Origin of the sequence: Haloferax larsenii, from assembly GCF_024730625.1 — an archaeon.
Classification (GTDB): domain Archaea; phylum Halobacteriota; class Halobacteria; order Halobacteriales; family Haloferacaceae; genus Haloferax; species Haloferax larsenii.
Genome location: NZ_CP078063.1, coordinates 2,071,777 through 2,127,450, shown reverse-complemented (window position 1 = coordinate 2,127,450; position 55,674 = coordinate 2,071,777). Strand labels below are relative to the sequence as shown.

The window sequence follows — 55,674 nt, the reverse complement described above, 5'->3', positions numbered from 1 at the left end:
GTCAAAAACCCTTCATCCCAGTGTATCGAGTCGTCGTAGATGATTGGCATATTCTCTAGAGAGAGAAAGTCACGCAGCTCATCCTGTGTCATTTTGACATTATTTATTCGCTGAGACCCCAGATAGTAGCTGTTATTATCTGGGAATGCGGGACGAATCAGAGACCCAAGACCACACCGAGAGGTTGGATACACTTGATACGAAAGGTGATACGCATCATTATCTACTTGGGTTACTTCGCATAGGACCGCAGTTCCATTTTCAGTTTGCACGACAGAGATTCCACCATCACCAACAACACCGTATTGGTGTGCAACATCACTGTCTTTTCGGACGACATCAAGAGAAGTCTGCAGTGGGAATCCAGTGTTCAACAATCGCGCAAGCGTTCGACCCACGCCGACCGCTTGACTGTTGATAACGTCGCTGAACGTGACGATACCACCGATAGCTCCTGCTTCGACGAGCGCTAGTCCCTGGTCATACGACTGACAAGCGTTGAGGAAGAACGCCCCGGTTCCGACGTGGTCTAGCGTCTCGGCGTCGACCTTCCCATCACGGCATTGGAAGCCCTCGCCGTCGATATGACCGATATAGTGCAGGAAGTCAGTTGGTTCTGCAAGGACCGAGCGTAACTCGTCGCGAGAGAGGTCGTAGTGGGCGTCGACGTCGAACGCGAGTTCCTCGCGTGACCCGTACACCTCGTCGACGACGTCGCTTTCGGCCAACATCTCCTGGTCGTTGCAGACGACGGTTATACCGATGTCACCGTCTGCTGGTTTGCGCTGGAGTCTGTTCTGATACGCCGCCGGTGTCGTCTTACTCGCGCCGACGGGCGTTCCGTCGCTAATCCACGCCTGTTCGACCGAGTCGGTCGATTGCGGCTTGACGTAGGTCTCTCGTCCGGTCGTCGCCCCCGTACTCCGCACGATATCGTCTCGAAGGAAGTCGTCTACGGCCGACGCCTCGACTTCCGAGTGAGGGACTTCCGTGCCGTCTGGTGTTCGAACCACGGCCAAGTCGTTCGTCACGAAGGGAAGCAGTTCGACGTTGTCGGGTTGGGGGGCAACGTGTGTGGTCAGCTTCCACTCGGGAACGAGGTCCTTGATTTGCTCGTATGGGACGTCGAAATAGGCCTTGAGTTGCTCTCCAAGCGGTGCGTCGTACAGTGCCTCGGCATCGATGTCGAGGCGAGACTCGACCACTTCGCGTTCGTGCAGGTCGACGGCGTAGATTCCCTCCGTTCGGACGACGCAGTCGAGGAAAAACGTCTGTTTGAGCGCGCGTGCAACGTCGTCTTCGAACGCGCGCGGACCATCGAACTCGTGAACGAAACCGCTGTCAGTGACGAGTCGCGGTCGAGGCCCCGAGACGAGTTCGGCACCGAGATAGTACGCGAGCGGTGCCACGACGAAGATATGTCGTAGGTCCGGCGGGATTTCGAGTCGGATGCCGGTGTCGGCGGCGTGCATCCCCTCCGGAATATCGAGTTCGTCTCCGAGTTCCAAAAGCGGCGGATGGCCCCTGAGTGTGGGGTAGGACCGCTCGACGCTCGTCGTCTTGAGTGCCGAACTGAACGCCGAGACGGCTTTCATCACGTCTGCCGGGTCGTCCGTCGTCGTGATAGTCGCGGCCGGCGACTCGTGCGACGAGCGAGCACCGACCAGAACACCCTGCGATTCGTCGAGAGAGATGCTCGTCTCCAGCGGTTTGGCATCGATAGTGAACGGACCGTCGACTTTGAGATACGTCTTCACGGGCCCGAACAGTTCGAGACTGTACGTTCCCGGTCCGAACTGCTCGGCGCGGCGCTGGTCGACCTGTGCAAGCATCGAGCCAGCATCGTCGCGAACGCAGACGACCGTGTTGGCAGCGATGTCGATGCGGTCGGTTTCGATGCAGACTGCGGCGTCTGTCGGGAACCAAAATCGGGTCTCGTCTACCGGTTTGGGAGTGACTGGTGCGGGCGTTTCCAACCTGAATTGATGTCGTTCAATTTGGTCTCGAACGAGTAGGCCAGCACTGTCTGACGGGAGTGAAAACCCAACCTCCAGGCCCACGGAGGCGTCGGACCCTTCACCCAGACCGGACTGTTCCATTGTTAGTATATGTCGTGATTCGAGTGAAAAGCGTATTGGTAGGGCGAGTTTCAGGGTTCGAGGACGAACCAGCCGGACGATACGTCGACGGTGTTGAGGTGCCACCGCTGCTTGGCTTCGGTCCCATCGACGGTTAGCTCGACGACAGCGTCGAAAAGCGGTTCCAGTGTTCTGTTGACCACGTCGTCTCGTTCGCCGGGGGACCACACGTGAATCATCCCCTTTCTCGAACGAACGTGCGTCGTCAGCACGTGCAAGAACCGAAAGACGTGCTCTTTGTCGTATTCTTCGAGCAGTGTTGGAAGGCAGTCGAATGCGACGCGAAGTTCGGCCGGGTCGAGGCCGTTTGCGAGTCTGTCGAATTCCGTGATGTCTGTCGTAATCTCGGCACCGAGTTGGCCCATCTCGCCAGTGACGCGCCGTTCACAGGAATCAGAGATTAGCGACGGTTCGTGCGGGGTGGCTGCGGCTGTCCCGCGAGCGAGTGCCGTATACCGAATCGTCCGGGTACACTCTGTAGAGCGTTCGATGGACGGGTCGAGACGATTCTCCACCGATGTCGTACTGTTCAACACGAGGAGACGGCGTCGCGACTCGTCGGGGGCCCCGAGCATCTGTTTCGAGGCCCTCGCGTACAGTTCAGTCGGGACGGAACCAACGACAAGAAGTGCACTTCCGCGTTGTTTGAGTGCTTCTAACCCGAGTTGGAACTCGGACTTCTTGTCGGCGATAGTCGTCTCCGTATTTCCTCCCGACGCCATTCATGTTGGTTGACGAAACCATATTTAATAATACTTTGCGTGTTGGTCTCTCGAACAATGGTGGCAACTAACACAATTCTTGCAGCGACCTCTGCACGCTAACATTGACCACGACCCGAGATAGTGTGACCGCTGAGTTCCCAGACCGATAGTACGACGAGAGTCTCGCGTTTTCCTTCGGGTACTGTCGCTTCTCCTGTGTCCGTCGCCTACGTCGTTTACGTCGCTTCCCGGACCGTCAACACCGGCACAGATGCTTGTCTGACGACACGTTCGGTCACGCTTCCGAGCAATACACGTTCGATACCCGTCCGTCCGTGGGTGGCCATCACGATGACGTCGATGTCGTGGTCGGTGGCGTACTCAAGTATCGTCTCGTGTGGCGACCCCCTCTCGACGACACCCACCGCGTCGATGTCGCGTTCGTGTGCTCGATTGACGATGCCATCGACGAGTTTCTGACCTTCATTTTCGAGTCCTGCGAGGACTTCGCCGCCAACGATGCCGCCCACGCCGTCGTGTTCGGTGTCTGCGACGAATAGCACGTGGACGGTCGCGTCGTACATCTCTGCGAAGCCGAACACGTGAGGAATCGCTTGCTCAGACGCAGGACTCCCATCGACTGGAAGCAGTATCTCGTCGTACATACCAGAACGTACGTGCCCGAAGAGTGTCAACCCTTCGCACACGGGGGATTATCGGATGCCGAAGCCGAGTTAGACTCTGTAACGGCGGCCTCGATGAGATATCTGTGACGTACGTCCCGACTATGTGCCTGTGACGTACGCCTCGATGCGGTTCATCGCCACGCGAAGTTCCTTCATGCTCGTCGCGTAGGAGACGCGGAGATGGCCCTCACCGCCGGAGCCGAAGACGCTCCCCGGCACGAGAGCGACGTTCTGCTCTTCGAGGAGACCTTCGGCGAACGCTTCGTCGTCGCCGTCGGGAACCTCGGGGAAGACGTAGAACGCGCCTTTCGCTTCGAAGCAGTCCATGCCCATCTCTTCGAACCGGGCGAGAACGAACCGGCGGCGGCGGTCGTACTCGCTTACCATCTCCTCGACGGCGTCGTCACAGGACCGCAACGCTTCGAGCGCGGCGTACTGCGCGGTCGTCGGAGCCGACAGCATCGCGTACTGGTGGACCTTGTTCATCGCGTCGATAGCCTCCGGCGGTCCCATGGCGTACCCGAGACGCAGGCCGGTCATCGCGTACGCCTTCGAAAAGCCGTTGAACACGATGGTTCGCTCGCGCATGCCCGGGTGGGTCGCGATGGAGGCGTGGTCGTCTTCGTACCGGAGGTCGGCGTAGATTTCGTCCGAGAGGACGATGAGGTCGTGCTCCCGGACGAACTCGGCGACGTCGGCCAGTTCGTCGTCGGTCATCACCGCGCCGGTCGGATTGTTCGGATAGCAGAGCACCAACACGTCGGCCTCGTCGGCACCGGCGGCTTCCAGCGCCTCGGGCGTCAGTTTGAACTCGTCTTCCGCGTGGGTCGGCACCGGAAGTGGCTCGCCACCGGCGAAGAGTGCCCCCGGCGTGTACGAGATGTACGACGGTTGTGGGATGGCGACGACGTCGCCCTGGTCGACGAACGCCCGGAAGGCGAGGTCGACCGCTTCGCTCGCGCCGGTCGTGACGATAATCTCGTCTTCGGGGTCGTACTCCTGTCCGTAGCGAGTGACGCGCTCCGAGATGGCTTCACGGAGTTCGCGCATCCCACGGTTGGACGTGTACGAGGTTTTGCCGCGTTCGAGCGAGTCGATGGCCGCAGTTCGGGCGGCCCACGGGGCCGAGAAGTCCGGTTCGCCGACACCGAGAGAGATGACGTCGTCTACTTCCTCGGCGAGTTCGAAGAACCGCCGGATTCCAGACGGTGGCACCTGTTCGACGCGCTCCGAGAGGTGGTCGCCGAACGTCATGGTGACACTGAGAGACGGTCGTCGTCGTCGCCGTCACCGAGTTCGATGCCCTCCTCCTTGTAGGAGTCCATCACGAAGTGCGTCACCGTCTTGGTGACTTCCGGGATGGGGGCGATGCGCTCGGAGACGAAGTTCGACACGTCGTGCATCGACTCGCCTTCGACCTCGATAAAGAAGTCGTAGTCGCCGGAGACGAGTCTGAGCGTGGCGACTTCGGGGAATCGCGCGATTCGGGTCGCAATCTCTTCGTATCCCGTCTCGCGGTCGAGTTCGACGTCGACTTCGACTTGCGCGCGGACGTGCTCGTCCGCGACGCGGTCCCAGTCCACGACGGCCTGGTAGCCCCGGACGACCCCGTCGGCTTCGAGTTCGTCGAGCGCTGCTGCCACTGCCTCGGCGTCTGCGCCCAGTTGTCGGGCAATGTCGTCTACACTCTCGCGAGCATCGCGACGCAGCAGGTCGAGCAGTGACCGCTTGTCCATGGCCACTCCGTTGCAGGCATCATTGAAATGGTTTACCCAAGCAAGCGGGCGAGTAGTGATAACTAATTGTCCCTTCCGAGAATGTTATATGTTGCCATAGTTGTGTCCACACCCCCCCGAGCGGCCTGCGGAAAACCTATCCATCTCCTGCGAGAAACGTTTCAACTATGGAGACAGAATTCGATTGGCTGACCCTCGACGAGGAGGAGGAAGTCCTCTGGGCGGACACACCGCATCCGTACAGTCTCGTCCCCGCGCTTATCGTGGGTGTGCCACTCTCGCTGGTTATCATCGGTATCCCGCTTCTCGTGGGGTCGTATCTCTCGTTCAAGAATACGAACTACGTCGTCACAACCGAGGCGCTCTACAAGAAGACGGGCGTCCTCTCTCGGAGCGTCCAGCGCATCGAATTCGACAAAGTCCAGGATACGTCCTACAGCCAGACGTTCTTCGGCGCGCAGTTCGGCTACGGAACCGTCGATATCAGCACCGCCGGCGGAAGCGGCGTGGAGATGAGTTTCCAGAACGTGGCCGAACCACAGTCGCTACAGAGTCTGGTCAACGAGCGACTCAAGCGCGGTCGGAGCGGCGACGCCGGCTCGAAGGGGAAAGAAGCCGTTCTCGACGACATCGTCACCGAACTCCGTGCAATTCGAGAAGCAATCGAAGGCGACGCCAGCCAGTCGGTCGAGGGCGACGCCAGCCACGCGATGGGCACCTCATCCGGTACGTCACCGACCGAAACGGGCGAGCACGATTTCGACCTGACGTCAGACTCGACATCCGACTCGACGTCTGATTCGGCACCCAACTCACCACCCGATTCGAACACGGGCCAGCCTGATTCGAACTCGGACCAGACCGGAAGCTCACCGGACCCACTGGAGCCGACCGAATTCGAGTTCGACGCGTCGGTGACTGACGACCGATGAGCGACATCGAGTGGCTCGGCGAGACGGACGAGGCCGTCGTTTGGGATGGCCGCCCGCGCATCCAGACAGTCATCCCCGCGGTCGTCGCCGCCGTGGTCATCCTCGCAGGCGCTGCCCTCGTCGCCGTGCAGGTGAACCAACCGCTCTTCGCTCTGGTCGGCGTCCTCGGAGTCGTCGCGCCGGTCTGGTCGTACCTCCGGGTGGTCAACACTCGCTACGTCGTCACCACTGAAGCCCTCTACAAGAAGACGGGCGTCCTCTCCCGGAACGTCCGGCGCGTCTCGCTCGACCGCATCCAAAACAGCATGCTGTCCCAGGACATCACCGGGTCGCTGTTTGGCTACGGCACTATCTCGGCCGAAGCGGCCGGCGGTGGCGCGATTCGCTTCCAGAAGGTCAACGACCCACACGAGGTCCGAGCCGAAATCGACCGACACCTCGACCGCGACGAGATTCCGGGGACGGTCGAACAGTGGACTGCCGTGCTCGAAGAAGTTCGGGCGCTCCGCGCGGCAGTCGAATAGTCTCCAGACCGCCCCTCTGACTGCTCGAACGCTGTTCAGACGGTTGGGAGCAAGATGGTCACGATGTTCCCCTGCGGTTCGTTTTCGTCGAACTCTAACATCCCGCCCGACTGCCGAACGATTAAATTGACCAGCCACAGCCCGAGTCCGCTCCCGTGGTACAGCGGTTCTATCTCCTCTTCTCGCGTCAGCACCTTCCGCTCCATCTCGGGGATTCGTGGACCGTCGTCGACGACACGAATCTCGACGACAGCGTCCCTGTGACTCACGAGGAGCGCCACGTTCGCCGCCGTCTGTCCCGAGTGGACGACCGCATTTTCGAGGAGTTCCTCGATGGCTTCTCCGATGGCCTGTGTCGCATCGACACGACAGTCGTCTGGTTGGTCGGCCGTGACGGTCGCATTGGGGTGTCGTTGTCGAACCCGAGAGACGACCGAGTCCACGACGGACCCGACGTCGATGACGTCGTCCGCCGGCGGGTCCGCGAGGAACGTCGTGATTCGACGCCACTTCTGTGCCGTATCGAGCAGTCGCCGACTCGTGTCGAGAATCGTCTGGGCGTTGCAGTCGGGACACTCCGCCGACGATTCGAGAATCATCTCGGCGGAGCCTTGAACGAGATTCAGGTCGTTCCGCAGGTTGTGTCGAAGGACGCGGTCGATGACTTTCATCTGCTGGAGTCGGTCCTCGCGTTCCGAGACGTCTCGAATGACGCCGACGAACCCGAGTGTCGTCCCGTCAGTGTCGTTGCGTCTGACGATAGTCATCTCGGCCGGGAACACCTGCCCGGAGCGCTTCTGGCACTGTGCCGTGACAGTGATGTGCTTGTCAGAGTTTTCCGCGAGTCGCTGACCGACCTCGCGGAACTCCGCCTCGCTCGCGTAGATGACTCGAACTGACACCCCGAGTACATCGTCGAGTTCGTACCCGAAGAGGTCGGTGAACGCGGGGTTGCCGTCGACGATTGTCCGGTCGGCGTCGGCGACGAGAATGGTGTCTCGGATGCTGTTAAAGAGTGATTGATACCGGCGCTTCCGTACTTGTATCTCTCGTTCGCGGGCTTTCCGGGTGGTGATGTCCATGACGACGCCGATAGCGCGTACTGGCTCGCCGGTGGAATCGTACTCTAGTTCCCCCCGTTCGCGGACCCACCTCGTCTCGCCGTCGACCACGATTCGGTGTTCGATATCGTATGGGTCGCCATCGAGGGCGGCGTTCCACTCCGCTTCGACCTCGCTTCGGTCGTCGGGATGGACTCGACTCAGAAACCGCTCGAACGTCATCGACGTGTTCTGAGGAACCCCGAAGATTCGATAGCAGTTCTTCGACCAGTGAAATGAATCTTCACGGAGGTCCAGGTGCCAACTCCCGATGTCGGCAATCTCCTGGGCTTGGTCGAAGTGTATCTGGCGCTCTTTGGGAGTGTCCATGACTAGTCGCCGCGTGGCTGCTTCGAAGTTCCGGACATCCAGCAGTAATACTTTTCGGGGGAATCATCTATTTTGATAACAGTCTGCGGCGGCGCGGGGCGTCGTCGCTGCCGTTTTTGTCGTTTCTAGGTCAAGTTTAGGACGGGCGTGCAGTAATGGCGCGCCCGCGGAAACGGTCGCTCGACGGAGGGCCGCTACCCAAGCCCGCCAACTGCTCGCTACTCAATCGTCCGCAGGGCTCGCTGACGGGTGCTCGGACTGCGGCGAGGCATCCCCAGCGAACCCGATACCAGCCACCACGAAGGCGAACAACACCAGTGGCGAGAGGTAGCCGAACAGGTAGTACGGTGCGTACGAGAGCGTCGCAACCCCGAGAACGCCGGACATGTACGCGCCACCAGCGTGCCACGGGAACAGCGCGCCGGTCGGCGTCCCGGCGGATTCGATTGCCTGCGAGAGGTCCGAGTTGTCGAGTCCGAACTCGTCGTAGGTGTTGCGGAGCGTCATGCCGGGGACGACGATGCTCATGTACTGTTGAGCGGTCAGCGCGTTGGTCAGGATTGCGGAGACACCGGTCGCAGCCACCAGCGACCCGGTGTTTTTCACGCCCTGTTCGAGGCGGTGGGCGAGGACGGCGAGGACGCCCGTCTGTTCGAGGAGGCCGCCGAGCGTCAGTGCTGCGACGACGATGGCGATTGTCCACGCGGACCCGGAGACACCGCCGGACGCGAGCAGGCTGTTGACGAGTTCAGAGCCCGTTTCCGGGGACGTTCCGCTCATGAAGACCTGCCACGCGTCGACGAAGGACGCGCCCTGCACGAGAATGCTCGTGAAGGCACCTGCGAACGCCCCCGCGAGAAGGACAGTCAGTGCGGGGAAACCGGCGGCGGCGAGGCCGAACGTGACGACGAGCGGGAGGAACGCGAGGAGCGTGATGTCGTAGGTGGATGCGAGCGCGGCTTGGATGTCGGCGATTTGGCCCGCGGGGATGGTACCGGAAACGCCCAGTCCGAGTACGGCAAACCCGGCGACAGAGAGGCCGAACGCGACGAGCGTCCCAGTCCGCATCGCGCGGATGTGGTCGTAGAGGTCGGTGTTGGTGACGGCCGCCGCGAGGTTCGTCGTGTCCGAGAGCGGCGACTGCTTGTCACCTGCGTACGCGCCGGTGAGGATAGCACCGGCAGTCATCGGTTCGGGAACGCCGAGTCCCGAGCCGATGCCGATGAAGGCGACGCCGAGTGTTCCGACCGCCGTCCACGACGACCCGATTGCGAACGTGGCGACACCGACGAGCAGGGCGGTCGCCGGGAGGAACACTTGCGGAGAAAGCAGGTCGAGTCCGTAGGCCATCAGCGTCGGAATCGTCCCCGCGGCGACCCACGTCGCGACGACGCCGTAGATAGTAAACAGGATGAGGAGTGCTTGCAGCCCCATCGAGAGACTGCGGTCGATACCGGCGTAGAGGTCGTCCCAGGAGTAGCCCCAGACGTATCGGCCGAGAAGCCCGACGAGCGCGATACTCCAGATGAGTGGGATGTGAGGGTCGAGCTTCAACAGCGCCGACCCGATGCCGAGGAACAAGACGAGCCCGACGACCGGGACGAGCGCCTGTGCAAAACTCGGGCGCGTCTCGGGTTCGAGGTCGTCGTACGACCGCGGCGTGTATCTGTCAGTTACCATCGTAGCTCAGAGAATTACCTTAGAGCATAAAATGTTGTCGTAATATGAATCAAGTGCATTGTTATGCATTGTCGTATTCTAATCTGACAACTAAATGCGTGTCAAGCATATTTGATTCCATAGGCGGAGTAAACTGTTCGGATTTCGGGAACGTGTCACTCAGAGGGAAAGCTCCTTCACAGAAGCGTGCCACGACTCCCGCATGGTCCTCGAAGAGTTCTTCTTATTTCCGCTGGGGCTGGTCGCCCTGCTCGGGGCTATACCCCTCGTCATCCTCTACTTCCTGCGGCCGGAGCCGGTTCGTCGCACGCTCCCGACGTTTCGGTTCCTCGCAGATTCGGCGGGGCGAAACGCATCGAATCCGATATTTGACAGACTTCTCCGAAGTGTTCTCTTGCTCGTGCAACTGTTGGCTATCGTGGCGCTGGTTGGCTCGCTCGCGACTCCGTACGTGCTCGTGCCGGAGTCGGAGACCGCCTCCGAGACAGTGCTCGTCGTCGACGCCAGCGCGAGTATGGGGGTCTCGGACGGCGGTGGAACGCGCTTTCAGCGGGCACTCGATGCCGCCCGCGACGAGGTGAGCGGCACGACGTCGGTGGTCGTCTCCGGACCGACCGATAGTGTCGCGCTCCGCCGCGGTAGCGCAACCGACGCACGGGCGACCCTCGACGGACTCTCCGTGACTGCCGCGTCGGGCGACCTCAGAGCGGCAATCACGACTGCCGCGGCAGTCGCCGGAAAAGACGCTCGAATCGTGGTCCTCAGCGACTTCGCGGACGACTCGCCGTGGCAGGATGCAGTCCGTGAGGCGCGCGCCCGAGACATCGTCGTCGAACTGCGTCAGTTCGCAGGCGGTGGCGACGCGAACGTTGGTATCGTCGACCGACGTTTCTCCGGGAAGAACGTCACGGTGACGGTGAAGAACTACGGCGACGCCGAGGTGACGCGAACGGTGTCGCTTTCGGGGACCTCCCGACAGGTCACACTCGGCGCGGGCGACGTGGGAACGGCCACGTTCCCGGTTCCGTCGGGTGGCGGCCAAGTCTCTCTCTCACCGGGTGACGACTTCTCGACCGACGACCAACTGGCAATCGCCGCGCCGACGGACGAGTCTATCGACGTGCTCGTCCTCACCAACGACGAGAACCGGTTCCTCACGGCCGCACTCTCTGTCATTCCCGAAGTGACGCTGACGGTCGATAACCCGCCGACGAGCGTCACCCCGGACTACGACGTCATCGTCTACAGCAACGTCAACAAAGAACGCATCCTCAGAGGGAACATCGACGCGGGACGTGAGGTCGTCGAAGACGGTGGGGGCGTCGCGATACAGGCCCAGTCGGAACTGCCTGACTACGGGAACTTACTCTTGGTCGAATCGGAGGGCATGAAAGCGAACCCGACTATCGGCACCGTCTCGGACCACGAACTCACTCGGGATATCACGTTCCCACCGCCGAACAAGTACCACGTCGGCCAGTTGCGAGAGGGGAGCGCACACGTCACGGCAGAAGATGGGTCGCCCCTCGTCGCCACCGCTGACCGAGGTGCAGGCCGGATTCTGTACTACGGCTTTATGCAAGACGACTCCGCGTTCAAATACAACTACCAGTACCCGGTCTTCTGGAAACGGGCGGTGTTCCACCTCGCCGGGCGGCCGACACTGGCCGAACTGAACCGACAGACCGGCGGGACACTCACAGTCGGACCGAACCAGTCGGTACAGACGCCGAGTGGGACCGCGACCGGTCCGGAGGTCCTACTCGACGAGTCCGGCTTCTACAGCGCGGGTGAGAACACGTACGCTGTCGGCCTGCTCAGCGAGTCTGAATCGGACGTCGCCGCCGAGTCGCTCGACGACCAAGAGCGGTCGTCGGCCGCTCCGACGCGGGTCGAAGAACGGCTGGTTCCCGACCCGCTGACCGAGTGGGCCGCGCTGGTCGCACTCGCAATCACGTTCGTCGAACTCGCGTACCTCCGAAAGCGGGGTGACCTCTGATGGCTGTGCTTCCGCTCCTCGCGTGGACGACAGAGATTGCTGGCCGCACGCTCGGCCTCGAACGGCCGCTGTTCCTGCTCGTGATTCCAGTGGCGGTCATCCTCGCCTGGGGCATCATCTTCAGGCGCACGGCGGGAACTGCGGGTGAACGGTCTCGCCGGTTGCTCCTCGCCTCGCGCATCCTCGTCATCGTCTTCCTCGTCGTCGCCGCGGCAGGACCGTACACTATCGAAACCAGACAGACCGAGGGCGAACCCCACGTGACGCTTCTGGTGGACGAATCCGACAGTATGGCCGTCTCACCCGACGTGGCGTCGGGGCTCGCCAGCCGAATCGAAGACGAAGGAGTCCCAGCGACTGTCTCGACGGTCGCACAGGGTGACGAATCCCCGCTCGGCAACGCGCTCGCGGCGAACACGCGGCCCGATGGCACTGTCGTCCTGCTATCGGATGGTCGCGTGACGAGCGGGCGCACCCTCGCCTCCGCGACCGAGTTGGCTCGGAGTATGAACGCGACGGTGAGTGCCGTCGCTCCCGAACCGGACTCTGCCGAGCAGTACGTCTCGCTCAACGGCCCGGCGAAGACGAGCGTCGGCGTCGAAAACGCCTTCCTCGCGCAGGTCGGCGGGGTCTCACCGGACGAGACCCAGAGCGTCGAACTCGTCGTCGAAGTCGACGGACAGGAGATTCGGCGTGAGACGGTCGCATCGCCCGGCTCGGTCGAGTTCACGCAGACGTTCGACACCGTCGGCACGTACCAACTGACCGCGCGCATCGACGCCGACGACCAGTTCGACACCAACGACGTCTTCCACAAGACGGTTCGCGTCGTCGAACCGCCGAAGGTGCTGTACGTCTCGCGGGGGTCGTACCCCTTCCGCGACTACCTCTCGGAGTTGTACGATTTAGAGGTCGCAGAGGAGGTTCCTGACGACCTCTCGCCGTACCACGCTGTCGTCTTGCAGGATATGCACGCCCGTGACGTCGGCAACGTCGACGCGCTCCAGCGATTCGTCATCGACGGCGGCGGACTACTCGTCGCAGGCGGTGCGAACTCCTTCGAGAACGGAGCCTACAAAGGGTCACAACTCGCGTCGACCCTCCCCGTCACGACCGGCGAGAGCACCGGCCAAAGTACGAATCTCGTCTTCGCAATCGACGTCTCCGGCAGCGCGGAGTCGGGAATGCGCGTCCAGAAGGCCGTCGCACTCGACGCGCTCGACCAACTCGGCGACGACAACAAGGTCGGCATCGTCGGGTTCAACTACCGCGCCTACGAGGTCGCTCCGCTTCGCCCGCTCGGTCCGAACCGTGAATCGACGGCCGACCTCATCCGTCGTCTCTCCTCGGGTGGGGCGACGGACATCGCCGTCGGACTCGATGGAGCGTCACAACTCCTCGACGACCAGCGCGGGACGATTATCCTCATCAGTGACGGTCACGACCGATTCGAAGATGCGTCGGTCATCGCGGAGCAACTCGGTCGCGAGGGCGTCCGCGTCGTGACTATCGGCACCGGACCGAACCCGAACGAACAGACCCTGCGCTCGATTGCGCAAGCCTCCGGTGGCAACTACTTGCGCGCCGACGAAACGAGCCGACTCAGAATCCTCTTCGGCGGCGCAAACAGGCAGTACGCGGGGAGCGGATTGACTATCGTCGACCAGAACGATTTCGTCACCTCCGGCGTGAAGCTGACCGCGAACCCCGGAAACACCAACGACGTCTCTATCCGAAGCGGTGCGAACTTCCTCGTCGCGTCGGACGACGGAACGCCCGCCGTGGCGTCGTGGCGGTACGGACTCGGGCGGGTTGCAACCATCACGACCTACGGGGCTGACGGCTCGCTCGATGGCCTGCTCAGCCGCCCCGACTCGCTGTTACTCACGAAGTCCACGAATTACGTCGTCGGCGACCCGGACCGGAAGGCCACCGGCGTCACCACCGTCGGTGACACTCGTGTCGGGACGCCCGTAACGGTCGTCTATCGCGGCGAGTCCCGACCGAGCGGCGGAAACCTCACGTTCTCGTCGGTCAACCCCGGCGTCTACCACGCGACTGCCACGCCGACCGAGCAAGGCTTCCACAGCGTGCTCGACACGTCGTTCGCTGCGAACTACCCAGCCGAGTACGCCGGGTTCGGGCTATCGCCACAGCTCAAAGCCGCCGTCTCCGACACCGGCGGGCAACTGTACTCGCCGAACCAGGCAGCCGAAATAGCCACGTCCGCTCGCGACAATGCATCCGGTGTGCGACCCGTACGCGACGACTGGGCGAGGGCGTTCGTCCTCGCAGCGTTCCTCCTCTACCTCGGCGAGGTGCTCCTCCGGCGAGTTCAAGTGTATCGGGGCCGAACGCGAAGTGAAGGTGGATTGATATGAGTTTCATCGGCCGGTCCCTGAACCTCAGTCTCGTTGCCCTCGTCGTCCTTCTGACGACCGGGACAGTCGGGGCAACGATGTATTATCAACACTCTGTCGACTCTCTCGACCAGCAGAACGACCAGCTTCGGGACCGAAACGAGGCGCTCGAATCGGAACTCTCGCAGACGCGCGAAAACCTCTCTGCAGTCAGGACAGACCTCAGAGAGTTAAACGAGAGTCTCTCTCGAACGCGGGGTGACGTCTCGCAGGTCTCGAAAGACCTCGAAGAGACCGAAGAACAGCTCGAATCGTCCAGACAAGAGCTGTCGACGACGGAAGAGGAACTCTTCGAGACCAAAGACGAACTCCTGCAAGCACGGGCTGAACTCCGTGACGCCCGCGGCAGTATCGAACAGCTTCAGGCGGATAAAAACAAGTTACAGAACCGCATCAACGACCTCGAAGCGGGCAACGAAGACCTCTCCGAGACGAACGAGAAACTCAACGAGCAAATCGACGACCTCGAAGTCGAAATCAACCAACTCGAAGACCAAATCGACGACCTCCAAGACGACCTCGACACCGCCTGTGCCGAAATCGAGGGTGACAAACCGGATGTGTGTACGTAATGCCATCTGACGACTCCACACCCGACGAAGCCGACAGCGCTCCCGCGAGTGACGAACACGCGTCTGCGTCTGACTCGTCGGCGGACGACCTCTCGACGCAGATGAACGGGGCCGTTCGGGCCGTCCGTCGGGAGGCGAAGAAAGCGGCCATCGTTCCGAGTGTCGCCGACGGTGCGGTCGCGGCGCTTCTGACTAACGTCGCGCTCCGAACCATCCGCATCTCGGCGCTTCCGACCGAACTCTCGCTCGCTCGCGTTCCCGGCATCGACTCCGCCGTCTCGATTCACCCTGCCGTTCCGATTGCCCTCCTCGTCGGCGTCCTCGTCGCGCTCGGCGAGTACGCGTTTCGGATGCGACGGCCACCGGTCGAGCAGTTCGAGTCGGTGAACCCAGAGGTGTCCGAGGCGCTCCGGACGGCACGGGACACGCTCGACGACGACAGCGACTCTCGAATGGTCGTCGCACTCTACGAAGACGTGCTTTCGCGGTTACGCTCGGCTTCTTCTGTGGAGTTGCTTCCGACTCGCCGCGTCGCTCTCACGGTGGTCGTCGTCATCGCGCTCTCGGCGGCGAGTATTCACGTCGCCATCGCCGACATCGAAGTGGCGGGAATCAACGGTGGGGACGGCCAACTCGCCGACAGCGACAGAGACGGGAGCTACCGCCAGAGCGAACTGGAAAACGGAAGTTCGATTCTTGGAGACCCCGAAGACGTCTCGGCGGGGTCCGACGAACTGAACGCGACGCTCGGCGGGACCGGTCAAGGAGACGACTCTCCGTCGTCGTCGGCGACAGCGTACGACTCGACGGGGTACAGTAGCGACGCCGACGTCGAGAGCCAGCGCGCGGGCTATCTCGCCGACGACACCCTCGACGATGCTGCACTGATTCGCGACTACACGCTCAAGATACGCGACCAAGACGATGAGTGACGAACAAGACTGGAATTGGGATACCCCCGACGACACCGACGTACAGACAGGAACCGACACGTCCGCGACCTCGGGCGTGGCGCTCTCGGAGATGAGTCTCGAAGACCTCCAATCGAGCGTCGCGGCCGTCAAATCAGAGGTCGGAAAGCGAATCATCGGCCAACACGAGGTCGTCGAGCGACTGCTCGTCTGTATCCTCTGTGACGGGAACGCACTGCTCGAATCGAACCCCGGACTCGGGAAGACGACGCTCGTCAGAGCACTGACCGAGGCGACGGACCTCCAGTTCTCTCGCATCCAGAACACGCCGGACTTGATGCCGTCTGACATCACCGGCACCGAGATTATCCGCGAGACGTCCGACGGCCGCGAGTTCGTCTTCGAACGCGGCCCCATCTTCGCGAACGTCGTCCTCGCCGACGAGATAAACCGGGCGACACCGAAGACGCAGGCCGCCCTGCTCGAAGCGATGCAGGAAAAGCAGGTCACTGCCGCGGGCGAAACGTACCAACTCCCGAAACCGTTCTTCGTCCTCGCGACGCAGAACCCTATCGACCAAGGCGGGACCTACCCGCTTCCGGAGGCGCAGACCGACCGCTTCCTGATGAAGATTCTCGTCACCTACCCGGAGTTCGACGAGGAGCGAACCATCGTCCAGCAGTACGCCGAAGGCGGGACTGTCCCCGAAATCGAACGCGTCCTCCCTCGGAAGCACTTGCTGGCGGCACAGCAACTCGTCCGGCAGGTCCCTATCGCCGACGACATCCGCGACAGAGCCATCGAACTGGTCAGAAAGACGCGCAACGACGACGCCATCGAGTTCGGAGCCAGTCCCCGCGCGAGCATGGCGCTCGTCCTCGCGGCCAAGGCGCGCGCGTTCATCCACGGCCGCACCCACGTCTCGTGGGAGGACGTGGCCGAGATGGCACCACCGGTCATCCGCCACCGCATCATCCTCGACTTCCGCGCCGAACGTGAGGGACTCACGCCCGACGACGCCATCCAGCGCCTGATCGAATGATAGACCCCGGCTTCCTCGACGAACTCGACCGGTTCGACACCTCGCTGAAGCGACTGTCGAACGCGCAACTCCAAGGCGAGCAGCAATCCCAAGACGTTGGCGAGGGGCTGACCTTCAGCGACCACCGCCGGTACGTCGCCGGCGACGACCCGCGTCTCATCGACTGGAAAGTCTACGCTCGCACCGAGGAACTGTTCATCAAGCGCTACGAGGCGGAGCGAAACCTGACCGTTCACGTCCTCCTCGACGCCACGGCCTCGATGGACTTCGGCGAGGGAGAGACGCACAAGTTCGAATATGCGGCGAAGCTCGGTCTCGGGTTCTGCCACCTCACGTCCGAAGAGAACAACGACTTCAGGTTCTCGCTCGTCGGGGACTCGGCGGAGCGAATCGACACCGGCGGGTCGAGCCGAGGGGAGATACTGCGTCTCGTCGACCACCTCAACGAGACAACCCCGTCAGGTGACGGCGACGTTCAGACGGCACTGGAATCGTACGCCGACACCATCCACTCGCGGTCGCTCGTCCTCGTCGTCACCGACGCGCTGTTCGACGTCGACGACGTGGCCGCGGGTCTCGCCGCGCTCGCCCGCAACGACGTGCTCGTCGCACAAGTGTTGACGCCGGAAGAACTCGGCCCCGAAGCCGCCGGCGACGCCGTCTTCGAAGACCCCGAATCCGACGAGACACAGCGCGTCTACTTCGGCGGGTCGGCCGCACAGCGGTACGACGAGCGCCTCCAGCGTCACATCGAGGACGTAGACGACCGATGCCGGTCGCTCGGCGTCGAACACGAACTTGTGAACACGGGGGCGGACTTCTTCGACACCTTCGCGAGCCTCTGGTTGGGGATGCAAGTCGGCCAGGAACGAGCGAGACGGTAAGACTCGGCGGTCGGTATCACCGCGGACGAGTCACTTTTTACTGCCGCAAGCGACCACTCTCCCGTGACAGAGACGCAGGGAAAGCGAGTCGTCGGCCTCGTCGCCGGGTCGCACGTCGTCAACCACGCCTATCTGGTCGCGCTCGCACCCGTCATCGGCACCGTCGCTGGCGAGTTCGACGTGAGCATCGCGGCCATCGGCCTCGCAATCGGCGTCCAGGGGGCCGTCGTGACGCTCCTGCAACTCCCCTTCGGCTACCTCTCGGACACCCGAAGCCGAACGCTCGTGTTCGCCATCTCGCTCGTGGTCGGGACGCTCGGTATCGTCGCCACCGCGCTCGCGCCCACGTACGAGTGGCTGCTCGTCTCTCAGGCGCTCCTCGGCGTCGGTATCGCGGGCCACCATCCCGCCCACTACCCGCTTCTCGCGGCGGCGACTGCGGAAGCGAATCGCGGCCGCGCCTACTCGATTCACGCGCTCGGCGGGTCAATCGGCTTTGCCGCACCCTACGCCATCGCCGCGGCCACCGACGCGGCCGGGTTGGAGTGGCGCTGGGTCATCGGTATCGTCGCCATTCTCGGCGGTGCATATGCGCTTGTTGCACTCCCAGTCGCTCGCACGCTTCGCCCCGAAGTCGCAAAGCCAGCGCCCGAAGACCGCCCCGACTCGCGGCCGACGCTGGCAGGCGTTCGGCAGGGTGCGCGTGGTCTCGTCTCCTCGTCGGGGCTGCTGGGACTCGCGCTCCTCTCGTTTCTGACCTCGGCGGCTGCGTGGTGTATTCGGACGTACTCACCGCAACTCCTCTCCGTAGCCTACCCACTCGACCCCGGGACGGCGAACCTCCTCGTCTCGGGCATGCTCGTGACTGGTGCGGGGACTATCTTACTCGGCGGCGCGCTCACGGACCGCATCGGTCCCGGAAACGTCGCACTCGGTGGCTACGCGGCCCTCGGAATTCTCGCCGCGGTGCTGGCGACCGGCGCGCTCCCGCTCGTCTTGCTCGTCCTCGTCTTACCCTTCAGCGGGACGATTAGCGTCTCGCGGCCCGCGCGCTCGACGCTCGCAGACCGGCTCTCGGAGCGTTCGGACCTCGGCAAGACGTTCGCCGTCGTGACAATCGGTATCTCTCTCGGCGGCGCGGTCGCACCGCCGGCGTTCGGCGCGCTCATCGACCTCGCGAGTGTTCGTGTCGCTTTCGGGGTCGTCGCGGTCCTCGGGTTCGTCTCGCTGGGACTGACGTGGTGGCTACTGGGCCGCGTGGATGGGTCGGCGCGTGACCCACACGTCGCGACGAGTGACTAATCGGCCACTGGTACCGCGATAGGCACCTAACCGGCGTTCTCACGAGGGCGCTCGCTGCGACTCATGAGGACGCCGATTGCGACGCCGAGGACGACCCCGATACCGGCCCCGAGCGTGTCGAACACGAAGAGACCGATGCCGCCGAAGACGATTGCGGGGACGAAGACCGCGACTGGCGAGACAGTTTCGGGCACGAACACCACTATTGTTTAACCACTGATAGTTTTTGACTTCTGAGTCCGTCGCAAGTTAACCTGAACGACACCGTTCGTTGAATTCTCTCTGGACGTTCGTGACAGCAACAATTCATTACTAAGTCGTCACCGGTCGTCTCTCAGCATGGGGGGAGTAGAGATGTCAGCAACGACCGAACAGGAGCAACAGAACCGAGAGACAGCGCTTCGGATTGCCGAAGAGTTGTGGAACAAAGGGAACTACGACATCGTCGACGAGATGTACGACCCGTTGGCCGAAACGCACGCCGTGACCGAGCCAGATGGGTTAGTCGGGACGCAGGACGTCAAGGACTGGGCGAAGAAGTACCACGACGCGTTCTCCGATTTCCACATCGAAGTCTTCGACGTGATTGCGAGAGACGAGTTCGTCTACGGCCGCTACCGACTCACGGGGACCCACGACGGAACGCTCGAAAGTCCGCAAGGAGACATTCCCGCGACGAACCGGAAAATCGACACCTGGGGGATGTTCGAAGTCCGCTTCGAGGGCGGCCTCGTCGTCGAGCAGTGGAACAGCGCAGACACGATGGACATGATGGAACAACTCGGCACGCTGTCCGGATAACCGAGTATCCGTCGTCGACTATTTTTGGAAAAGGGGAGTGACGGTCGCTTACCCGGACCACTCGCCGCCGACGTCGTCTGCGACGGCGTCGCGCCACATGCCGAATCCTTGTTGGCAGATTGGGCTCTCGTCGAGGTGGTCAATGAATCCTGCTCCTTCGCTCTCCAGTTGTGCGAGGCAAAACGGGCAGCGGGTCGGGTCGTCCCACGTGTGTGCGGTGACCGAGGGGGATACTTCCTGGGACATGTCTACCTATACACCACAATACTTGATAAACGTTTCCTACATCTCAAAATTCGCTCTACTAGTTCAAATTCTGAATGGTATTACTACGACCTAGTAAACTCTCACCACGACTCGACACAATTTGCTACAGCGTCACGCTCGTTTCGGCGAATCGTAACCCTATACCCCACGGAGACCCCGTACCCGAACGGTGATTATTCAGTGAACTATCTCTCGTGGGCTGTCATCGCACTCGGTGCGTACTCGCTCGTCGCACCGCTGATGAAGGTCGCGACGACCGGGCAAGGGAAGATTCCGAGCGACGTGGCCGCCCTCGTCGCGAACGGTATCCTCGTCACCGCCACGCTCGGCGTCATCGTCGTCTCCGGGCAGAACGTCTCCGACTCTATCGTCAGTTCGAAACTCCCCTACGTCGTCTTCGCCGGTATCTGTCTGGCGGTCGGTATCCTCTCGTACTACCGGGCGCTCGCGCTCGGTCCCGTGTCCATCGTCGCCCCTGTCTTCGGGATGTTCCTCGCCGTCTCCTCGGTCGTGGGTATCGTCGCACTCGGCGAACCCGTCACGGCGCGAAAAGTCGCAGGCATCGCGTTCGCCGTCATCGCCGTTTTTCTCGTCTCTGTCGAGTGATTCGGGCGGACACACCGTCGGGGGTGGGGCCAACGGCTTTAGTCTCCTGAGTTCCAATCCCGTGGTATGGTCTTGATGGAATCCGATTCGGAACTGGAACACGGCGACGAAGCACCCGACTTCGAACTCCCTGGTGCCGACGGCGAGACGTACTCACTCGACTCGTTTGCCGACTCCGACGCGCTCCTCGTCGTGTTCACGTGCAACCACTGCCCGTACGCGAAAGCGAAGTTCGACGAACTGAACTATCTCGCCGACGCGTACGACGACCTCGCGGTCGTCGGCATCAACCCGAACGACGACGAGGACTACCCGGACGACTCGTTCGAACGGATGCAGGAACTCGTCGCCGACGACACCATCGACTACACCGCGTACCTCCGCGACGAGAGTCAGGATGTGGCGAGAGCCTACGGCGCGGTCTGTACGCCCGACCCGTTCCTCTTCGAGAACACCGGTGACGCGTTCGAACTCGTGTTCCACTCCCGTATCGACGACGCGATGAGTCCCGACGACGAAGTGACCGACTACGAGATGCGCGACGCGGTCGAAGCGGTCCTCGCCGGTGACGACATTCCCGTCGAAGCGTACCCGTCACAGGGCTGTTCTATCAAGTGGACCGAAAACTGAGACGAAACTGAAGAGAAGAGAGCCTGACGACTTTCGCTACTCGTCGCCGAGAAGCGCCTCGCGGGCGTTCTCGACTGCGGCTTCCTTTTTCGCCGGGTACGCCTCGACTTTGGCCCGGAGGGTGAGTCCGTTCCCGCGCCGCGGTTCTCCCTTGAATGCGGCCTGCTTGTCGAGTCGGAGGAAGAACTCGGTGTTGTCGGTCACGCGGTCGTCCAGTTCGTCCAGCAGTCCCTCGAAGTCGGGGAGGTCGCGAATCTTCGAGAGCACGTAGCGCACCTCGTCGGCGCGCTCGACTCGCGCGGAGAAGACGATGATGCGGTCGCCGTGGTGTCCGGTGCTCTCCATTCGCTCTATCTCGAAGTCCTCGGGGAGGAACGTCCGGAGGGCCGCCTCGACCCGTTTGTCGTCTTCCGTCTCGTAGCAGAACGTGCGGAGGTCTATGTAGTGAAAGGGAACGCGTGCCATCGTGTGTGTTCGTATGTAGAAATGTCGCGGGTGAGGCGGTGCGGAAGGTTACTCTTCGTCTGCTTCGGCGTCTTCGGCGTCTCCGGCTTCGCCGGCGGCGACGAGCTGGTCCTGCGGGATGCCGACTTCCTGTCCCTCGTCGAAGCTGATGGTGTAGGTCGGCTCGCCGAACATGCTCTCGATGACCTGCGTGACCGTCCCGGTTTCGCCGTCGAACTCGCTGTGTTTGTCGTGCAGAACGACCTTGTCGTCCTTCTCGAAGCTCATACTCCTCACTTCCGCGTCACCGAATAAAAGAACGATGATTGCCCACGGCGACCCGCCCCGGCGACGCTAGTCGCTGCCTTCCGTCTCGTCATCCTCGGCTTCGGGCATCTCCTCACCCCAGAATCCGGGATACTTCTCGACCCAGAGGTCTCCCAGCACGAGCGTTTGACACGATAGTCGGACGCCGAGTTGCCCGTCGTGCGGCGGGAAGTTCAGACGCCAGCCCTCCATCTTCGTCCGGTGAGTGACCGGGCCTTCGACGGAGACCGCACACGTCCCACAACAGCCGACACCCCGGCAGTTGGCCCACGACGCGTTCCCGTTGTACGGTGACTCCCCGGCCTCGCGGAGGACGTCCCGGAGGACTGCACCGCGGTCACATTCGATTTCGCGCCCGCGGAAGTGGACGGTTGGCACGACTGCAGAGATGCGACGAGCGCGTTAAGACGTGTCGTTCTCGACAGCAGGCTCCAGCGTGTCGTTCTCGGCGTCTGACTCGAACGCGTCGGTTTCGGCAGCCGACTCGACGCCAACGACAGACCTCGGTGGGCCTAAGTACGGGACACCCTTCACAACGGCTATGCAACAGACCCGACGCAGGTTCCTCGCAGCAACGGCCGGGGCGGCGGTGCTCGGTACCGCCGGGTGCCTCGGTAACGGTGGTGACAGCCAGAGCGACGGAGAAGACCCAATCGCTTCGCTCGGCTGCAGCATCGAGGAGCGCGAGCCAGTCGATTCCCTCCCGACACCCACGATGGGCCCCGACGACGCGCCTGTCGTCGTCGATGCGTGGGAAGACTTCGCCTGTCCTCACTGTGCGACCTTCTCGCTGGAGGTTCTTCCGCAGGTCGAGTCCGAGTACGTCGCCGACGGCGTCGTCCAGTACCGACACCACGACTTCCCGCTCCCGGTCAAAGAGTGGTGGTCGTGGAAAGGTGCCTCCGCCGCCCGCGCGGCACAGGACGAAGCCGACGACGAGACGTTCTTCGCCTTCGCGCACACGCTGTTCGAGAATCAATCGACGTTCGGTGGCAACGACACCCAAGCGTCCCTCTCGACGCTTCGGGACCTCGCCAACGACGCCGGTCTCGACGGGTGTTCGGTCGCCGCCGCTGCCTCCCGCGACCGCTATCGGCCACTCCTCGAATCCCAACGAACAGACGCCGTAGAGAACCGTGGCTTCCAGGGCACGCCGGCAGTCCTCGTGAACGGCGAGCAGGTCCCCCCGCGATGGGAAGACCTAAAATCCGCCATCGAGAACGCCCGATAAGCCGAATTCGAGACACACACCATCTCTGAAGCGCGATTCGTGCACGACACCAGCGGTTCTTTAGGGGGAAACGAACTAGCCATGCGTATGAACGCGACGCGATTGGCGATGCCGAGACGCCGAGGTGATGGCCCGTGAGACGCCGTCGATACCTCGGCGCACTCGCGGGCGTCGGTCTCTCGGGAATCGCCGGGTGTCTCGGCGGCGGTTCGCCCGGCGGAACCGACGATACTGCCGGTTCCACTGACACGGCCGAAACGGCCACTGAGTCCACCGAGTCCGCCGCCAGTGGTGACCTCCCGTTAGTCGTCGATACCATCGACGCACAGGGGTCCGAAGCGGGCGAGGTCAGTGTCCCAGTCGCGGGGACGCCGACCATCCTCGACCTCTTCGCCACGTGGTGTGCGCCGTGTGTCGCGCAGATGGAGTCGCTTCGGACGCTCCACGACGAGTTCGGCGACGACGTGGCCTTCGTCTCGGTTACGAACGAACGACTCGGCGGCGGCCTCACCATGGACGATATCCGGTCGTGGTGGGCCGACCACGACGGCAACTGGACCGTCGGCCACGACCCCGAGAGCGAACTCATGCGTGCTGTACGCGCAAACGGTCTTCCGTACCTCGTCGTCTTCGACGAGAACGGCACCAAAACGTGGACGCACCGCGGACTCGCCAGCGAGTCGAACATCCGGGAGGCGCTCGAGGACGTGCGCTGATGCTCGGTCTCGACCCCGCTTTCGCCGGGACGCTCGCGTTCGCGGTGGGCGCGGGTGTCACGACGTTCTTCGCCCCATGCGCCTACCCGCTGCTTCCGGGCTACGTCGGCTACTACCTCTCGCGTGAGGAGGCCGACCTCGGCGGGGCCGTGGTTCGCGGGGGTGTCGCCTCGCTCGCGGCGCTCGTCGTCCTCGCCGCCATCGCCGGCGTTCTCGTCCTCGTCGGGCAGCAAATCGCCTCTCGAATCGCCCTCTTCGAGCCAATCGTCGGCGCGGCGCTCGTCGTCTTCGGTGTCCTCCTGTACACTGGTCGAGCGCCGAACCTCCACGTCGTCCTACCCCAGTACCGGTCTTCAGTCGCCGGGTTCGGCATCTTCGGGGCGGTGTACGGTCTCGCTGCGGCGGGCTGCGTCGTCCCTATCTTCTTCGGCGTCGTCGCCCAGTCGCTCGCGCTGCCGACGCCACAGGCCGTGATTTCGCTCGGCGCGTACGCGCTGGCGGCGGCGCTCCCCCTCGCTGTCGTGACCGTACTGGCCGCTCTCGGAAGCGGTCGAATCAGGTCGCTGTCGCAGTACATCGGGTCGGTGCAGAAAGTCGCCGCCGTCGTGATGGTGCTGGCCGGTGGCTGGCAGATTTGGCTGGCGCTGTCGTTCTTGGGATACGTTTGAATCGGGTCGTCTCGGAGGAGTTCAGGCGTCAGGCATCGGCGCGTCGCCCGTCGGCGTCGGCAACGCCCGAATCTCCCGCGGCGGCACGAGGAAGTTCCCGCGGTGCTTGACGAAGATGTACTCCAAAATCCCGTTGTTCACCCGCTGGCGGATGGTCGGAATGTCGGTGAGGTCGGTGCCGTTCATCGCCTCGCGGACCGCCTCGAAGTCCGAGATTCCGCGCTGAAGCGAGGGGAAGTGCAGGCTGGCGACGCCGTCGTCTGCCGACTCGAAGTGACGCCGGAGGAGTTTGACGTTTCCATCCTCGTCGCGGTTGGCGCGGGCCGCTTTCTGGGCGTGGCCGACGTGGCCGAACTCTTCGGCGTCGTCGCGGATGCGGTCGACCATGTCGTCGATACCGCTGTCGTCGCCGAGGTTCGCACCGATTCCGTCGACCAGTTCGCCCTCGGCGTGCCCGGGCGAGAACAACTTCATCACGCGGTGGTACCGGTCTTCTTCGTCGTACCAGTCGGAGAGTCGCTGCCGGACGTTGGCGACGTGTTTCGTCGTGCCGCCCGCGAACGGCCCGTCGTCGAGCGTGACGTAGTCCTCCGTGGCCTGATTCTTGGCGAAACCGGCTTTGAAGCCCATGAACAGCGGCGACGCCTTCGGGACGGGGTTGCCGTCAGGGATACCGTTCACGTCCGACTGGTGTTTCGCCGGCAGGCCGGAGCCGACGAACCCGGTGCGTCTGGCAGCGACCGAAAAGACGCCCGAGAGGTCGGTGTCGACCGCGACACCGTTTGCCTCGTCCACCTCGCCCGTGAGCGCCTGCTCTGCTTCCAAGACGACGTCCGCTCTGTCGGATGCGAGGTGGACGAGTGCGTCCTGTCGGTCGAATTCGGGCGTCTCGAACGGTGAGAGGGCTCGCGGTTCGGGTAAGTCGAGGGACTCTGGGAGTGGCTCGTCGAAGCGAGAGAAGTACCGCGGCGAGTAGGCGACAGACCAGAGCAGTCCGTCGTGGCTTCGTTCGTATGCGCGGTCGAGCACGCGGAAGGCGTTCTCGGTGGTCTCACGCTCCGATTTCGTCGGCGGGCCGTCGCCGTCGAGAGTCAGATAGAGCAGAATCTGATGGGACGGAATCTCGACGTTTCCGTATTCGTCGGTCCGACACGCGTCGTTCCAGGCGTGCTGTCGAGTCGGGAGGGCGGCGGGGTCGTCGGTTCCCGACGGGACCGGTTCGTCGGGTGCCCTGTCGAGGCACGCTGAAAGCGCCGCTGCACCGCCTGCTGCGACGGCGGCTTTCAGGAACGCTCTGCGGGATGACTCCCCATCGAACATACCCTGCATTTGGCCCTCGAAAGCAAGTGGGTTCTGGTGTGCGCCTGAAATTGGTTCGCCTCTCGAATCCAAACCGACGGCGTGGCGTTCGAAACGCACACCAAACGGCATTTAGCTCTCGGACCGATAACGTCGGTAATGAATCGACGAACCTACCTCCGCACCGTGGGCACTGGTGCGGCAATCGGGCTCGCCGGCTGTCTGGGCGGCGGCGGAAACCCGAACGTCTCGCTTTCGAAACCCGACCGCGAAAACGACGTGACGAGCGAGCAACTCCCGTACCCCGCGTGGGGACAGCAGGTTCCTGACGTCACGCTCCGAGACCCACTCAGTGGGACCGACGTGGCCGTCCGCGACATCGACGTGCCGCACTTCCACACGTTCTTTTTCACCAACTGCATGACCGTCTGTCCGGTCCTCATCAGCGCCCTTCGCGAGGTTCAGATTCACTCCGTCTCCGAAGGCTACGCCGACAAGGTCGGCTTCTACCCGATTACGTTCGACCCCGCACGCGACGACGCGGCCGCCTTCCGCAAGGAAGCAGACGAGATGAACGTCGACATGGACGCTGGCAACTGGCACTTCCTCCGCGCCGAAGACGAAGCCGAGACGAAGTCGGTCGTCGAAGAGCAGTTCGGCGTCTTCTTCGAGCAGAACGAACCGATGGAAGACGGGAACTACATGTTCACCCACCTCGGTCTCGTCATGCTCGTCAACGGTGACGGCTACGTCGAGCGCACCTACCGCGGGAACGAACCGGACGAACAGACGCTCATCGACGACCTGACTGCGCTTCGGGAGGCGTGATGCGACGGCGTCGGTTCCTCGCGGCCACAGGGACTGCCGCAACGTTCGGACTCTCCGGGTGTCTGGCGGAACTCGGACGTATCTACACGTCGAACGAACCGCCGGTGCTGTCGAATCGCCCCGCCGAACCGTACATCCCGACCCACGTCGAGGGGATGAAGATGGTCGGCACCGCCGACGCGGGCGACTACCGCGTGGGGGTCTTCTACGGCTACCCGCATCGCTTCTGGGTGTTGGACGACGAAGACGGCGACTTCGGAACCGACCTGACTCGTCCCGCCCGAAGCGACGATGTCCACCTCATGGCGACGGTCTGGGACCCCGAAACGGGCGTCGTCGTCCCCGATACCGGGCTATCGGTCGAACTCTTTCAGGACGGCTCGCTCGTGGGCGAGGAGGTCATCTACTCGATGCTCTCCCAACAGATGGGCTTTCACTACGGCGCGAACTTCGGACTCGACGGCGACGGGACCTACGAGGTCCGCGTCAGCGTCGGGGCGGCGACGCTGAACCTGTTCGGCGAGTTGGACGGGAAGTTCCAATCCGCCGCGGCCGCGCGTCTCGACTTCGAGTTCAGTGCCCGAGAAAGAAACGACATCCCATTCACTCGGCTCGACGAGAAAGAAGGCGACCGCGGTGCAGCCAAGCCGATGCAGATGGAGACGACGCCGCTCGGGCGCGCCCCTGAGCCGCTACCCGGAGACCCACTCGGAAGCGGGGTCGCAAGCGACCTCCGTCTGGTCGGGACTTCTCTCTCGGAGCCTCGGTTCGGCGACGACGCCTACCTCGCTGTCTCGGCGCAGACGCCGTACAACAAGCTGGTCGTCCCGCGAACCGGTCTCTCTGCGACTGTCTCCGGCGGGGGGCACGTCCGATTCGATGGCGACCTCGAACCCGGACTCGACCCTGAACTCGGGTTCCACTACGGCGCGACCGTTCCCGAACTCTCGCCCGAAGACGACATCGAACTCTCGGTGGACGTGCCACCGCAGGTCGCCCGTCACGAAGGGTACGAAACGGCCTTCTTGGAGTTCGACACGACCACCTTGTCGTAGCCTCTCCCGTCGTCCCACGTAGACAGGTCTATTTTCGCCGAGGACGACCCTCCCGGTATGGAAGTGACGCGTCGTGACCGACTGGCGCTCGCGCTCGCCGTCTGGGGCGTGCTCGTCTCGCAGGTGTTCCTCTATCCGGGCGTCGCCGACCTCGTCACGGCGCTCGGTGGTAAGGGTGACCTCACCGGTGGGATGCTCTTTCTGGTCGCCGAGTTCGCCGCGTTCGTCGCGTTCGCGAGCCTCTGGGGTGCCCTGTCCGACACGCTCGGCAGACGCACGCCGCTCATCGTCGCCGGCGCACTCGGCGGTGCAGCGAGCTATCTCACGCTCGCCACGCTACCGAGTCTTGGTGCGCCGTTCGTCGTCGCGCTCGGCGTCCGTCTCGTCGGCGGGGCGATGACCATCGGCGCGTTCTCGCTGGCAATCACGATGCTCGCAGACCTCACTGGCGGTAACGGTCGAAACATGGGTGCGGCCGGTATCGCCATCGGACTGGGCGCTGCACTCGGCTCCGTCGTGGGCGGTCGGCTTTCGACGTTCGACCCGCTTGCACCGCTGTACGCCGCCGCGGCCGTCCTCGTCGCGGTCGCGATTCTCGTCACGACCGTCACCGACCGCGCTCCCGACACCACACGGGTCAAGTTCGGAACGATTCTGCGCCGTCTCGCGGCGAAGCCCGTCTTCGGAATCCCCTTCGCCTTCGGCTTTATCGACCGGATGACGGCCGGGTTCTTCTCGCTCGTCGGCGTCTTCTACTTCCGCCAGGAGTTCGGCGTCGACGCCGCCCTCGCGGGCGGGATTCTCGCGCTCTTTTTCGTCCCGTTCGCCCTCTTGCAGTACCCGATGGGCGCGCTCTCGGACCGAATCGGCCGGTTCATCCCGGTCGTCGGCGGGTCGGTGCTGTTCGGCCTCTCTATCGTCGGTGTCGGCGTCGCACCGACACTCCTCCCCGCCGCGGCCGCGATGCTCGTCGTCGGCGTCTTCGGGGCGATGGTCGCGCCCGCGACGATGGCGCTCGTCACCGACCTCGCCGAACCGGGCGAGCGCGGGGCCGCACTCGGCGGGTTCAACGTCTTCGGCAGTCTGGGATTCCTCGCCGGGTTCATCATCGGCGGGAGCGTCGCAGAAGTGGTCGGCTACTTTGAGTCGTTTCTCGTCGTCGGACTCGCGGAGGTCGCAATCGCGCTCGTCGCGTTCCGTGCGGTCCGCCGACTCGACCCCGAGCAGTCGGCTCAGACGCTGTCGAGTGCCGACTGAATCTCGGCTTCGACGACGCGCCACGTCGCCCGCAGAAAGACGATGACCGCGAGGCCGACGCCCGCGAGGACGTACGCGAAGAAGAGCCCGACGAAAATCTCGTTGCCGGTGCGGTGGGGAACTGTCACCGAGAACTCGCCGAGTCGAAGGGTGAACGCGACGATACCGGCGACGAAGAACGCGAGCATCAGTTCGAGCATCCGCCAGAACGACTCCATCTCGACGCCGCCGTGACCGGTGAGAAACCGGACGATTCGACGGGACGCCGCGAACAGCGAGGTGCCGGTGAGAACGAGGATGGTGGCCGCCGCTGCCGAGAATCCGATGTCAGAAAGCGGAATCGAGGGGACGAGCGGTGAGACGAGCGTCAGCCCGACGCTCGCGAGGACGACTGCCGAGAGAAGTACCTCGGTGACGAACAGGGCAGTCCCCACGTCGGAACGCACCTCGCGGACGAGTCGGCTGTGCACGACTTTCCCTCTCGGCACGGCGCAAAGTGTCTTACCCTCTTCGGGACCGAGTCGGGGCCAAACGCGGACGCCGGGGCCGAACGCGGACGGCGGAACCGACTCAGTCGTGGCCGGAGACGCGAACCGGCTGGTACGGTTCTTCGAGGTACTCGATATCGGAGTCCGAGAGGGTGATGTCGAGGGCTTCGACGGCGTCTTCGAGGTGTTCGATACTCGTCGTGCCGACGATGGGCGCATCGACCCAGTCCTTGTGGAGTACCCACGAGAGAGCGATTTGCGCCATCTTCACGCCCTTCTCGTCGGCGAGTTCCTGCACGCGCTCGTTCACTTCGCGGCCGTTGCCTTCGAAGTACGGGTGGCCCTTGGCGAGTTCGTCGGTCTCGCCGCGTGTCGTCGCGTCGAATTCGTCGTGGGGGCGCGTGAGGTACCCGCGAGCCAGCGGCGACCACGGCATGACGCCCACGCCCTGTTTCTCACAGAGGGGCAGCATCTCGCGTTCTTCCTCGCGATACAGCAGGTTGTAGTGGTTCTGCATGGTCGCAAAGCGGTCCAGTCCGAGCGAGTCGGCGGTGTACTGCGCTTCTGCGAACTGGTGTGCCCACATCGACGACGCGCCGATGTACCGCGTCTTCCCCCGGCGAATCGCGTCGTCGAGGGCGCGCATCGTCGTCTCGATGGGCGTGTCGTCATCCCAGCGGTGGATTTGCAGGAGGTCGAGCGTGTCCATCCCGAGTCGGTCGAGCGAGTTGTCGAGTTCCTGCTCGATGGCTTTCCGCGAGAGGCCGCCGGAGTTCGGGTCGTCGTCGTCCATCTGGAAGTACACCTTCGAGGCGACGACCATCTCGTCGCGGCGGCCCTCCAGTGCCTTCCCGAGGATGCGTTCGGACTCGCCGTCGGAGTACATGTTGGCGGTGTCGAAGAAGTTGATTCCGAGGTCGATAGCGCGGTCGACGAGTTCGAGACCCGCCTCCTCGTCGAGGACCCACTCGCGCCAGTCCGACGTGCCGAAGCTCATACAGCCGAGACAGATGCGCGAGACTTCCATGCCGGTGTTCCCGAGCGTCGTGTACTCCATGCACTCGGTGTCGTGAGGAACGGGCAAAAAGGTGGACGAACCGGCATCTCCGGAGGACGACCGACCGTCAGGAAGTGTGGATGATTCTCGGGGTTTGAGTCCCGAGAATTTGGTTTATGGTGTCTCCATTCGTATCATCGAACCGAGGCGTAGCCTCGGTGATTCCGATGTTCAATACACGACAACTAGTCGCCGTCTTCCTCGCGGTCCTCGTACTGGGGTCCGTCGCGGGAGTGGCGACCGCACAACAGGGACCGTCCGCCGGCGGTGCCGTGGTCATCGACGAGGGTGAGACCTACACGGGTGACCTCGAAGCAGTCGGCGGCTCGGTCGTCATCGCGGGCACAGTAACTGGAGACGTCTCGGTCACGTCGGGGAGTGTCGTCGTGACCGAAACGGGTGAGATTGGCGGCACGCTCGACGGCGTCGCCGGTAGCGTCACTATCGAAGGGATGGTCGGCAACGACGTGAGCATCGCCGCGGGCGCGATTCTGGTTCGTGACTCCGCCGTCGTCGACGGCGAGATGGAAGCCGCAGGTGGCGACGTTCGTATCGACGGCACCATCGCCGGTGACGTGCGTGTGGGTGCCGAGGAACTCGTCGTCGGTCCGAACGCCGATATCGGCGGCGCACTCGAATACGATGCTGCGACGGCGACCATCGACTCCGACGCGGCTATCGCCGGTGGAGCGACTCGCGTCGACGACATCGGATTCTCGGGTCCGACCATCTTCGGCGCTCCGTTCCAAGACGGTGGGTTCGAGGCACCAGTCATCCCGCAGTGGGTGTTCTCTGGCTACTGGCTCCTCGCCAACCTCGTCCTCGGGGCTATCGTCGTCCTCGTCGCACCGCAGTTCGCCCAGCGCGTGACCGGCCTCGGAACCAAGAAGGCCGTCCGAAGTGGTGGAACGGGACTGCTCCTGGTCGTCGCAGTACCAATCGTCCTGCTGTTGTTACTGCTGACGGTTATCGGGATTCCGCTCTCGTTCGCCGGAGGCGTGGGCTTCCTCCTCGCGCTCTGGGTGGCGAGCATCTACGGGGCGCTCGTCCTCGGGACGTGGCTCCTGTCGCTCGCCGACTACGCGAATCGCTGGGTGGCGCTCGCGCTCGGCCTGTTCGTCCTTGCCGTACTCGACTTTGTCCCGCTCGGTGGTATCGTCGAGTTCGTCGTCGTGCTGGTCGGGCTCGGTGCGTTCGCACTCGCAATCCGCGGTGAGTCCGGTGACGAGGGTGACGACGGTATGAGCGCCACGGACGAAGGCCCGCAAGAAGGCACACCCATGGCCTGACCGCGGTGCGGTCACCCGCCAAATACCGGACGAACAATTATTATGGATGTCTCTGTCTGGTGAGACATGGCAATCGATTACGAAGACGAGTTGGAGTCGTTCGAGTGGGACATCCCGGAGGGGTACAACATCCCTGCGGTCATCGAATCGCACGCCGACTCTTTCGGTGACCGTGTCGCACTGAAGTTCCGTGACGACGAGGGAGGGCGGACAGAACGGACGTACGAAGACCTTCGCCGCGACATGAATCGATTCGCCAACGCCCTCGAATCGCTTGGCGTCGACAAGGGCGACCGCGTCATTCACCTGCTTCCGCGCGACCCCGACGTGTTCGCGATTCAACTCGGCGCACTGAAGCGCGGCGCACTACTCGTGCCGAGTTCCTCGATGCTCAAGCCGAAAGACATCGAGTTCCGCGCCAACGACTGCAAGGCGACGACGGCGGTCGTCCACGAAGAACTGGTCGAGATGGTCGACGAGGTGCGCGACGAGACGCCACTGGAGAACTTCATCTCGCTCGGCGGCGCGCCCGAGGGCTGGACAGACTTCGACAGCCTCGTCGCGGACGAATCGACCGAACACGACGGCCCGGAGCTGAACGCCGAAGACCCGATGTCTATCAACTACACCTCGGGGACGACGGGCCAGCCAAAGCCGGTTCGTCATCGCCACCGTTGGATGCGCTGTTTCGAACTCGTCAACGCACCCTACTGGTGGGGAGTCACCGCAGACGACGACCTCTCGGACGAACTCCTCTGGGCGACGACCGGAACCGGCTGGGCGAAGTGGTTCTGGAGTCCGGTCGGTGTGGGCCTGACCACCGGCGCGACGCAGTTCGTCTACCGCGGCGACTTCGAACCCGACACGTTCCTCGAACTCATGGAAGACGAGGGCGTCACGCGTCTCTGCGCCGTGCCGACCCAGTATCGGATGTTCGCCCAGCGCGACCTCGCCTCCTACGACCTCGACCTGAAAGAAGTGCTCTCGGCTGGCGAACCACTCAACCGCGAACCCATCGAGGCGTTCCGCGACGCGTTCGGTATCACCCCGCGCGACGGCTACGGCCAGACCGAGACAGTCGCACTCCTGACGAACTACCCCGGTATCGACGTGAAACCCGGCAGCATGGGGAAGCCGACGCCCGGCCTCGGAACGACCATCATCGACGAGGACGGCGAGGAAGTCGGCGTCGACGAAATCGGCGAAATCGCGGTTCCCGTCGGCTGTCCCGGCATCTTCGACGGCTACTACGAGAAACCACATCTCGACGAGCAGACGTTCTCGGGTGACTACTACCGCACCGGCGACCTCGCCTCCCGCGACGAAGACGGCTACTTCTTCTTCGAAGGCCGCGCCGACGACATCATCATCTCCTCGGGCTACCGCATCGGCCCCTTCGAGGTCGAAGACGCGCTCGTGTCGCACGAAGCGGTCGCCGAGGCCGCAGCGGTCGGAAGCCCGCACGAGGAACGCGGCAACATCGTCAAGGCGTACGTCGTTCTGACAGACGGGTTCGACGGCTCCGACGACCTCGTGACCGAACTCCAGGAGTTCATGAAAGAACAGACTGCGCCGTACAAGTACCCGCGCGAAATCGAGTTCGTCGAGGAACTCCCGAAGACCTCCTCCGGGAAGATTCGTCGCGTCGAACTCCGCGAGCAGGAGCGCGAATAGGCGACCTGCTGGCCACTTCACTTTCTTTACCTGTCGCTCCGTCGTGACACCCATGTACGTCGCCGACCAGACGTGGCCGGAACTCGGGGAGTACGTCGCGGAGTCGTCGCTGGCGCTCGTCCCGCTCGGGTCGACAGAGCAGCACGGCCCACACCTGCCGCTTGCGACCGACCACCTCATCGCCGAGGCGTTGGCGCGCGAGGCCGCCGACCGGACTGGGTTTCTCTGCACGCCTACCGTGAACGTCGGCGTCAGTCCGCACCACCGGCAGTTCCACGGGACGATGTGGGTCGACGCGCCGCAGTTCCGCGACTACGTGGAGTCGATGACGCGGAACCTCGCGTACCACGGTATCGACCGCGTCGTGTACGTCAACGCCCACGGCGGCAACATCCAGCACCTCCGGGAGGTCGGGCGGCGACTCCGCGACGACGGCACCATGTACGCCATCGAGTGGATGTGGGACGAGTCGATACCGGACCTCGTGCGAGAGCTGTTCGACCACCTCGGCCCACACGGCGGCCCGAAAGAGACGGCGATGATTATGCACATCGCCCGCGACCTCGTCCGAGAAGACCGCCTCGAAGACGCTCGTGACGGCGGGCGGCGGACGTTCGCCGGACGCGACTACCGCGAACACGGCGCGCGAACCTTCTACGATTCCATCGAGAACTCCGACAACGGGGTCTTCGGCGACCAGACGGCCGCGACACCCGAGGCTGGAGCCAAGCTGTTCGAGGCGGCCACCGACCAACTGGTGCAGCTCGTCGAGTGGCTCGACGACCAACCGTTCGACGACCTGATGGCTCCCGCGCACGTCGACCCACAGCCGGGGTCGCGTCGCAACCGATGACCGTCTGGATTCTCGGCGACCAACTCTCCCACGAGTCGGTCCCGCTTCAGCACGACGACCACGTGCTCATGATTGAGGCCCACGGGTTCGGCGAGCGCCTGCCGTACCACCCCCAAAAGCTCGTCCTCGTGTTCGCTGCGATGCGGCACTTCCGGGACGAACTCCGCGAGCGCGGCTACGAGGTCACGTACATCGAAGCCGAGACGTTCGGCGAGGGGCTCGACCAGTTCTACGACGCCGCACCCGGAACCGACCTCGTCCTGATGGACCCGCCGAGTCACGGCGCGGGCGAGCGACTCCGAGAACTCGTCGCCGAACGCGGCGGGTCGCTGACGCTCGTCGAGAACGACCTGTTTCTCACCACGCCCGACGAGTTCGACGCGTGGGCCGGCGACGCCGACACCTACCGGCAAGAGAACTGGTACCGACACGTCCGCCGCGAGACGGGCATTCTGATGGACGGAAACGACCCCGCAGGTGGCGAATGGAACTACGACGACGAGAATCGGGAGACGCCGCCGGACGACTGGTCTCCCCCCGAGGTGCCGCGGTTCGAACCGGACGAGGTGACGCGGGAAGTCATCGCGTTCGTCCGCGAGCGATATCCGGACGCGTGGGGGTCGATAGCCGACGACTCGTTCGTCTGGCCCGTGACCCGCGAGCAGGCGGTAGCGGCGCTCGACCACTTCGTCGAGGTCAGACTGCGCGAGTTCGGCGCGTATCAAGATGCGATGGTCGAAGGGGAGTGGGCGCTGTGTCACTCGCTGCTCTCGGCGACCATCAATCTCGGCCTCCTCGGACCCAGAGAAGTGGTCGACGCGGCCGAAGACGCCTACCGCCGCGGCGACGCACCCATCAACAGTGTCGAGGGGTTCGTCCGGCAGGTCGTCGGCTGGCGGGAGTTCATGCGCCACGTCTACCGGCGGTCGATGCCCGAGTTAGCACAGGCGAACCAACTCGACCAGACCGAGTCGCTGCCGGAGGCCTACTGGACCGGCGAGACGGACATGAACTGTCTCTCGGAGGCAGTCGGCCACGTCTACGACCACGGCTACGCCCACCACATCGAGCGCCTGATGGTCCTCGCCAACTTCGCTCTGATTTACGGTGTCGACCCGCAGGAACTCGACCGATGGTTCCACCTCGGGTTCGTCGACGCCTACGACTGGGTGACGACCCCGAACGTCGTCGGAATGGGGTCGTTCGCCACCGACGTGCTCTCGTCGAAACCGTACGCCTCCTCGGGCAACTACGTGAACAAGATGTCCGACTACTGCGCGGACTGCGAGTACGCCGTGTCGAAGACGACCGGTGAGAACGCCTGTCCGTTCAACGCGCTCTACTGGGACTTCCTAAAGGAACACGAGTCAGTCCTCCGCGGAACGGGTCGCATGGGGCTGATGTACTCCCACGTGGACCGGAAAGACGACGAGGAGTGGGACGCGATTCGCGCCCGAGCGGCCGCGGTTCGACAGCTGGGTCGAGACGGGACACTGTGAGTCGGCTTCGCTGACGCGACATGCGTCCGATTCCACCCCCTCGGCTCACGCCGCGAGACGGTGCCGTCGCTCGGGCGTCCAAAATAGCAATGTCTGTTCGTCTGTCCCGTCGCGTTGGTCGAATCGCTCGCAGACTTAGAGTCGCTTCACGTTGACCGCCCGCGGGCCTTTGTCAGCCTGTTCGATGTCGAACTCCACTTCCTGTCCCTCCTCGAGGTCCGGGCCGCCGATGTCTTCCATGTGGAAGAACACGTCGTCGTCTGCGTCGTCTGACTCGATGAATCCGTATCCACCGGAGGACTTGAAGAAAGCTACCTTACCTTTCGCCATCTCGTGTCGTTTGTCGCTCGTCGAAGCCATAAGGTTTCCGCCGATTGATAACAATTCGTGTGGGTTGGAGTCTCATTCACGCTCTATACAGGCGGTACAACAGCTCGAATCGGTGAAAAACGGTCTTTTGTCGAAATCTCTCTTCTCGGCGGTTAGTCGTCGCGGGTCCCGACCAGCAGTTAATCGTCGTGCGGTTCTCGACCCAGCGTGTGGAACTCCTCGTTCGGGCGCATGTCGGCGAACATCGCCATGCGATTGCTCAGATTAAAGAACGAGGTGACCGCACCGATGTCCCACACCTCTTCTTCGGAGAAACCAGCGTCGCGGAGTTTCTGCAGGTCGTCTTCGCCGACTTCGACCGGCTTTTCGGTGAGTTTGACCGCCACGTCGAGCATCGTCTTGTGTTTCTCTGGGATGTCTGCGGTCCGGTAGTTGGCGACGAGTTGGTCCGCGAGAAGCGGGTCTTTCGCGTAGATTCGCAGGAGCGCGCCGTGGGCGACGTTGCAGTAGTAGCAGTGATTGACGCCCGAGACGGCGACGATAATCATCTCGACTTCGTGGCGTTCGAGCGTTGTGTCGTCGACGAGGGCGTCGTGATAGTCGAAGAAGGCCCGCCAGTGCGACGGCTTGTAAGCGAATCCGGCGAAGACGTTGGGCGTAAAGCCCGCGCGTTCGGTCTCTTCTTCGATTCGCTCGCGGAGGTCTTCCGGGAGGTCGTCGAGGTCCGGGACTGGGAATCGGCGCATCGCATCGTCGTCCATGGGTCGGTGCTCGCCCGGACGGACCTTAACGATTCCTCAGAATTCGGGGCGGAATCAGACGACGAGCGACAGATAGGCCGTCGCTGCCACCGCGAACACGCCGAGTCCGAAGAGGCCGTAGTTGGCGACGGTGTTGTCGGCGGTCCACAGCGAGAGCGTCACCTTCCGCGACGAGAGTGGCCAAAACGGGCGGATTCCCGCGGGGGTGAGCGCGTCGGCGAGGAGATGTGCGAGAATCGTGAGCGCGCCGGCGGCGAACCCGAAGCCGGTCAATGTCGTCGCGCCCGAGTCGGCGAGGCCGCCGGTCGATGCGAGCAGTTTCGCAGCGCCGCCGCCGACACCCCCGACGAGGAGGGCAAAGAGAATCGTGTGCGTCGGGCCGCGGTGCGACAGGCCGGGAACGCGGTGGTCGTAGTCGGGAAGCATCGCAAGCCAACACATCACGGCACCCAGCACGAACGCCAGTTCCGGGTGTCCCGTCTGCACGAGCGCGAACCCGAACGGCGCGAACACGAGCAGCGAGACGCCCCAGTGACCGAATCGGTACATCTGGTGTGTCCTCGCCCACGCGGTACACAAAACCTTTCGACTGGTCGCGTGCGCCCGACGGAGGGGGCAATCGGCACTCGAAGCGACACCGGGTCAGCCGGTACTCGAAGCGACACCGGAGCAGTCGGTACCTGAAGTGTTACCGGAGCAATCGTTATCCCTCGCGGCCGCGACTGTCGCGGCATGAGTCAGCACCTCACGGAACTACTCTCGGGCCTGTCGGCGATAGAGGCGACGCTACTCGTGGTGCTCGTCTCCATCGTCGGCGCGTTCGTGATGGAGGCGGTGGTGCTCAGACTACTGTTTCAGTACACCCGACGGACCGAGACGGGCCTCGACAACATCGTCGTACAGGAACTTCGCTGGCCAATCGTCGTCACCGTCTCGCTCACGGGTGTCTATCTGTTCGCCCAGACGCCGGCGGTCGCCGACGCGCTCGTGGTGAGTTCCGAGGACCTCAACACCTTCTTCGGCCGGCCGTCGGTCTCGGTCGGTATCCTCGTCTGGGCGTGGGCGCTCAACCGACTCGTCAACCGACTGGTCGAAGCGGTCAAAGACAAAGGCAGCAGATTCGACTTCGCGCCCGTCTTTTCGAACATCTGGACGCTTCTCGTCTCTATCGGGACCATCGGCGCGCTGTTGTTCCTCTGGGGAATCGAGATTACGCCCCTCTTCGCCGGGGCGGGAATCGCCGGTATCGCGGTCGGGTTCGCCGCGAAAGACACCGTCGCCAACTTCTTCGGCGGCATCGCGTTGTACTTCGACGACACGTACAAGATTGGTGACTACGTCGTCCTCGACTCCGGCGAGGCGGGGACCGTCGTCAAAGTCGGGATTCGCTCGACGACGCTTCTCACGCGCGACGAACTCCTCGTCACGGTGCCGAACTCGGTGCTCAACGCCGCGAAAATCATCAACGAGTCGGCTCCGAACCGTCGCCGCCGGGTGAAAGTCCCTATCGGCGTCGCCTACGGGACCGACATCGACGAGTTCGAAGAGCTGCTCGTCGACATCGCACTCGACGAACCACTGGTCCTTGACTCACCGCGCCCCCGGGCGCGCTTCCGCCAGTTCGGCCCGGACGCGCTCGAATACGAACTCCTCTGTTGGGTCAACAGCCCCCTCAAGCGCGCAAAGGCGACCCACAACATCAACCGAACGATGTACAAGAGGCTGAACGACGCCGATATCGGGATTCCGTTCCCGCAGCGCGACGTGCACGTCTACTCGTCGTCCGGGGCACCGACCCCTCAGCAGTCGGCAACCGCCGAGGCAACGAACGGAGGCGTCGCTCACAACCGAGACACCCAATTCGACGAGAGTGATGGCGAGGACGACACGTACGACGACCTCATGGACGACGACACGTACGACGAATAGGAAGACGAGACCAGACGACCGGCGAGAACGTTAACCGTCGTCCATCCATTGGTCGCATATGCTCCAACTCGGACCCCTCGACACGCTCATCGGGATATTCGGTCCCTTTGCGATTCCGGTCTTGTTGTTCGTCGCAGGAGCTATCGGGTATCTCGTCATCGTCGCACTCGGACGCGGGTAAAAGAAACAAAACGAAGCATGCCAGACACTTCGTTGTAGGGACGTGCGGGGCCGTGGGAAGGTCAGCCTATTCCTCGACGATTATCTCCCCCGTCATGCCCGCTGCTTCGTGCGGGACGCAGTAGTAGCCGTGTTCGCCGGCCGTCTCGAAGGTGTGGACGTAGGACTGGCCGGACTGGACGGCCCCCTTGCCTTCGTCCCAACCGGTCTCTGCGGCGTCCTGCGACTCGAATCCGCCGGACGCCCAGTAGGCGGCACCCTCCGGAATCTTGTCGCCGTAGGCAGTCACCGAGTGTGGCTCGCCGCCCGCGTGCTCGAATGCGACCGTGTCGCCGACCTTCACGGTCAGTTCGGCGGGCTCGAACGCGACGGCCTTCATCTTCACGACGTGGTCGGCGTCTTCGGGGACGCCCTCGACGACGTTCGGACCACCGGACAGTTCGGTCTCTTCGCTTCCGTGGTCGTGACCGTGTGACGACGAGTCGGCAGACGGTGCCTTGTCGATTGCACCGACGACGGCGAACTGGGCGCGGAGCGTCGCAGTCGCGTAGGCTTCTGCGGACGCGTCAACGTCGCCGCCGTCTTCGAGTGCCGAGACGTACGCGCCGAGCTTCTCTTCGAAGCCTTCGTACGCACCGTGGTCGGATTCCTCCAGCGTTTCGTGGACGCGAGCGCCCTCGAAGGTCTGGAAGACGCCACTCATGAGTCCAGACGCGGCGGCCGCGAGACCCGCGTCAGCAGCAGCGTTCGCCACGACAGCGTACATCGAATCGACCGCCTTCTGGTTGTACGTCTTCGCCGCGCCGTAGGTGTCGCCGCCCTCTTCGGCCGCGGTCCGAACCTCGCCGAGCGCGCCTTCGAACGACTCGTAGAGGTCGTGGTCGGCGTCTTCGAGCGCCCCGTGGTAGCCGCCGGCGCCCGTCTCGAAGAATTCGAAGGTGGACGAGACGACGTCAGACGCGCGATCCGAGGAGTCGAGCGTCGCGAGACCGGCAGCGTCGAAGCCGCGAGCGCCGAAGAACGCCGCTTCGGCGGCCGAGACTTCCGCGGTCGTGCTGACGGCTGCTTCGAACTCGAAGAGCGCGTCCATCGCGCCTTCGGCGTGCGTGATTGCTTTCTCGGCGTTTCCTGCCGACGCGGCGTCGACGAGGCCTGCGAGGTGCTCTTCCTCGAAGCGGTGGTAGAGTTCTTCGGACTCGTGCTCGACGGCCTCGTGGATGTCGGCCTCGTTCTCTTCGAACCGGCCGAAGAGCCCTTCAGCGATGGACGCGGCGCGGTCGGTCGCCCCGAGTTCGACGAGTTCGCGGGCGTCGGCGAGGCGAGCGCGGAAGAACGCCGCTTCGAGCGTGGTCGCGCCCTCGCCAGCGAGTGCCGAGACGCCGGTGAGCAGGTTCTCGTCGACCGTGGCGAGCGCGTCGGCGGTCGCCTCGGCGTCGCCCGACTCCGCGGCCGACTTCAGCGATTCGAGACCGCCTTCGAAGCCTTCGTAGGCGTCGTGGTCGGCCTCTTCGAGCGCTTCGTGTGCGCGTGCGCCTTCGAAGTGAGCGAAGACGTCGCCAGCGAGCGTCGCGGCGAACTCGCTTTTGCCCTGTGCGACGAGCCACGCGACGTCGGCCGCGCGGGCGCGGTAGAGCGTGAGCGACGCGGCGTGAGCGTAGTCGTCGCCGGGGCCGCCGAGACCGGCGAGCACCTCGGCGTCGAAGCCGACAGACTGCATGAGTGCGAGGTGAGTCGCGCCGGCGACGCTCTCGGGAGCGAGTTCGTAGCTCGCTTCGACCGTCGCGTCGGCGGCGGCGCGAGCGGACTGCTGAATCGAATCCGCATCGTCCGCGTCGGCGGCACCTTCGATACCGCCTTCGAAGGCCTCGTACAGCTCACCGGACGCGTCTTCGAGGGCGTCGTGTGCGGACGCCGATTCGAAGGACTCGTACACGTCGTGTGCGAGCGTCGCGGCGGCCTCGACCTCGCCGGCGGCGGCGAGCATCTCCACGTCGCGGGCGCGAGCACCGAACAGGAGGACGTCGAGTGCATCGACGACGGCGGCGTCGACGCGCCCGCGCTGTGCGGCGAGCAGGTTGTTGGACGCCTGCCGTGCGAGGTCCGTCCCCTCACCGGCGTTGCCGTTCGAGAAGGCCTCCTGTGCCCCGCCGAGGTGCTCCTCGAACGTCTCGTAGTTCTCCTTGTTCGTCGCTTCGAGCTGTTCGTGGGCACCCCACTCGCCCGACGCACCTTCGAAGCGCTTGAACACGTCCTGTGTGACCTGTCCGGCGCTTCCGAGATGGCCAGCGGTCGCGAGTGCGATAGAATCGTACAGCCGAGCACGCATCACGTTCCACTCGGCGGCGACGGCGACAGACGCGTCGACCGTCACATCGGCCTGCGCCGTCGTCTCGGCCTCGTCGGTCTCCGTCTCGGACGAACCGGTCGTCGTTTTCGTTTTGGCCGACGCGTCGTCTTGGCCGCTACATCCTGCGAGGCCAGCAGTCGCGACTGCCAACCCTGTCGTCTTCAACAGTGTCCGTCGTGAGTACGTCATCAATCTTTAGGCTCGCCTAAACAAATAAAAGGTCTTCGAAGTTTAGGTCGGCCAAAAACTGTGGTAAGGAGTGCCAACTCGCCCGTTACCCGCTATTTTTGGGTGTCCTAAAAACTAGCGAGCTATTCGGTTCATTGGACACTCTGACCGCTGGTCGCTACTGTTCGTGTCCCCGAACACTCCAGTCGATGATACCGCCAAAAGAGACGCAGAGAGTGCCGCGACTCAGTCGGCAGTCGACGGCGCGTCGTCGCGGAGGCGGTCGATAGCAGACGTGAACTCACCGTCTTCTTCGACGGTGTCTTCCCACTCTTCGAGGCCGCGCTCGACGCGGGTTCCCTCGATGGTGTTGTCGAAGAAGAACGCGAACAGTCCGCCGACCGCCATGCCGGTCGAACCGATGACGAAGATTGTATCAGCGATGATTTGGCTCCCGAGGATGGGACCGAGGACGGCGACTTGGCTCATGCCCTGTCTGAACGTCTCGGCACTGCCGACGTTACCCATGTACGCCGGAATCGCCAGCCCGGCGAACATCGCCACGCCGATGACGAAGATGTTGCGCGACGAGTCGAGGTCGACGTACTTCAGGTTCGAGAGGCCGACAGCGACGATTTGGCCGAACATGGCGATGTAGAGGCCGCCGACGATTGGCCCCGGAATGGTCGCGATGAGTTGGCCGAAGTAGCCGACGAAGCCCATGAGAAGCATGACGCCAGCGCCGACCTGCACGACGTAGCGGGAGGCGACACCAGTCAGGCCGATTGCGCCGATATTCTCGGAGTAGGAGGTCGAGCCACTCCCGCCCATGACCGCCGAGAAGATGTTCATCAGCCCCTCCATACCGATGCCGTGGTTGATACGGCGCTCGGAGGGTGCGCCGACACCCGAGAGACGAGCGACAGCGTGGTAGTCGCCGAAGGACTCGACCATCGAGGCGGCGACGCCAGCGAGCATGCCGATGATGAACGAGGTCGTGAACTGCGGGATACCGAACGCGACGGTTCCGACGACGGGAAGTGCGACAGTCGTCGTGCCCGCGCCGCCCGCGAAGCCCCACTGGAGCGGGTAGATTGGCATGAGTGCTGGCGCGCTCGCGACCGAGGCTAAGTCGACGAATCCGGGTGCACCCGGCGTGATGTAGCCAGTCAGCGAGAGCGCCGCGGCGATGACGTACGAGACGAAGACGCCGAGAAGCACCGGAAAGAGCTTGAACGCCGGATGGGTGGTGTCGAGGTACTGCGAGAAGAGGACGATAAGCGCGAGCGTGAGGCCGAGCAGCCACCAGTTGTTGGTGGCCGACGTGACCTGCGGAACGTCGAACAACGAGAGCCCGATGAGGGCGATGGTCGGCGCGATGACCACCGGCGAGATGAACTTGCGAAGCCGCCCGAGGAGGCCGAAGTAGCCGACGAGCACCTCGACCGCCGCGGCGACGATGATTGCGCCCTGGAGTTGCAACAGCGCCGACTGCCACGCGACCCCTGCCGGATCGGTCGCTTTCACGACGCCGATGACGGCGATTGCGGGTGCCAGCATCGAGAAGGGCGCACCTTGCACGATGGGGTAGCGGTTCCCGAACGTCGTCTGCATCAGCGTGGCGATGCCGGAGACGACGAAGAACGTGCCGACGAAACGCGGCACGACCTCGTCGGGCATTCCGAGGACACCGGCGAGAATCAGGGGAACGGCGATGTTGGCGCCCACCATCGTGAGGTAGTGTTGCACGCCGAGAAGGAGAGAGGTTGGAAGGGGTGGTTTGTCGTCGATACCGTACTGCACGAACGAAGAGGATGAGTCGTCGGTCACGACCATCCCCCCGTACACGGTGGATATCTCCCGAGCATGGTTGTTCCAGCATTCTACTGAAAATATATATGTCCTCCTTTTCACCACGACGAGGTCGCCATTCAGCGCCCGAGAAGCTGTTACTACAGCTACAACTACGTGTCAGAAAACAGAAACGGGAGAACGAGGTGGGATGTCGCGTCGGCGACTTACTCGATGGCGTGGACCGGTGAAATCCAGACGACGAGGTCGCCGTCGCGCTTGATGATGCCCTCGATAGAGTCGTCTTTCTCCATCGGCGGGTCCTCGACTTCGTTTTCCGAGACGCGAACGACCTGGTAGACCTCGTCGACGAGCCAGCCGGTCGCCGCTTCGTCTTCGAACTTGCCGGGGTCGAAGATGACGATGCGCTTGGACTCGCCGTCGTCGTCGATGTTGAGAAGCGTCTTCGGATTGATGATGGAGGTCGTCCGACCGCGGAGGTCCATGACGCCGTCGACGTAGTTCGGTGCGTTCGGGACGCCCGTAAGTTGCCCCTTGTCGACGATTTCGCTCACGTATTCGATGTCGACACAGTACGTCTCGGGACCCAGCTTGAATTCCAGTACTTGGACTTCTTTTCCAGAGTCTTCCTCGACGTCCTCTTCTGCCACGTCCGTCGTGATTGAATCCTGTCTCATGGTGGAATCCGGCGGCGACACGCGCCGCCCCCTGTCTATCCAGGAATCCACGGATTTAGGCCATAAAGGTACGTACCCGATTATCAGCCGTGATTCTCCTCGCCGAGCGTTTATATATCCGATTTCCGAACCTCGGAGATAGATGAGCGGTGAACGAAACGGCATACTGACGACTCCTCCGAGCCATCGACAGCGCCCTGTAGCAGTGCGTGCTGCGGGTTACCGGGTGTGTTCTACTGGGTGGCACCGATGAGTGCGTCCACCGACGAGACGACGCGCGCTGTCGTCGTCGACGACTCACGATTCATGCGGACGCTGATTCGGACCCTCCTCGAAGACGCTAACGTCGAGGTAATCGCCGAGGCCGGAAACGGACGCGAGGCTATCGACGTGGTCCAAGAACACAGCCCCGACGTCGTGACGATGGACATCGAGATGCCGGAGATGAACGGTCTCGACGCCGTCGAGGCCATCATGGACGAGTGTCCGACTCCCATCTTGATGCTCTCGGCACACGCCGAGGAGGACGCGGACGTGACGTTCGAAGCACTCGACCGAGGCGCGGTCGACTTCGTGACGAAACCTGGTGGTGAAGTTACCTCCGAGATGCCGCGTGTCAAGCGCGAACTCGTCGAGAAGATTCAGTCCGCTGCGGCAGTGGACCTCTCGGCGGCCAACAAGTCGCGGCCATCTCCGACGACGACAGCATCCGCGTCGACATCGGCGTCGACGTCGACCGCAACCAGTGCGTCACCGGCGTCGTCGAAGGGGGACACAGAACAGCTTCCCGAAGAGGGTTCGACACTCATCATCGGTGCATCGACCGGCGGGCCGAACGTCGTCGAGCGCGTCCTCGCTGCGCTCCCGAAGGAGGCCGGACTGCGCGCAATCGTCGTCCAGCACATGCCCGCGGGATTCACGAAGCGATTCGCGGCTCGCCTCGACGCGCGATGTGAATACAACGTCGAAGAGGCGACCGACGGCGAGCGAATCGGCCCGGGCGAAATCAGAATCGCGCCCGGCGGGTCACACCTCCTCGTGACGGGTGACCGCGCCGGCCGCCTGAAACTCGAGCTCTCCGACGATGACCCACTTCACGGTGTCAAACCGGCAATCGACCTCACGATGTCGTCGGCCGCAGAGGTGGTCGACGCGCCACTCGCGGGCGTCCTCCTGACGGGGATGGGCCGCGACGGTGTCGAAGGCATGTCCCGCATCAGCCGCGCGGGCGGCCACACGGTCGCACAGGACGAAGAAACGTCAGCTATCTTCGGGATGCCGAAGCGCGCCATCGAGGCAGGGTGTGTCGACACTGTCGCACCCGACGACCGCATCACCGACGAAGCACTCCGAGGCCTTACTACCTGACCATGGACGAAGAACTCTACCAAGCATTCATCACGGAAAGCGAAGAGAGCATCACGCAACTGAACAACTCGCTTCTGTCGCTGGAGTCGAATCCGGACGACACGGAAGCGATAGACGACATCTTCCGGCAGGCCCACACGCTGAAGGGGAACTTCGGCGCGATGGGCTTCGACAACGCCGCGACGGTCGCACACGCCGTCGAGGACCTCCTCGACGAGATTCGCCACGGGCGACTCGACGTGACGCCCGAGCGGATGGACCTCGTCTTCGACGGGATGGACCTCATCGTCGAGATTCTCCACGACATCGAAGAAAACGGCGAGTCCACTATCGACCCGACCGACACGGTCGACGAGATTCGGGCGGCCGTCGAATCGGGAGCTGAGGAGGGAAACTCGAACGCGGCGGCACCTGACGAAGCCGACGACGATACCGAAGTCGACCTCGTCGCACTCGCCGCCGAAACCGTCGACGTCGATGCTGTCGAGGCTACACAGCTAACCCACGCCCGCATCGAACTCGACGCGGGCGACATGGCTGGCGTCGACGCCGGTATCTTCCTCAGCGGTATCCCGGAAGAAATCGACGTCGCCGGGATGAATCCCCCGCGTGACGCTATCGAAAACGGCGAGTTCGACGACGGATTCGACCTGTTCATCGCCGACGACTCGCCGGAGAGCGTCGAGAGCGACTTCCAGGGGCTCTGGAAGCTCTCCGCTATCGAAGCGACGGACGTTTCAGAGGCTCTCGACGGTGACATCGACGTCGAAGCCGAGGCAGGCACGGACGCAGACGCGAGCGAGACAGCAGAGGACGCGACCGACTCGTCCGAAGACGCAGACGGCGAGGGCGCAGACGACGAGAGCGCAGACGATGGCGACTCGCCAGAGAGCGGTTCCACCGACGAGTCGGGGTCGTCGTCTTCCTCTACGAAGAGCGGTTCGAAGACCAAGAAGTCCGACGACGACGGTGACAAGAAAGAAGAGACGCGGTCGATATCCGCCGTCAAGTCCGTCCGCGTCGACGTCGACCAACTCGACGAACTCCACGAACTCGTCGAGCAACTGGTGACGAGTCGAATCAAGCTTCGAAACGCTATCGACGAGGAGAAACACACGGCGCTCGACACCCTCGACGAGCTGGACAAGATATCCTCGAACCTCCAGAACACCGTCATGGACATGCGGCTCATCCCGCTGAAGAAGGTGTTCGACAAGTTCCCGCGTCTCGTCCGCGACCTCGCTCGCGAACAGGACAAGCGGGTGTCGTTCAAGGTGGAGGGCGAGGACATCGAACTCGACCGCACCATCCTCGACGAGATTTCGGACCCGCTGATGCACGTCCTTCGGAACGCCGTCGACCACGGCATCGAAGAACCGGACGTGCGTGAGGCAAACGGGAAGTCACGAACGGGGACCATCAAGCTCTCCGCCCGGCGGCAACACGACACGGTCATCGTGACCGTCGAAGACGACGGCAGCGGTATCGACGCCGACGCCGTCCGCGACAAGGTCGTCTCCGAGGGCGTCGAGACGCGCGAAGAGATGAACGCGATGCCCGACTCGGAAGTCTTCGACTACATCTTCCACCCCGGACTGTCGACCAACGACGAGATTACCGACGTCTCCGGCCGCGGTGTCGGGATGGACGTCGTCAAGACGACCGTCGAATCGCTCGACGGGTCGGTGTCGGTCGAGAGCGAACCGGGCGAAGGCAGCACGGTCAAGATTCGACTCCCCGTCTCGGTCGCTATCATCAAGGTCCTGTTCGTGCAGGTCGACGACCGCGAGTTCGGCGTCCCAATCAAGTACATCGACGAAATCAGCCGCCGCGACCGCGTCCAGACGGTCAACGGCGCGGAAGTCATCGTCCACGAGGACACCATCTTCCCGCTCATCCGTCTCCGCGAGGCGCTGGAAATCGACTCTCCCGACCCCGACCGCGGGATGGTCGTCCGAATCCGCCCCGACGACAGACAGGTGGCGCTTCACTGCGACGGCGTGACGAAGCAAGAGGAAGTCGTCGTGACGCCTCTCCAAGGGCCGCTTTCGGGTGTCGACGGACTCTCCGGCACGGCGGTAATCGGTGACGGGAACGTCATCCCGATTCTCGACGTCTCCACGCTGGAGATGCCGGACGAGGGCAAGCGAGCGATGTACGAAGTCGACCCCACCGAACTCCCCGGTAGTTCCGAGGAGGCAGCGGACTAATGCCGTCTCCACGTGAGGACGACCCGTCGTTCGAACCGCTCTTGGAGTACGTCGAGAACTCGCTGCACTTCCAGACGAGTTCCTACAACGACGCGTACCTCGACCGGCGCATCTCCGCGCGGATGCGGCGTCGGCGCGTCGACGACTACGACGAGTACCACGAACTGTTGCAAGAAGACGAAGACGAACAGCAGGAACTCCTCGACGCGCTCTCGGTGAACGTCACGAGTTTCTTCCGCAACCCCGAGGTCTGGGAGGCGCTCAGAGACGTGCTCCGTGACTTGAGCAAAAAGGGGAGCAGACGCGACCCGATTAAAATCTGGAGCGCCGCCTGTTCCGACGGCCGCGAGGCGTACTCGCTGGGCATGCTCGCTCACGACGACAGCCAGATAGACGAGCGTCGCATCGAAATCACCGGCACGGACATCAAGCGTGAGATACTCCGGGCCGCCAGAGCGGCGGAGTACCGAGCGTCGGAGACGAACGACGTCGCCGAGCAACTCGACCCCATCGGAAACTGGGAGCGCTACGTCGAACGCGACGACGACGTGTTCCGCGTCGCCGACGCTGTCACCGACATGGTGGAGTTCAAACGCCACGACCTCATTCGCCAGGACCCGCCGGGGACCTTCGATTTGGTCGTCTGTCGTAACCTCTTTATTTACATCAATGCCGAGTCAAAACGTGCAGTGTTCGAGACGCTCGGGTCGGCACTCAAAGAGGACGGCTACCTGACCATCGGCATGACGGAGACGATTCCACCCAGCTGTCGCGGTCAGTTCGAACCGGTAGAAAAGCGCTTGCGCATCTACCGCGCACGAGACGACCAGGAGAGGTGACTGATGAAACCCGGTGAGCAAAAACTTGGAGACACGCGCGGCCGCTTCCTCCAGGTGATAAAAGACGGCCGGGAGATGCACGACGTGAACTGGACGAGCGGCCGGATTCTCCTGTCAAATAAACGACTAATATTGGCAGGGACCGGCGGGAAGCGGACGATACCCCTCCCGAAAATCGAAAAGCTCGGTGGGCGGTTCGACGTGAACCAGCGCATCGCAACCGTCTCGGACTACTTCAGCCTCCATATCCCCTCTGGGGTCTTACTCCTCGCCCCCGTCGATTACGACGAGTTCGAGGTGGACTTCTTCGGGGCGCTTTTGAACTCAGAGCAGTTCCTCGCTCGGCACCCAGCGGTCGCTGGTGGTGTGGTTCAAAACACCGAGTGGGAGAAGTCTCGGCTGAAAGTCGAAGAAGAAGCAGTGAGCATGGCGACCGTCGGTGGCAAGTTCGTCGAGATTCGACTCGACGACATCGGCGACATCAAGACCGGCGAGCGGACGATTATCGACCAGTCTCGAAGCGTCATCGAAGTCGAACACTCGGACGACGAGGGGACGAGTCTCCAGACGTACATCTCCGGGTCCGAGCGGGCGATTACGTTCCTCTATACGCTTCTCCGAGAGGGTGAAGAACTCTCAGAGACGTCCATCGAACTGAGCGAGACCGACAAGCAGGTTCTCACCGCACTCTACTCCGGTGTCTCGCCGTTCGACATTCCGGACTTCCTCGGCCTCGACGTGGACGAGGTCGAAGAACTCTTTCAGCGACTCATCGACCACAACGTGGTCGACGAGATTCGAGTCCGCCGCGAAGTGCAACTCAACGCACGTGGCCGCAGTATCGCGTCTGACGCCATCAACGAGCAGTAGCCACTCACCCGGTCATCGGTTTCTGGTGTTCGTGTTTCGTATCGAGAGTGACGACGCCTTCGTCGTCTCTACTGGACAGGACAGAGAACACGGACAGCACAGACAACACAAACAGCGCAGTCTGAAAACCAACACAGACAGAACGGAAACCCAGGAGCCGAAAAGGCAGGCTTCGAAGCCGTCAGACGTTGACGTCTTCGATTTCCTCGTTGACGATAAACCGACCTTGCGGCGTGAGCGAGGCCGGCAGCGTGTCGTCGTCGATGAGGTCTTCGTCGTAGAGTTTCTCCAGTTTCTCGTCGAGAACGGCCTGGTCGACGTCGAGCAGTTCGCTGAAGTCCACCTCCGCGGCCATCTCACCGGTCGAGTAGAGACCGACGAGCACCTCAAGACCTTCCTCGGTGAGTTCGATGTTGCGCACCTCGGATTTGATCCAGTGGTAGACCAACCGGAGATACCGGCCGAGGATGTTCATCTTCCGGCGTGACTTGAGTGATATCTCGGAGGTGACGGTCTGTCCGTCCCTGACGTGCTGCACCGAGAGGACAAGTCGTGACTCGTCTTCGACGGTTCGCTCCAACACCTCGAAGAAGATGACGCTCGCGAGGTCGATGTGGAACGGCTCTCCGTTCTCCGTGAGTGCCCCGTCGTCGTCCGGGAAGGTGACGGCCTCGTAATCCAGGTGCAGCCCGGTCGGCTTGCGGTCGGTGTCGAGGACGCGCCCACCGATACGGGCGGGATGTCTGACCATCGCTTGCGACCCGTTGAGAACTGCACGGAACAACAGCAGCGAGAACTTCTCTATCGTGTCGCGGTCGCCACCGATGACGGTCGTCGCCCGGCGTCGACCGTTGGTGTAGCCGACCATCACCGTGTAGTCGAAGAACTCCTCGACTTCTTGTGGGACCTGCCCCACGGCGATGTCGAATATCGAGACGATGGGAATGTTGGTCTTCGCCTCCGACGTCGCGAGGATGAGTCGCTGCTCGCTCATCAACACCCGGCCTTTGACCGGTTCGAACGAGGCGTTCCCCCCAGCGACGAAGTTCGCGACGAAGTCGACGACGATGGACTCGCCGCTCGACGTTCGCTTCGGCTTCTTTCGCTTCTTTTGTTTCTTGTTCTGTTCGTCGTCCTCGGGTTCCGACTTCTGCCGTCGGTACGCTTGAAGGAGGTCGCTCTTCGCGACGTCGCCACCTTCTGGCGCGCGAGAACGCGCACTCTGGACCATTTTATCGTCCGATTCGCCCGAGTTAGACTGTCCTGCCTGCCTTCGTTTGTCCGTCATACACTGATCAGAGCTCCTGCGAGCGACGACGTCGCAACGGCCATCAGCGAACCCACCCAAACCAGCATCACGAAGTGGAGGTACGCGTTCGCTTTGTGACCACCGTCAACCATCCGTATCATCAACGACGAGAGGAGTGCGTTGAACAGGATGATAAGCGTAAGCATGTACTCGATGAACGGGACGTCGTAGACGCCTGCGTAGATGAGCGTCCCGAACTGGAGGCTGTCGAGGTTCATCTGCGTCGAGAACGACGCGAGAATCTCGACGACTTCGAGTCCGATGAAGAACGCGAACGACGCAGACGCGGTGATGCCGTAGAGGACACCGATGAGGGTGACCGTCGACTGTTTGCGCTGCCGGCGGAGTTTGATGACCTCCGCCATGTTCCGGCTGATAAGCTCACCGAGTTGCTTCGGCTTCCCACCCATCGACCGACCGGCGTTGTACATCTCACTGAACTTCTGGATGAGGTACGAACTCGACTCGGCGGTGAAGAAGAACCACGACAGGTCGGGGTCGAGACGCATCCGGAGCCGAGTGTACAGCCGGTCGATTTCCCGCGTGAGAACGCCGAAGTCTTTGGTACGGAGCGTCTCCAGCACGTCCGTCGTCGTGCTCTGTTTCGCCGTCTCGGATGCACCGAGCGCGCGGATGAATCCCGGGTACTCCTCGTCGCGCTCGTGAATCTTCTTCTCGTGTCGCCGAGCGACGATGCCGGGGACTGCAAGCGGCGTCAGCGGCGTCGAAATGAGGAGCGGAATCGGGAGGTCGAGCATGATTGGGCGGATAATCTCACCGACCACGGTCAGGTTGAACGTCCCTAACGCGAGGACGAGCACCATCACGATAGAGAGGCCGACTGCCCCGTAGAGCGTGATGTCTATCTGCCGGTCCGCTTTGGTCCGGTACTCGCCTTGCTGGTACCACAGTGGGTCGTACGGCGACATCGTCCGAATGACGAAGTAGAAGCCCAACTGAACGAAGACGAAGAGCACGATGACCGCACCGATGGTCATCGTCGCGTCCGTCCCGGTGAGGATGGGAAGCACGATGGCATTGATGATAGCGAAGGTCATCGAGAGAATCATCGAGAGGTACAGGTCCTTCATGACCTCCAGGTTCCCGAGTGCACTCTCGTAGACTGTGATGTACTTCTGAATCATCGCGTTCTGCTCACCGAGCAGGAAGTCGTCGATACTCTGCCCGGCGTTGATGGAGTACGCCAGCCGGTCGAGGAAGTCCGCAAGCGGCTTCGACGGCACTTCGCGCGCCCGCCGTTGACACGCGTCGTCGAGCGACTGGTTCCACGCGTCGACGAGTTGGACGATGCGATTCATCTCGGTCGCCAGTTCACCGTACTCCTCTTCGTGCGCCAGCGTCCGGAAGACGGCCACGCGGTCGATGTTGGTCGTCGACAGCACCGTCATGTGGGTGATGAGCAGGTGCAGTTGGTTTTCGAGCCCGCGGCGGGTCTGCTCGACGAGGAGTCGCGGGTAAAGCACCGCAGCCCCGAGCAACAGCCCGCCGAGGAGGAAGATTGGAATCCGAACCAGGATGGGAAGCGGTAGTGCAATCGCTCCGACGAGAGAGAGGAGGAAGAACAGCACGGCAGGCCCGAGGACGAAAAGCATGTACCGAGGAAGCTCCATCGGCATCTTTTCGTACGACTCGATGATGTCGCGAACGAAGTCGCGGACCTGAATCGCCTGCACCGTTGCGCCCATCTCCTCTGCCATATCGTTACACCCTCGCCATGTCGAATGGGAGACCTTCCACGCCGTCGCGCTGGAAGTCCTCGATGAGTTCGTTCACTTCGTGGTACCCGAGGACGTTCTCCTGAATCGCCCGACGGATGAGTTCCGCCCGGAACTTGATGTCGTCGTAGATTTTCCGCGTGTCGTCGTATCCTAGGAGCGTCGCAACCTTCTGTTCCATGATGAAGGAGTTGTTCATCCCCTGGAAGATGATGTCGTCGTTGACCGGGTCCCAGTAGAACGTCTCACGAGTAACAACACCACCCATCTCCTTGGAGTACCCTTCGATTTCCTGCACACTCGTCACACGGCGCAGAATCTGGTCACCGCGTTTCACCCGGTTCTGGAAGAGTGCGATGTCACAGTTACTCATGAACGTCTCGGGGACGTTGATGGGGTCTCCGGTGAAACGCTGAATCATCGAGACGATGTCGGAAGCGTGGAACGTCAGCATGACCGGGTGACCGGTCTGTGCCGCCTGGAACGCCATCCGACCTTCCTCACCACGAACCTCCCCCACGATGATGTAGTCGGGGCGAGAACGCAGTGCTGCGGCCACGAGGTCGAACATGTCGACCTCGGAGTCCGAACCGCGCCCCTCACGCGTGAGGAGCTGCTGCCACGTGTCGTGCGGCGGCAGCACTTCTGCGGTGTCCTCCGCCGTGTATATCTTCGAGTCTTGCGGGATGAACGAGAGGATGGCGTTGAGCGTCGTCGTCTTCCCCGACGCCGTCTCGCCGACCACGAATATCGTGCGCTCGTTCTCTAGTGCAATCCAGAGATACGCCGCGAGTTCGGGCGACAGCGTCCCCCACTTCGCAATCTGGAAGACCGAAAGCGGGATGTCGTCACCCTGACGGATGGTGAGCGACGAGCCTTTCAGCGACACGTCGTCGGAGTAAATGATGTTGATACGCGACCCGTCCGGTAGCGTCGAGTCGACGATGGGGTGGGCGTCGGAGACGGGGTCACCCATCCGTTCACCCATGTTGCGAAGCCAGTTGTCGAACTGCTCTTCGTTGTCGAACTCGACGCTCGTTTCGAGCAACCCGAAGGTCCCGTGGTCGACGTCGACCTGGCGGGGTCCGATAACGTGAATGTCCTCGTTCTCCGGGTCGCGCATGATGGGTTCGAGCGGGCCAAGCCCGACGATGTCGCGGACGAGGCGGTATCGTATCTTGTCGTAGACGTGCTGGGTGACTTCGATGCCACCGACGTCGAGGCGCTTGGCGACCGACCCGAGCGGGCCACGGTCTTCGCCCTCGATGTGGACGATTTCTTCGAGGAGTTCGTCGATTCGCTCCTCGTAGTCTGCGTTCTCTTCGGGTGCTGGCTTCGACACACTCCGTTCGAGGAGCTTGTCTTTGACCCGGTTGAAGAGTTCGAGTTCGTCGTCCTCCATCTCCGGTTCGATGGTGTAGTACTTCGTCGTCTCACCGAAGTTGCCGTATATCTGGCAGAACACGGGCCCACCGAGGTGGTAGATGATGTTGGGGCGCCGCGACTCGTAGTCTCCCGGCTCGTCGACGAGCATGGGGAACTCACCCGTAATCTGGCGGAACCGCTTCAGGTGGTCCCGCAGGTGCGGCCACTGCATCGCCAGCCGCTTGAGGTCGTCCGAGAGTTTGGCGGAGCCGTGTTCAGTCGCCATTTATGCAACACTCCTCGATTCGATGACGATGCCGATTCCAGAGCGGACGGAGAAACCAACGCGGTCACCGACCTGTTGACCCATCCCCGCAAAGCGCTTCACGAAGATGTTCCGGCGAACGTCGTTTCCGACCTCGACCATTTCGAGTTCGAAGTAGACGTCGGCAATCGACCGGAACGGGCCGATTGAACTGTCGTCGACCGACGAGGGGTCGACGGTCAGGATGATGGTTTTGCCCTTCGTCGTCAGCTCCCGGAAGAAGGAGATGATTTCGAGGGCTGCCTGTCGCTCTTCGTTCTGACGGACGAGCGCTTCGAACTGCGGGTCGTTGCGGAGAATCGCATCGAACGTGTCGATGATGATGACGTCCGCTTCCCACATCGTCTCTGCGTCCATCAGCCGGCGGAGCAACTGCTTTCGCTCCTTGTCGCTCTTGCCGGAGAGCGTCCCGCCGCTGTCGATTTCTGCCTGCAGGAACACGATTTGTTCGTTCAGCAGGTGTTTGACGATGTCGTACGACAGCGAGTGCATCTGGTCGAGGAACCCTCTGACACCCAACTCAGTAGAGACGAGCGTCACGATGGCGTCCTCTTCGCAGAAGCCGTAGCTAAATCGTTGCGACAGCACGCTCTTTCCGGCACCGTAGTCGCCTTCGATGAGGACGATAGCGCCGCTTGGAATGCCGCCGCCGAGTTCCTTTTCGAGACGGTCGTGCTCGTTCAGTCCGAGAGAGAATTGATTACTGCTCATGTTCGGAATTCAAACACCTCCTCGTCACCGTCGACGATGAGTTTCAGACGGTGGTCGCCCGAGTTGAGTGCGACGCCGATGTCGACTCGCACTACGTTGCTCGGACGCCACTCGGCTCCATCGACGACCGTGACAGTGACGTCGGTTTGGTACTCTGAGTCTACGATGACGTCGAAACCTTCGCTGGTCGCGGGGAGCGACCGGACACCGGTGTTCTTGACGTACACGGAGAGGTTGTCGTTCCCGTCGTCGTAGAGACCACCGCCTTCCGGGTCGCTGATGACTTCGATGTCGGTTCTGATGTCGCTGCTCACGTCGCCGCCGCGCTCGTCGAGCGAGCTGCTGATACCGGTGACAGTGTCGATAAGGACACCGGCAACACCGGCGGCGACGACGATACTGGCGATGAACAGGATGAGACTCGGCACGGAGATGTCTGCCATCTAGCTCACCACCACCGTTTCGTTCGTCACGGCCACGCCAGTACTGGTGACGACTTTCACGCGAGAGGGAGTCGTCGTGGTCGTGTAGTTCATCGTCAGGTTCTGCCCGGCGTACCACAGGTTCGTCGTCGTATCCCCGTCGACACTGGTACTCCCGGGGGCCGTGTACTCGTTGTCGACGAGTAACGTCGTCTCGTCGACCTCCAGCGTCGTGGCTCCGGTGTTCGTGACGTTGACCGAGAGCACGTCGCTCGTCGAGTTGTACGTCGCGTTTGCGATGGTAATCTCGGTGTTCGTCCGCTCAAGGGCGCGCTCAGATTCGGCGTCCTGCGCGTCGAGGACGTT

At 62.8% G+C, this 55,674-nt stretch carries 55 protein-coding genes (2 of these 55 cut by a window edge); 28 read left to right on the top strand and 27 right to left on the bottom strand.

Annotated features, from left to right (window positions below; translation table 11 throughout):
- The 5 genes from KU306_RS11075 to KU306_RS11055 all read right to left on the bottom strand — a co-directional run.
- Window positions 1–2,099, bottom strand: partial view of a hypothetical protein gene (locus KU306_RS11075; RefSeq protein WP_258301948.1) — the 5' portion only. It extends 4 nt beyond the left edge of the window; 2,099 of the gene's 2,103 nt are visible here — the first part of the coding sequence; the start codon lies at window positions 2,097–2,099; its stop codon lies off the left edge, out of view.
- 50 nt (window positions 2,100–2,149) lie between these two features.
- A complete protein-coding gene (locus KU306_RS11070) occupies window positions 2,150–2,860 on the bottom strand; it encodes a DUF7504 family protein (RefSeq protein ID WP_258301947.1) in 711 nt (236 codons plus the stop codon).
- Between the two features lie 218 nt (window positions 2,861–3,078).
- Complete coding sequence (locus tag KU306_RS11065) at window positions 3,079–3,507, bottom strand: universal stress protein (protein ID WP_007539706.1); 429 nt, start codon at window positions 3,505–3,507, stop codon at window positions 3,079–3,081.
- Between the two features lie 120 nt (window positions 3,508–3,627).
- Window positions 3,628–4,782 (bottom strand): pyridoxal phosphate-dependent aminotransferase, encoded by a 1,155-nt coding sequence (locus tag KU306_RS11060; RefSeq protein WP_007539705.1) that lies wholly within the window; start codon window positions 4,780–4,782, stop codon window positions 3,628–3,630.
- Complete coding sequence (locus tag KU306_RS11055) at window positions 4,779–5,264, bottom strand: Lrp/AsnC family transcriptional regulator (RefSeq protein ID WP_007539703.1); 486 nt, start codon at window positions 5,262–5,264, stop codon at window positions 4,779–4,781. The genes KU306_RS11060 and KU306_RS11055 overlap by 4 nt, the downstream gene beginning before the upstream one ends.
- 167 nt (window positions 5,265–5,431) lie before the next feature.
- Here KU306_RS11055 and KU306_RS11050 point away from each other — a divergent pair, with 167 nt between their 5' ends.
- Together KU306_RS11050 and KU306_RS11045 are read left to right on the top strand one after the other, a co-directional pair.
- On the top strand, window positions 5,432–6,196 hold the full coding sequence (locus tag KU306_RS11050) for a PH domain-containing protein (protein WP_007539701.1): 765 nt from the start codon (window positions 5,432–5,434) through the stop codon (window positions 6,194–6,196).
- Window positions 6,193–6,720 carry a PH domain-containing protein gene (locus KU306_RS11045; RefSeq protein ID WP_007539699.1) on the top strand — a complete coding sequence of 176 codons (528 nt, stop codon included), beginning with the start codon at window positions 6,193–6,195 and terminating at the stop codon, window positions 6,718–6,720. Before KU306_RS11050 ends, KU306_RS11045 begins: the two co-directional genes overlap by 4 nt.
- A gap of 35 nt (window positions 6,721–6,755) precedes the next feature.
- On the opposite strand, the gene KU306_RS11040 is transcribed toward KU306_RS11045, so the two are convergent.
- Together KU306_RS11040 and arcD are read right to left on the bottom strand one after the other, a co-directional pair.
- Window positions 6,756–8,150, bottom strand: coding sequence for a sensor histidine kinase (locus tag KU306_RS11040; protein WP_258301946.1), 1,395 nt, complete (start codon window positions 8,148–8,150; stop codon window positions 6,756–6,758).
- A gap of 222 nt (window positions 8,151–8,372) precedes the next feature.
- Window positions 8,373–9,830 carry an arginine/ornithine antiporter ArcD gene (arcD, locus tag KU306_RS11035; RefSeq protein WP_258301945.1) on the bottom strand — a complete coding sequence of 486 codons (1,458 nt, stop codon included), beginning with the start codon at window positions 9,828–9,830 and terminating at the stop codon, window positions 8,373–8,375.
- Window positions 9,831–10,032: 202 nt separating this feature from the next.
- Between arcD and KU306_RS11030 the strand changes: the two genes are divergently transcribed.
- The 7 genes from KU306_RS11030 to KU306_RS11000 all read left to right on the top strand — a co-directional run bounded on the left by KU306_RS11030 (window position 10,033) and on the right by KU306_RS11000 (window position 18,960).
- Window positions 10,033–11,829 carry a DUF7408 domain-containing protein gene (locus KU306_RS11030; protein WP_258301944.1) on the top strand — a complete coding sequence of 599 codons (1,797 nt, stop codon included), beginning with the start codon at window positions 10,033–10,035 and terminating at the stop codon, window positions 11,827–11,829.
- On the top strand, window positions 11,829–14,210 hold the full coding sequence (locus KU306_RS11025; protein ID WP_258301943.1) for a VWA domain-containing protein: 2,382 nt from the start codon (window positions 11,829–11,831) through the stop codon (window positions 14,208–14,210). Before KU306_RS11030 ends, KU306_RS11025 begins: the two co-directional genes overlap by 1 nt.
- Window positions 14,207–14,821 (top strand): chromosome partition protein, encoded by a 615-nt coding sequence (locus KU306_RS11020; protein WP_007539689.1) that lies wholly within the window; start codon window positions 14,207–14,209, stop codon window positions 14,819–14,821. The genes KU306_RS11025 and KU306_RS11020 overlap by 4 nt, the downstream gene beginning before the upstream one ends.
- A complete protein-coding gene (locus KU306_RS11015) occupies window positions 14,821–15,753 on the top strand; it encodes a DUF7502 family protein (protein WP_258301942.1) in 933 nt (310 codons plus the stop codon). The genes KU306_RS11020 and KU306_RS11015 overlap by 1 nt, the downstream gene beginning before the upstream one ends.
- Window positions 15,746–16,774 carry an AAA family ATPase gene (locus KU306_RS11010; protein WP_425499524.1) on the top strand — a complete coding sequence of 343 codons (1,029 nt, stop codon included), beginning with the start codon at window positions 15,746–15,748 and terminating at the stop codon, window positions 16,772–16,774. Before KU306_RS11015 ends, KU306_RS11010 begins: the two co-directional genes overlap by 8 nt.
- Window positions 16,771–17,658, top strand: coding sequence for a DUF58 domain-containing protein (locus tag KU306_RS11005; protein ID WP_007539683.1), 888 nt, complete (start codon window positions 16,771–16,773; stop codon window positions 17,656–17,658). Before KU306_RS11010 ends, KU306_RS11005 begins: the two co-directional genes overlap by 4 nt.
- A gap of 63 nt (window positions 17,659–17,721) precedes the next feature.
- The gene (locus KU306_RS11000; protein WP_007539681.1) at window positions 17,722–18,960 is read left to right on the top strand and encodes an MFS transporter; all 1,239 of its coding nucleotides are present in this window, start codon (window positions 17,722–17,724) and stop codon (window positions 18,958–18,960) included.
- 26 nt (window positions 18,961–18,986) lie between these two features.
- Here KU306_RS11000 and KU306_RS10995 read toward each other — a convergent pair whose 3' ends face one another.
- Entirely contained in the window at window positions 18,987–19,154 is a 168-nt protein-coding gene (locus tag KU306_RS10995; protein WP_169317597.1) for a hypothetical protein, read from the bottom strand.
- A 160-nt stretch (window positions 19,155–19,314) separates the two neighbouring features.
- Between KU306_RS10995 and KU306_RS10990 the strand changes: the two genes are divergently transcribed.
- Window positions 19,315–19,761, top strand: a complete 447-nt coding sequence (locus KU306_RS10990) for an ester cyclase (protein ID WP_258301941.1) — start codon at window positions 19,315–19,317, stop codon at window positions 19,759–19,761.
- A gap of 48 nt (window positions 19,762–19,809) precedes the next feature.
- Here the strand turns inward: KU306_RS10990 and KU306_RS10985 are convergent, their stop codons facing one another.
- Window positions 19,810–20,007 carry a DUF7501 family protein gene (locus tag KU306_RS10985; RefSeq protein ID WP_007539675.1) on the bottom strand — a complete coding sequence of 66 codons (198 nt, stop codon included), beginning with the start codon at window positions 20,005–20,007 and terminating at the stop codon, window positions 19,810–19,812.
- Window positions 20,008–20,208: 201 nt separating this feature from the next.
- On the opposite strand from KU306_RS10985, the gene KU306_RS10980 reads away from it, so the two are divergent.
- Window positions 20,209–20,634, top strand: a complete 426-nt coding sequence (locus tag KU306_RS10980) for an EamA family transporter (RefSeq protein ID WP_258301940.1) — start codon at window positions 20,209–20,211, stop codon at window positions 20,632–20,634.
- Window positions 20,635–20,700: 66 nt separating this feature from the next.
- Entirely contained in the window at window positions 20,701–21,264 is a 564-nt protein-coding gene (locus tag KU306_RS10975) for a thioredoxin family protein (protein ID WP_258301939.1), read from the top strand.
- A 36-nt stretch (window positions 21,265–21,300) separates the two neighbouring features.
- Here the strand turns inward: KU306_RS10975 and KU306_RS10970 are convergent, their stop codons facing one another.
- From KU306_RS10970 to KU306_RS10960, 3 genes are all read right to left on the bottom strand, one after another.
- Window positions 21,301–21,729, bottom strand: a complete 429-nt coding sequence (locus KU306_RS10970; RefSeq protein ID WP_007539670.1) for an RNA-binding protein — start codon at window positions 21,727–21,729, stop codon at window positions 21,301–21,303.
- Between the two features lie 48 nt (window positions 21,730–21,777).
- Window positions 21,778–21,996: a hypothetical protein gene (locus KU306_RS10965; RefSeq protein ID WP_007539668.1), complete on the bottom strand. Its 219-nt coding sequence runs from the start codon at window positions 21,994–21,996 to the stop codon at window positions 21,778–21,780.
- Window positions 21,997–22,062: 66 nt separating this feature from the next.
- Complete coding sequence (locus KU306_RS10960) at window positions 22,063–22,413, bottom strand: 2Fe-2S iron-sulfur cluster-binding protein (protein WP_007539665.1); 351 nt, start codon at window positions 22,411–22,413, stop codon at window positions 22,063–22,065.
- A 163-nt stretch (window positions 22,414–22,576) separates the two neighbouring features.
- On the opposite strand from KU306_RS10960, the gene KU306_RS10955 reads away from it, so the two are divergent.
- The 3 genes from KU306_RS10955 to KU306_RS10945 all read left to right on the top strand — a co-directional run bounded on the left by KU306_RS10955 (window position 22,577) and on the right by KU306_RS10945 (window position 24,650).
- The gene (locus KU306_RS10955) at window positions 22,577–23,266 is read left to right on the top strand and encodes a DsbA family protein (RefSeq protein ID WP_258301938.1); all 690 of its coding nucleotides are present in this window, start codon (window positions 22,577–22,579) and stop codon (window positions 23,264–23,266) included.
- 134 nt (window positions 23,267–23,400) lie between these two features.
- Window positions 23,401–23,982: a TlpA family protein disulfide reductase gene (locus tag KU306_RS10950; protein WP_258301937.1), complete on the top strand. Its 582-nt coding sequence runs from the start codon at window positions 23,401–23,403 to the stop codon at window positions 23,980–23,982.
- Entirely contained in the window at window positions 23,982–24,650 is a 669-nt protein-coding gene (locus KU306_RS10945; protein WP_074792347.1) for a cytochrome c biogenesis protein CcdA, read from the top strand. Before KU306_RS10950 ends, KU306_RS10945 begins: the two co-directional genes overlap by 1 nt.
- 21 nt (window positions 24,651–24,671) lie before the next feature.
- Here the strand turns inward: KU306_RS10945 and KU306_RS10940 are convergent, their stop codons facing one another.
- Window positions 24,672–25,970, bottom strand: coding sequence for a DUF7405 family protein (locus KU306_RS10940; RefSeq protein ID WP_258301936.1), 1,299 nt, complete (start codon window positions 25,968–25,970; stop codon window positions 24,672–24,674).
- 138 nt (window positions 25,971–26,108) lie between these two features.
- Between KU306_RS10940 and KU306_RS10935 the strand changes: the two genes are divergently transcribed.
- Genes KU306_RS10935 through KU306_RS10925 form a run of 3 tightly spaced genes read left to right on the top strand, consistent with a single transcriptional unit; the run spans window position 26,109 to window position 29,089 of the window.
- Window positions 26,109–26,777: an SCO family protein gene (locus KU306_RS10935; RefSeq protein WP_258301935.1), complete on the top strand. Its 669-nt coding sequence runs from the start codon at window positions 26,109–26,111 to the stop codon at window positions 26,775–26,777.
- Window positions 26,777–27,832, top strand: a complete 1,056-nt coding sequence (locus KU306_RS10930) for an iron transporter (RefSeq protein ID WP_258301934.1) — start codon at window positions 26,777–26,779, stop codon at window positions 27,830–27,832. Before KU306_RS10935 ends, KU306_RS10930 begins: the two co-directional genes overlap by 1 nt.
- Before the next feature lie 57 nt (window positions 27,833–27,889).
- Window positions 27,890–29,089: an MFS transporter gene (locus tag KU306_RS10925; RefSeq protein ID WP_007539639.1), complete on the top strand. Its 1,200-nt coding sequence runs from the start codon at window positions 27,890–27,892 to the stop codon at window positions 29,087–29,089.
- Here KU306_RS10925 and KU306_RS10920 read toward each other — a convergent pair.
- Window positions 29,065–29,559 carry a hypothetical protein gene (locus KU306_RS10920; RefSeq protein WP_007539637.1) on the bottom strand — a complete coding sequence of 165 codons (495 nt, stop codon included), beginning with the start codon at window positions 29,557–29,559 and terminating at the stop codon, window positions 29,065–29,067. The genes KU306_RS10925 and KU306_RS10920 overlap by 25 nt on opposite strands.
- Window positions 29,560–29,659: 100 nt before the next feature.
- Window positions 29,660–30,634 carry an aldo/keto reductase gene (locus KU306_RS10915; RefSeq protein ID WP_258301933.1) on the bottom strand — a complete coding sequence of 325 codons (975 nt, stop codon included), beginning with the start codon at window positions 30,632–30,634 and terminating at the stop codon, window positions 29,660–29,662.
- Between the two features lie 167 nt (window positions 30,635–30,801).
- Here KU306_RS10915 and KU306_RS10910 point away from each other — a divergent pair, with 167 nt between their 5' ends.
- The 4 genes from KU306_RS10910 to KU306_RS10895 all read left to right on the top strand — a co-directional run bounded on the left by KU306_RS10910 (window position 30,802) and on the right by KU306_RS10895 (window position 35,949).
- Window positions 30,802–31,923 carry a DUF8173 domain-containing protein gene (locus tag KU306_RS10910; protein WP_258301932.1) on the top strand — a complete coding sequence of 374 codons (1,122 nt, stop codon included), beginning with the start codon at window positions 30,802–30,804 and terminating at the stop codon, window positions 31,921–31,923.
- A 66-nt stretch (window positions 31,924–31,989) separates the two neighbouring features.
- The gene (locus KU306_RS10905) at window positions 31,990–33,597 is read left to right on the top strand and encodes an acetate--CoA ligase (protein ID WP_258301931.1); all 1,608 of its coding nucleotides are present in this window, start codon (window positions 31,990–31,992) and stop codon (window positions 33,595–33,597) included.
- A 52-nt stretch (window positions 33,598–33,649) separates the two neighbouring features.
- Window positions 33,650–34,450, top strand: coding sequence for a creatininase family protein (locus KU306_RS10900; RefSeq protein WP_258301930.1), 801 nt, complete (start codon window positions 33,650–33,652; stop codon window positions 34,448–34,450).
- Window positions 34,447–35,949, top strand: a complete 1,503-nt coding sequence (locus KU306_RS10895) for a cryptochrome/photolyase family protein (RefSeq protein ID WP_258301929.1) — start codon at window positions 34,447–34,449, stop codon at window positions 35,947–35,949. Before KU306_RS10900 ends, KU306_RS10895 begins: the two co-directional genes overlap by 4 nt.
- 135 nt (window positions 35,950–36,084) lie before the next feature.
- Here the strand turns inward: KU306_RS10895 and KU306_RS10890 are convergent, their stop codons facing one another.
- The 3 genes from KU306_RS10890 to KU306_RS10880 all read right to left on the bottom strand — a co-directional run bounded on the left by KU306_RS10890 (window position 36,085) and on the right by KU306_RS10880 (window position 37,589).
- On the bottom strand, window positions 36,085–36,279 hold the full coding sequence (locus KU306_RS10890) for a cold-shock protein (RefSeq protein ID WP_007539626.1): 195 nt from the start codon (window positions 36,277–36,279) through the stop codon (window positions 36,085–36,087).
- Between the two features lie 179 nt (window positions 36,280–36,458).
- A complete protein-coding gene (locus KU306_RS10885) occupies window positions 36,459–37,040 on the bottom strand; it encodes a peroxidase-related enzyme (RefSeq protein WP_007539624.1) in 582 nt (193 codons plus the stop codon).
- Window positions 37,041–37,094: 54 nt separating this feature from the next.
- Window positions 37,095–37,589, bottom strand: coding sequence for a metal-dependent hydrolase (locus KU306_RS10880; protein WP_007539622.1), 495 nt, complete (start codon window positions 37,587–37,589; stop codon window positions 37,095–37,097).
- 183 nt (window positions 37,590–37,772) lie between these two features.
- On the opposite strand from KU306_RS10880, the gene KU306_RS10875 reads away from it, so the two are divergent.
- The gene (locus KU306_RS10875) at window positions 37,773–38,969 is read left to right on the top strand and encodes a mechanosensitive ion channel family protein (RefSeq protein WP_258301928.1); all 1,197 of its coding nucleotides are present in this window, start codon (window positions 37,773–37,775) and stop codon (window positions 38,967–38,969) included.
- A gap of 58 nt (window positions 38,970–39,027) precedes the next feature.
- Complete coding sequence (locus KU306_RS10870; RefSeq protein ID WP_007539617.1) at window positions 39,028–39,150, top strand: hypothetical protein; 123 nt, start codon at window positions 39,028–39,030, stop codon at window positions 39,148–39,150.
- A 66-nt stretch (window positions 39,151–39,216) separates the two neighbouring features.
- On the opposite strand, the gene KU306_RS10865 is transcribed toward KU306_RS10870, so the two are convergent.
- From KU306_RS10865 to KU306_RS10855, 3 genes are all read right to left on the bottom strand, one after another.
- Window positions 39,217–41,685: a DUF5059 domain-containing protein gene (locus tag KU306_RS10865; RefSeq protein WP_258301927.1), complete on the bottom strand. Its 2,469-nt coding sequence runs from the start codon at window positions 41,683–41,685 to the stop codon at window positions 39,217–39,219.
- A 225-nt stretch (window positions 41,686–41,910) separates the two neighbouring features.
- The gene (locus KU306_RS10860) at window positions 41,911–43,500 is read right to left on the bottom strand and encodes a uracil-xanthine permease family protein (RefSeq protein ID WP_007539613.1); all 1,590 of its coding nucleotides are present in this window, start codon (window positions 43,498–43,500) and stop codon (window positions 41,911–41,913) included.
- A gap of 182 nt (window positions 43,501–43,682) precedes the next feature.
- Window positions 43,683–44,153: a chemotaxis protein CheW gene (locus KU306_RS10855; protein ID WP_007539611.1), complete on the bottom strand. Its 471-nt coding sequence runs from the start codon at window positions 44,151–44,153 to the stop codon at window positions 43,683–43,685.
- Between the two features lie 249 nt (window positions 44,154–44,402).
- Here KU306_RS10855 and cheB point away from each other — a divergent pair, with 249 nt between their 5' ends.
- The 4 genes from cheB to KU306_RS10835 are packed head-to-tail and all read left to right on the top strand — an operon-like array spanning window position 44,403 to window position 49,440.
- On the top strand, window positions 44,403–45,521 hold the full coding sequence (gene cheB, locus KU306_RS10850) for a chemotaxis-specific protein-glutamate methyltransferase CheB (RefSeq protein ID WP_258301926.1): 1,119 nt from the start codon (window positions 44,403–44,405) through the stop codon (window positions 45,519–45,521).
- Window positions 45,522–45,523: 2 nt separating this feature from the next.
- Entirely contained in the window at window positions 45,524–47,731 is a 2,208-nt protein-coding gene (locus tag KU306_RS10845; protein ID WP_007539605.1) for a chemotaxis protein CheA, read from the top strand.
- A complete protein-coding gene (locus tag KU306_RS10840) occupies window positions 47,731–48,570 on the top strand; it encodes a CheR family methyltransferase (protein WP_007539604.1) in 840 nt (279 codons plus the stop codon). Before KU306_RS10845 ends, KU306_RS10840 begins: the two co-directional genes overlap by 1 nt.
- Window positions 48,571–48,573: 3 nt before the next feature.
- Entirely contained in the window at window positions 48,574–49,440 is an 867-nt protein-coding gene (locus tag KU306_RS10835) for a CheF family chemotaxis protein (RefSeq protein WP_007539601.1), read from the top strand.
- A 181-nt stretch (window positions 49,441–49,621) separates the two neighbouring features.
- Here KU306_RS10835 and KU306_RS10830 read toward each other — a convergent pair whose 3' ends face one another.
- The 6 genes in view from KU306_RS10830 to arlF are tightly spaced (at most 53 nt apart) and all read right to left on the bottom strand, a layout consistent with a single transcriptional unit that may run on beyond the window.
- Complete coding sequence (locus KU306_RS10830) at window positions 49,622–50,671, bottom strand: CheF family chemotaxis protein (RefSeq protein WP_139198268.1); 1,050 nt, start codon at window positions 50,669–50,671, stop codon at window positions 49,622–49,624.
- A gap of 53 nt (window positions 50,672–50,724) precedes the next feature.
- On the bottom strand, window positions 50,725–52,467 hold the full coding sequence (gene flaJ, locus KU306_RS10825; protein WP_258301925.1) for an archaellar assembly protein FlaJ: 1,743 nt from the start codon (window positions 52,465–52,467) through the stop codon (window positions 50,725–50,727).
- Window positions 52,468–52,471: 4 nt separating this feature from the next.
- A complete protein-coding gene (locus KU306_RS10820; protein ID WP_007539596.1) occupies window positions 52,472–54,136 on the bottom strand; it encodes a type II/IV secretion system ATPase subunit in 1,665 nt (554 codons plus the stop codon).
- On the bottom strand, window positions 54,137–54,886 hold the full coding sequence (gene arlH, locus KU306_RS10815; protein WP_007539594.1) for an archaellum protein ArlH: 750 nt from the start codon (window positions 54,884–54,886) through the stop codon (window positions 54,137–54,139). It lies immediately after the preceding gene.
- Entirely contained in the window at window positions 54,883–55,329 is a 447-nt protein-coding gene (gene arlG, locus KU306_RS10810) for an archaellum stator protein ArlG (protein WP_007539591.1), read from the bottom strand. Before arlG ends, arlH begins: the two co-directional genes overlap by 4 nt.
- Window positions 55,330–55,674: the 3' portion of an archaellum stator protein ArlF gene (arlF, locus tag KU306_RS10805; RefSeq protein ID WP_074792317.1), read on the bottom strand. It continues 96 nt past the right edge of the window; the window shows 345 of its 441 coding nt (coding positions 97–441); its start codon lies off the right edge, out of view; the stop codon is at window positions 55,330–55,332.

What these genes read in the sequence shown, in the direction of transcription:
- KU306_RS11070 (WP_258301947.1), bottom strand. Translation starts at nt 2,860, where the DNA reads ATGGCGTCGGGAGGAAATACGGAGACGACTATCGCCGACAAGAAGTCC.
- KU306_RS11065 (WP_007539706.1), bottom strand. Translation starts at nt 3,507, where the DNA reads ATGTACGACGAGATACTGCTTCCAGTCGATGGGAGTCCTGCGTCTGAG.
- KU306_RS11060 (WP_007539705.1), bottom strand. Translation starts at nt 4,782, where the DNA reads ATGACGTTCGGCGACCACCTCTCGGAGCGCGTCGAACAGGTGCCACCG.
- KU306_RS11055 (WP_007539703.1), bottom strand. Translation starts at nt 5,264, where the DNA reads ATGGACAAGCGGTCACTGCTCGACCTGCTGCGTCGCGATGCTCGCGAG.
- KU306_RS11050 (WP_007539701.1), top strand. Translation starts at nt 5,432, where the DNA reads ATGGAGACAGAATTCGATTGGCTGACCCTCGACGAGGAGGAGGAAGTC.
- KU306_RS11045 (WP_007539699.1), top strand. Translation starts at nt 6,193, where the DNA reads ATGAGCGACATCGAGTGGCTCGGCGAGACGGACGAGGCCGTCGTTTGG.
- KU306_RS11040 (WP_258301946.1), bottom strand. Translation starts at nt 8,150, where the DNA reads ATGGACACTCCCAAAGAGCGCCAGATACACTTCGACCAAGCCCAGGAG.
- arcD (WP_258301945.1), bottom strand. Translation starts at nt 9,830, where the DNA reads ATGGTAACTGACAGATACACGCCGCGGTCGTACGACGACCTCGAACCC.
- KU306_RS11030 (WP_258301944.1), top strand. Translation starts at nt 10,033, where the DNA reads ATGGTCCTCGAAGAGTTCTTCTTATTTCCGCTGGGGCTGGTCGCCCTG.
- KU306_RS11025 (WP_258301943.1), top strand. Translation starts at nt 11,829, where the DNA reads ATGGCTGTGCTTCCGCTCCTCGCGTGGACGACAGAGATTGCTGGCCGC.
- KU306_RS11020 (WP_007539689.1), top strand. Translation starts at nt 14,207, where the DNA reads ATGAGTTTCATCGGCCGGTCCCTGAACCTCAGTCTCGTTGCCCTCGTC.
- KU306_RS11015 (WP_258301942.1), top strand. Translation starts at nt 14,821, where the DNA reads ATGCCATCTGACGACTCCACACCCGACGAAGCCGACAGCGCTCCCGCG.
- KU306_RS11010 (WP_425499524.1), top strand. Translation starts at nt 15,746, where the DNA reads ATGAGTGACGAACAAGACTGGAATTGGGATACCCCCGACGACACCGAC.
- KU306_RS11005 (WP_007539683.1), top strand. Translation starts at nt 16,771, where the DNA reads ATGATAGACCCCGGCTTCCTCGACGAACTCGACCGGTTCGACACCTCG.
- KU306_RS10990 (WP_258301941.1), top strand. Translation starts at nt 19,315, where the DNA reads ATGTCAGCAACGACCGAACAGGAGCAACAGAACCGAGAGACAGCGCTT.
- KU306_RS10985 (WP_007539675.1), bottom strand. Translation starts at nt 20,007, where the DNA reads ATGTCCCAGGAAGTATCCCCCTCGGTCACCGCACACACGTGGGACGAC.
- KU306_RS10975 (WP_258301939.1), top strand. Translation starts at nt 20,701, where the DNA reads ATGGTCTTGATGGAATCCGATTCGGAACTGGAACACGGCGACGAAGCA.
- KU306_RS10970 (WP_007539670.1), bottom strand. Translation starts at nt 21,729, where the DNA reads ATGGCACGCGTTCCCTTTCACTACATAGACCTCCGCACGTTCTGCTAC.
- KU306_RS10965 (WP_007539668.1), bottom strand. Translation starts at nt 21,996, where the DNA reads ATGAGCTTCGAGAAGGACGACAAGGTCGTTCTGCACGACAAACACAGC.
- KU306_RS10955 (WP_258301938.1), top strand. Translation starts at nt 22,577, where the DNA reads ATGCAACAGACCCGACGCAGGTTCCTCGCAGCAACGGCCGGGGCGGCG.
- KU306_RS10945 (WP_074792347.1), top strand. Translation starts at nt 23,982, where the DNA reads ATGCTCGGTCTCGACCCCGCTTTCGCCGGGACGCTCGCGTTCGCGGTG.
- KU306_RS10940 (WP_258301936.1), bottom strand. Translation starts at nt 25,970, where the DNA reads ATGTTCGATGGGGAGTCATCCCGCAGAGCGTTCCTGAAAGCCGCCGTC.
- KU306_RS10935 (WP_258301935.1), top strand. Translation starts at nt 26,109, where the DNA reads ATGAATCGACGAACCTACCTCCGCACCGTGGGCACTGGTGCGGCAATC.
- KU306_RS10930 (WP_258301934.1), top strand. Translation starts at nt 26,777, where the DNA reads ATGCGACGGCGTCGGTTCCTCGCGGCCACAGGGACTGCCGCAACGTTC.
- KU306_RS10925 (WP_007539639.1), top strand. Translation starts at nt 27,890, where the DNA reads ATGGAAGTGACGCGTCGTGACCGACTGGCGCTCGCGCTCGCCGTCTGG.
- KU306_RS10915 (WP_258301933.1), bottom strand. Translation starts at nt 30,634, where the DNA reads ATGGAGTACACGACGCTCGGGAACACCGGCATGGAAGTCTCGCGCATC.
- KU306_RS10910 (WP_258301932.1), top strand. Translation starts at nt 30,802, where the DNA reads ATGTTCAATACACGACAACTAGTCGCCGTCTTCCTCGCGGTCCTCGTA.
- KU306_RS10905 (WP_258301931.1), top strand. Translation starts at nt 31,990, where the DNA reads ATGGCAATCGATTACGAAGACGAGTTGGAGTCGTTCGAGTGGGACATC.
- KU306_RS10900 (WP_258301930.1), top strand. Translation starts at nt 33,650, where the DNA reads ATGTACGTCGCCGACCAGACGTGGCCGGAACTCGGGGAGTACGTCGCG.
- KU306_RS10895 (WP_258301929.1), top strand. Translation starts at nt 34,447, where the DNA reads ATGACCGTCTGGATTCTCGGCGACCAACTCTCCCACGAGTCGGTCCCG.
- KU306_RS10890 (WP_007539626.1), bottom strand. Translation starts at nt 36,279, where the DNA reads ATGGCGAAAGGTAAGGTAGCTTTCTTCAAGTCCTCCGGTGGATACGGA.
- KU306_RS10885 (WP_007539624.1), bottom strand. Translation starts at nt 37,040, where the DNA reads ATGGACGACGATGCGATGCGCCGATTCCCAGTCCCGGACCTCGACGAC.
- KU306_RS10880 (WP_007539622.1), bottom strand. Translation starts at nt 37,589, where the DNA reads ATGTACCGATTCGGTCACTGGGGCGTCTCGCTGCTCGTGTTCGCGCCG.
- KU306_RS10875 (WP_258301928.1), top strand. Translation starts at nt 37,773, where the DNA reads ATGAGTCAGCACCTCACGGAACTACTCTCGGGCCTGTCGGCGATAGAG.
- KU306_RS10870 (WP_007539617.1), top strand. Translation starts at nt 39,028, where the DNA reads ATGCTCCAACTCGGACCCCTCGACACGCTCATCGGGATATTCGGTCCC.
- KU306_RS10865 (WP_258301927.1), bottom strand. Translation starts at nt 41,685, where the DNA reads ATGACGTACTCACGACGGACACTGTTGAAGACGACAGGGTTGGCAGTC.
- KU306_RS10860 (WP_007539613.1), bottom strand. Translation starts at nt 43,500, where the DNA reads ATGGTCGTGACCGACGACTCATCCTCTTCGTTCGTGCAGTACGGTATC.
- KU306_RS10855 (WP_007539611.1), bottom strand. Translation starts at nt 44,153, where the DNA reads ATGAGACAGGATTCAATCACGACGGACGTGGCAGAAGAGGACGTCGAG.
- cheB (WP_258301926.1), top strand. Translation starts at nt 44,403, where the DNA reads ATGAGTGCGTCCACCGACGAGACGACGCGCGCTGTCGTCGTCGACGAC.
- KU306_RS10845 (WP_007539605.1), top strand. Translation starts at nt 45,524, where the DNA reads ATGGACGAAGAACTCTACCAAGCATTCATCACGGAAAGCGAAGAGAGC.
- KU306_RS10840 (WP_007539604.1), top strand. Translation starts at nt 47,731, where the DNA reads ATGCCGTCTCCACGTGAGGACGACCCGTCGTTCGAACCGCTCTTGGAG.
- KU306_RS10835 (WP_007539601.1), top strand. Translation starts at nt 48,574, where the DNA reads ATGAAACCCGGTGAGCAAAAACTTGGAGACACGCGCGGCCGCTTCCTC.
- KU306_RS10830 (WP_139198268.1), bottom strand. Translation starts at nt 50,671, where the DNA reads ATGGTCCAGAGTGCGCGTTCTCGCGCGCCAGAAGGTGGCGACGTCGCG.
- flaJ (WP_258301925.1), bottom strand. Translation starts at nt 52,467, where the DNA reads ATGGCAGAGGAGATGGGCGCAACGGTGCAGGCGATTCAGGTCCGCGAC.
- KU306_RS10820 (WP_007539596.1), bottom strand. Translation starts at nt 54,136, where the DNA reads ATGGCGACTGAACACGGCTCCGCCAAACTCTCGGACGACCTCAAGCGG.
- arlH (WP_007539594.1), bottom strand. Translation starts at nt 54,886, where the DNA reads ATGAGCAGTAATCAATTCTCTCTCGGACTGAACGAGCACGACCGTCTC.
- arlG (WP_007539591.1), bottom strand. Translation starts at nt 55,329, where the DNA reads ATGGCAGACATCTCCGTGCCGAGTCTCATCCTGTTCATCGCCAGTATC.